This window comes from Proteus sp. LHD240705 (assembly GCF_047921555.1).
Lineage (GTDB): Bacteria > Pseudomonadota > Gammaproteobacteria > Enterobacterales > Enterobacteriaceae > Proteus.
Genome location: NZ_JBLRMI010000006.1, coordinates 115,344 through 173,014 on the forward strand (window position 1 = coordinate 115,344; position 57,671 = coordinate 173,014).

Annotated in this window: 52 protein-coding genes (2 of these 52 cut by a window edge); 27 read left to right on the top strand and 25 right to left on the bottom strand. The window is 40.3% G+C overall.

The annotated features are described in order from the left end of the window. On the bottom strand, positions 1–641 hold the 5' end (the start) of the coding sequence (locus tag ACNART_RS12630; RefSeq protein WP_198620093.1) for a glycosyltransferase family 39 protein. Its footprint begins 832 nt before the window's first position; 641 of the gene's 1,473 nt are visible here — the first part of the coding sequence; the start codon lies at positions 639–641; its stop codon lies beyond the left edge, outside the window. A 188-nt stretch (positions 642–829) separates the two neighbouring features. On the opposite strand from ACNART_RS12630, the gene yihI reads away from it, so the two are divergent. The 5 genes from yihI (at position 830) to ACNART_RS12655 (ending at position 6,266) form a co-directional block, all read left to right on the top strand. After that, positions 830–1,327: a Der GTPase-activating protein YihI gene (gene yihI, locus ACNART_RS12635; protein WP_196534093.1), complete on the top strand. Its 498-nt coding sequence runs from the start codon at positions 830–832 to the stop codon at positions 1,325–1,327. Positions 1,328–1,553: 226 nt separating this feature from the next. Then, positions 1,554–2,993, top strand: a complete 1,440-nt coding sequence (locus tag ACNART_RS12640; protein ID WP_198626292.1) for a DUF4026 domain-containing protein — start codon at positions 1,554–1,556, stop codon at positions 2,991–2,993. 410 nt (positions 2,994–3,403) lie between these two features. Beyond that, positions 3,404–3,640, top strand: a complete 237-nt coding sequence (gene feoA, locus ACNART_RS12645) for a ferrous iron transporter A (RefSeq protein ID WP_036914344.1) — start codon at positions 3,404–3,406, stop codon at positions 3,638–3,640. A gap of 48 nt (positions 3,641–3,688) precedes the next feature. Further along, positions 3,689–6,016 carry a Fe(2+) transporter permease subunit FeoB gene (gene feoB, locus ACNART_RS12650; protein WP_198620095.1) on the top strand — a complete coding sequence of 776 codons (2,328 nt, stop codon included), beginning with the start codon at positions 3,689–3,691 and terminating at the stop codon, positions 6,014–6,016. 19 nt (positions 6,017–6,035) lie between these two features. Further along, positions 6,036–6,266 (top strand): FeoC-like transcriptional regulator, encoded by a 231-nt coding sequence (locus tag ACNART_RS12655; protein ID WP_100159654.1) that lies wholly within the window; start codon positions 6,036–6,038, stop codon positions 6,264–6,266. A gap of 94 nt (positions 6,267–6,360) precedes the next feature. Here the strand turns inward: ACNART_RS12655 and bioH are convergent, their stop codons facing one another. Beyond that, positions 6,361–7,128: a pimeloyl-ACP methyl ester esterase BioH gene (gene bioH / locus ACNART_RS12660; RefSeq protein WP_198629975.1), complete on the bottom strand. Its 768-nt coding sequence runs from the start codon at positions 7,126–7,128 to the stop codon at positions 6,361–6,363. A 36-nt stretch (positions 7,129–7,164) separates the two neighbouring features. Here bioH and gntX point away from each other — a divergent pair, with 36 nt between their 5' ends. The 6 genes from gntX to glpD all read left to right on the top strand — a co-directional run bounded on the left by gntX (position 7,165) and on the right by glpD (position 12,442). Continuing rightward, a complete protein-coding gene (gene gntX / locus ACNART_RS12665; RefSeq protein WP_198626290.1) occupies positions 7,165–7,857 on the top strand; it encodes a DNA utilization protein GntX in 693 nt (230 codons plus the stop codon). A gap of 60 nt (positions 7,858–7,917) precedes the next feature. Beyond that, positions 7,918–8,496, top strand: a complete 579-nt coding sequence (gene nfuA / locus ACNART_RS12670) for a Fe-S biogenesis protein NfuA (RefSeq protein ID WP_109373704.1) — start codon at positions 7,918–7,920, stop codon at positions 8,494–8,496. Positions 8,497–8,677: 181 nt separating this feature from the next. Next, positions 8,678–9,004: a thiosulfate sulfurtransferase GlpE gene (gene glpE / locus ACNART_RS12675; protein ID WP_069369522.1), complete on the top strand. Its 327-nt coding sequence runs from the start codon at positions 8,678–8,680 to the stop codon at positions 9,002–9,004. A gap of 19 nt (positions 9,005–9,023) precedes the next feature. Beyond that, entirely contained in the window at positions 9,024–9,863 is an 840-nt protein-coding gene (gene glpG, locus ACNART_RS12680) for a rhomboid family intramembrane serine protease GlpG (protein WP_196533936.1), read from the top strand. Positions 9,864–9,901: 38 nt separating this feature from the next. Then, positions 9,902–10,660, top strand: coding sequence for a DeoR/GlpR family transcriptional regulator (locus ACNART_RS12685; RefSeq protein WP_006534541.1), 759 nt, complete (start codon positions 9,902–9,904; stop codon positions 10,658–10,660). Between the two features lie 288 nt (positions 10,661–10,948). Then, entirely contained in the window at positions 10,949–12,442 is a 1,494-nt protein-coding gene (gene glpD / locus ACNART_RS12690) for a glycerol-3-phosphate dehydrogenase (RefSeq protein ID WP_196533935.1), read from the top strand. A gap of 124 nt (positions 12,443–12,566) precedes the next feature. On the opposite strand, the gene ACNART_RS12695 is transcribed toward glpD, so the two are convergent. Then, entirely contained in the window at positions 12,567–12,920 is a 354-nt protein-coding gene (locus tag ACNART_RS12695; RefSeq protein WP_109373708.1) for a DUF488 domain-containing protein, read from the bottom strand. 278 nt (positions 12,921–13,198) lie between these two features. Here ACNART_RS12695 and metF point away from each other — a divergent pair, with 278 nt between their 5' ends. Beyond that, entirely contained in the window at positions 13,199–14,098 is a 900-nt protein-coding gene (gene metF, locus ACNART_RS12700; RefSeq protein WP_109373709.1) for a methylenetetrahydrofolate reductase, read from the top strand. 50 nt (positions 14,099–14,148) lie between these two features. Here the strand turns inward: metF and ACNART_RS12705 are convergent, their stop codons facing one another. The 10 genes from ACNART_RS12705 to ACNART_RS12750 form a co-directional block, all read right to left on the bottom strand. Next, positions 14,149–14,739: a DUF4291 domain-containing protein gene (locus ACNART_RS12705; protein WP_416303610.1), complete on the bottom strand. Its 591-nt coding sequence runs from the start codon at positions 14,737–14,739 to the stop codon at positions 14,149–14,151. Positions 14,740–14,935: 196 nt separating this feature from the next. Then, positions 14,936–16,033 (bottom strand): Fic family protein, encoded by a 1,098-nt coding sequence (locus tag ACNART_RS12710; RefSeq protein WP_160230792.1) that lies wholly within the window; start codon positions 16,031–16,033, stop codon positions 14,936–14,938. A 108-nt stretch (positions 16,034–16,141) separates the two neighbouring features. Beyond that, positions 16,142–17,143 carry a LacI family DNA-binding transcriptional regulator gene (locus tag ACNART_RS12715; RefSeq protein ID WP_109373712.1) on the bottom strand — a complete coding sequence of 334 codons (1,002 nt, stop codon included), beginning with the start codon at positions 17,141–17,143 and terminating at the stop codon, positions 16,142–16,144. A 54-nt stretch (positions 17,144–17,197) separates the two neighbouring features. Further along, positions 17,198–18,715, bottom strand: coding sequence for a tripartite tricarboxylate transporter permease (locus ACNART_RS12720; RefSeq protein ID WP_109373713.1), 1,518 nt, complete (start codon positions 18,713–18,715; stop codon positions 17,198–17,200). 19 nt (positions 18,716–18,734) lie between these two features. Continuing rightward, on the bottom strand, positions 18,735–19,196 hold the full coding sequence (locus ACNART_RS12725) for a tripartite tricarboxylate transporter TctB family protein (RefSeq protein WP_109373714.1): 462 nt from the start codon (positions 19,194–19,196) through the stop codon (positions 18,735–18,737). Positions 19,197–19,253: 57 nt separating this feature from the next. Then, positions 19,254–20,228 (bottom strand): tripartite tricarboxylate transporter substrate binding protein, encoded by a 975-nt coding sequence (locus ACNART_RS12730; RefSeq protein WP_232797607.1) that lies wholly within the window; start codon positions 20,226–20,228, stop codon positions 19,254–19,256. A 20-nt stretch (positions 20,229–20,248) separates the two neighbouring features. Next, a complete protein-coding gene (locus tag ACNART_RS12735; protein ID WP_088494293.1) occupies positions 20,249–21,301 on the bottom strand; it encodes a sialidase family protein in 1,053 nt (350 codons plus the stop codon). Positions 21,302–21,323: 22 nt separating this feature from the next. Further along, entirely contained in the window at positions 21,324–22,253 is a 930-nt protein-coding gene (locus ACNART_RS12740) for a dihydrodipicolinate synthase family protein (protein WP_416303611.1), read from the bottom strand. 10 nt (positions 22,254–22,263) lie between these two features. Beyond that, positions 22,264–23,910 carry a signal transduction protein gene (locus ACNART_RS12745; protein WP_416303612.1) on the bottom strand — a complete coding sequence of 549 codons (1,647 nt, stop codon included), beginning with the start codon at positions 23,908–23,910 and terminating at the stop codon, positions 22,264–22,266. A 50-nt stretch (positions 23,911–23,960) separates the two neighbouring features. Further along, complete coding sequence (locus ACNART_RS12750; protein WP_151436400.1) at positions 23,961–25,547, bottom strand: FGGY-family carbohydrate kinase; 1,587 nt, start codon at positions 25,545–25,547, stop codon at positions 23,961–23,963. A 428-nt stretch (positions 25,548–25,975) separates the two neighbouring features. Here ACNART_RS12750 and ACNART_RS12755 point away from each other — a divergent pair, with 428 nt between their 5' ends. Beyond that, positions 25,976–26,404 (top strand): hypothetical protein, encoded by a 429-nt coding sequence (locus ACNART_RS12755; protein WP_416303613.1) that lies wholly within the window; start codon positions 25,976–25,978, stop codon positions 26,402–26,404. 57 nt (positions 26,405–26,461) lie between these two features. On the opposite strand, the gene ACNART_RS12760 is transcribed toward ACNART_RS12755, so the two are convergent. The 6 genes from ACNART_RS12760 to ACNART_RS12785 all read right to left on the bottom strand — a co-directional run bounded on the left by ACNART_RS12760 (position 26,462) and on the right by ACNART_RS12785 (position 32,272). Then, positions 26,462–27,214, bottom strand: a complete 753-nt coding sequence (locus ACNART_RS12760) for an ABC transporter ATP-binding protein (protein WP_349443215.1) — start codon at positions 27,212–27,214, stop codon at positions 26,462–26,464. A gap of 29 nt (positions 27,215–27,243) precedes the next feature. Then, on the bottom strand, positions 27,244–28,053 hold the full coding sequence (locus tag ACNART_RS12765; protein WP_198620104.1) for an ABC transporter ATP-binding protein: 810 nt from the start codon (positions 28,051–28,053) through the stop codon (positions 27,244–27,246). Further along, positions 28,031–28,900 (bottom strand): nickel/cobalt ABC transporter permease, encoded by an 870-nt coding sequence (gene opp1C, locus ACNART_RS12770; RefSeq protein ID WP_198620105.1) that lies wholly within the window; start codon positions 28,898–28,900, stop codon positions 28,031–28,033. The genes ACNART_RS12765 and opp1C overlap by 23 nt, the downstream gene beginning before the upstream one ends. Before the next feature lie 2 nt (positions 28,901–28,902). Beyond that, positions 28,903–29,829, bottom strand: coding sequence for a nickel/cobalt ABC transporter permease (gene opp1B, locus ACNART_RS12775; protein ID WP_109373724.1), 927 nt, complete (start codon positions 29,827–29,829; stop codon positions 28,903–28,905). A 71-nt stretch (positions 29,830–29,900) separates the two neighbouring features. Next, positions 29,901–31,475 (bottom strand): nickel ABC transporter substrate-binding protein, encoded by a 1,575-nt coding sequence (gene nikA, locus ACNART_RS12780; protein ID WP_368927529.1) that lies wholly within the window; start codon positions 31,473–31,475, stop codon positions 29,901–29,903. A gap of 11 nt (positions 31,476–31,486) precedes the next feature. After that, positions 31,487–32,272, bottom strand: coding sequence for a class I SAM-dependent methyltransferase (locus ACNART_RS12785; protein WP_368927527.1), 786 nt, complete (start codon positions 32,270–32,272; stop codon positions 31,487–31,489). 411 nt (positions 32,273–32,683) lie between these two features. On the opposite strand from ACNART_RS12785, the gene ACNART_RS12790 reads away from it, so the two are divergent. The 12 genes from ACNART_RS12790 to ACNART_RS12845 all read left to right on the top strand — a co-directional run bounded on the left by ACNART_RS12790 (position 32,684) and on the right by ACNART_RS12845 (position 50,491). After that, positions 32,684–34,213 (top strand): VWA domain-containing protein, encoded by a 1,530-nt coding sequence (locus ACNART_RS12790; protein WP_416303614.1) that lies wholly within the window; start codon positions 32,684–32,686, stop codon positions 34,211–34,213. 581 nt (positions 34,214–34,794) lie between these two features. Beyond that, positions 34,795–36,270: an SrfA family protein gene (locus ACNART_RS12795; protein ID WP_198626281.1), complete on the top strand. Its 1,476-nt coding sequence runs from the start codon at positions 34,795–34,797 to the stop codon at positions 36,268–36,270. Positions 36,271–36,273: 3 nt separating this feature from the next. Then, a complete protein-coding gene (locus tag ACNART_RS12800; protein ID WP_198626280.1) occupies positions 36,274–39,258 on the top strand; it encodes a virulence factor SrfB in 2,985 nt (994 codons plus the stop codon). 2 nt (positions 39,259–39,260) lie between these two features. Continuing rightward, positions 39,261–41,969 carry a putative virulence factor gene (locus ACNART_RS12805; RefSeq protein WP_368927523.1) on the top strand — a complete coding sequence of 903 codons (2,709 nt, stop codon included), beginning with the start codon at positions 39,261–39,263 and terminating at the stop codon, positions 41,967–41,969. A gap of 3 nt (positions 41,970–41,972) precedes the next feature. Further along, positions 41,973–42,989 (top strand): hypothetical protein, encoded by a 1,017-nt coding sequence (locus ACNART_RS12810; RefSeq protein ID WP_416303615.1) that lies wholly within the window; start codon positions 41,973–41,975, stop codon positions 42,987–42,989. Between the two features lie 9 nt (positions 42,990–42,998). After that, the gene (locus ACNART_RS12815; protein ID WP_198632425.1) at positions 42,999–45,002 is read left to right on the top strand and encodes a vWA domain-containing protein; all 2,004 of its coding nucleotides are present in this window, start codon (positions 42,999–43,001) and stop codon (positions 45,000–45,002) included. Beyond that, positions 45,002–45,694: an ABC transporter ATP-binding protein gene (locus ACNART_RS12820; protein WP_232797605.1), complete on the top strand. Its 693-nt coding sequence runs from the start codon at positions 45,002–45,004 to the stop codon at positions 45,692–45,694. Before ACNART_RS12815 ends, ACNART_RS12820 begins: the two co-directional genes overlap by 1 nt. Next, complete coding sequence (locus tag ACNART_RS12825; protein ID WP_198626277.1) at positions 45,675–46,910, top strand: ABC transporter permease; 1,236 nt, start codon at positions 45,675–45,677, stop codon at positions 46,908–46,910. Before ACNART_RS12820 ends, ACNART_RS12825 begins: the two co-directional genes overlap by 20 nt. Continuing rightward, entirely contained in the window at positions 46,900–48,456 is a 1,557-nt protein-coding gene (locus ACNART_RS12830) for a formylglycine-generating enzyme family protein (protein WP_198620114.1), read from the top strand. Before ACNART_RS12825 ends, ACNART_RS12830 begins: the two co-directional genes overlap by 11 nt. Before the next feature lie 26 nt (positions 48,457–48,482). After that, positions 48,483–49,166, top strand: coding sequence for a hypothetical protein (locus ACNART_RS12835; protein ID WP_109373735.1), 684 nt, complete (start codon positions 48,483–48,485; stop codon positions 49,164–49,166). A gap of 17 nt (positions 49,167–49,183) precedes the next feature. Then, positions 49,184–49,672 (top strand): hypothetical protein, encoded by a 489-nt coding sequence (locus ACNART_RS12840; protein WP_232797604.1) that lies wholly within the window; start codon positions 49,184–49,186, stop codon positions 49,670–49,672. Between the two features lie 255 nt (positions 49,673–49,927). Continuing rightward, a complete protein-coding gene (locus ACNART_RS12845) occupies positions 49,928–50,491 on the top strand; it encodes an Ail/Lom family outer membrane beta-barrel protein (protein ID WP_198620115.1) in 564 nt (187 codons plus the stop codon). 134 nt (positions 50,492–50,625) lie between these two features. Here the strand turns inward: ACNART_RS12845 and chbG are convergent, their stop codons facing one another. The 6 genes from chbG to ACNART_RS12875 all read right to left on the bottom strand — a co-directional run bounded on the left by chbG (position 50,626) and on the right by ACNART_RS12875 (position 55,989). Next, positions 50,626–51,390, bottom strand: a complete 765-nt coding sequence (gene chbG / locus ACNART_RS12850) for a chitin disaccharide deacetylase (RefSeq protein WP_198620116.1) — start codon at positions 51,388–51,390, stop codon at positions 50,626–50,628. A gap of 36 nt (positions 51,391–51,426) precedes the next feature. After that, complete coding sequence (locus ACNART_RS12855) at positions 51,427–52,782, bottom strand: 6-phospho-beta-glucosidase (protein ID WP_368927517.1); 1,356 nt, start codon at positions 52,780–52,782, stop codon at positions 51,427–51,429. Positions 52,783–52,942: 160 nt separating this feature from the next. Beyond that, entirely contained in the window at positions 52,943–53,800 is an 858-nt protein-coding gene (gene chbR, locus ACNART_RS12860) for a transcriptional regulator ChbR (protein ID WP_198620118.1), read from the bottom strand. A gap of 1 nt (position 53,801) precedes the next feature. Then, positions 53,802–54,149 (bottom strand): PTS N,N'-diacetylchitobiose transporter subunit IIA, encoded by a 348-nt coding sequence (chbA, locus tag ACNART_RS12865; RefSeq protein WP_088494268.1) that lies wholly within the window; start codon positions 54,147–54,149, stop codon positions 53,802–53,804. Between the two features lie 60 nt (positions 54,150–54,209). After that, complete coding sequence (gene chbC / locus ACNART_RS12870) at positions 54,210–55,568, bottom strand: PTS N,N'-diacetylchitobiose transporter subunit IIC (RefSeq protein ID WP_023583173.1); 1,359 nt, start codon at positions 55,566–55,568, stop codon at positions 54,210–54,212. 94 nt (positions 55,569–55,662) lie between these two features. Next, a complete protein-coding gene (locus ACNART_RS12875) occupies positions 55,663–55,989 on the bottom strand; it encodes a PTS sugar transporter subunit IIB (protein ID WP_069369489.1) in 327 nt (108 codons plus the stop codon). A 453-nt stretch (positions 55,990–56,442) separates the two neighbouring features. On the opposite strand from ACNART_RS12875, the gene ACNART_RS12880 reads away from it, so the two are divergent. Together ACNART_RS12880 and ACNART_RS12885 are read left to right on the top strand one after the other, a co-directional pair. After that, positions 56,443–57,402, top strand: a complete 960-nt coding sequence (locus tag ACNART_RS12880; RefSeq protein ID WP_198620120.1) for a siderophore ABC transporter substrate-binding protein — start codon at positions 56,443–56,445, stop codon at positions 57,400–57,402. 9 nt (positions 57,403–57,411) lie between these two features. Next, positions 57,412–57,671 carry the 5' portion of an ABC transporter permease gene (locus ACNART_RS12885; protein WP_198632427.1) on the top strand. The gene runs 703 nt beyond the window's last position, so only the first 260 of its 963 coding nucleotides appear in the window; it begins with the start codon at positions 57,412–57,414; its stop codon lies off the right edge, out of view.

Below are 57,671 nucleotides of genomic sequence, written 5' to 3' on the forward strand. Positions count from 1 at the left end.
CAAATAAAATTGGGAATAACAAAAGCAAACCAAATAGCTAATGCTAAATAGAAATAAGGAGAACAATAGCTTGCTCGAACTTTAGGCACAAAAAGGCTTGATAAAAACACAGAACCGATAAAAGCTAATGATGAATACTTCCCCATTGTGGCAATGCCCATAGCGATAGCGAAGCCAATCCAATACTTTTGATTATCATTAATCGCACAAAGGAAAAAATAGAACGCCCATGCCCAACAACCAACTAGAATATAGTTATCGTTATAAGGGATAATATCAAAGTTGATAACACCAGATAAATTAAGCGCCAACATAGCAAACCAAGCTAAGTTCGTATTTTGTGTCAACTTGTAGGCTAAGTTCCAAACGCCTAGTAGCCCAACAGCAATGACAATAAAGTGGATAAAATACCAATAAAAGCTAAAATCGATACCGCCGTAAATAGCGGGTGTCATTATAAAACCCACAAACCAAGGATTTTTGGGGGAGCCCCACCCTCCGTTAGTGCCCCAATTGACAGCCTCAACGGCATCATAAGGCACGGTAGGGTCAAAGAGATAACTCACTAAGATCCAAAGAGTCGCATAACCAATAACCCACCAATATACTGGTTTACGTAATTGTGCAGATGATAATGTCATAATAAATAGAAATTTAAGTTAATTAATTTAATTTAGTCGTTAATTGACGTCACAACACAGTAAAGTATAGTGAAATGAACCGCACATTGTACGTGAGCAAAAATTAAATTGTCTTAAATTTGCGCTTTTATTGAAATTTTGTTTCTGATAGATTGCGCAACCAAGAAGATCACTATCGAGTTACCATTATGAATATGATTAAAAGAAAGCCCGCAGCTAAAGCACGTAAGAAATCGCGTGAAGAGCTGAACGCGGAAGGACGTGAACGTAAACGTCAAAAGAAACACCGTGGCAATCCTGCCGGTAACCGTCAGCAGGAAGCGGAAAATAAACAGCAAGCGAACAATACAGCGCCGAAAGATCCACGTATTGGTAGCAAAAAACCGATCCCTCTGATTGTGGGCGATGCACCAAAAGTTGCGAAGAAAAAACCTGCGCCAGTTAAAGCAGAGCCCGTTCGTTTAACGCCTGAGCAAGAGTTAGACCTATTAGAAAACGATGCACGCTTAGATGAATTACTGTCTCGTCTTGAAAACGGTGAAAAACTCAACGCAGAAGAGCAGGCTTATACTGAGAAAACCCTTGATCGCATTGATGAATTAATGGTTGAGCTAGGTATTGAGTTTGAAGATGATGACGATGAAGAAAAAACTGAAGACATCATGCAATTATTGAAAGGTAAATAATCAAAAGGCTAATCATTTGCCTTGATTAGCTTACATCTAACGGATATCAATAACTTATTGATATCCGTTATTTTTTTATAGCTCGCTCTCTCTTTTACTTTTCATTAATACTCATTATTAACAATAGATTAAATAACCCTCTCAAGCTCAGATAACTCCATCTATTCCTCTCTTGTTATCCCTGATATCCTATTTTTCTATCTTTAATATACGAGTGATAAAAAATATGGATAACAGACAGCAGTACTTAGATATCGCAGCTGGGCAAGGAGAAAAAGTGCCCTCTCGTATAGTGGCCTTCCCTGCACAGCCACTAAACTATGCGCTTATTGAACAACGCTTAGAAGAACAGACCGATTACACTGATGGTGAGATAAATTATCTAAGTGAAAATATTGACGATGGTTTTTTCTATCGCTGCCAACATGGTGATGACGAGTTACATTTTTTTGTCTGTCTTTACCCTCGTGATAAAGATTACGAAATACGTCCAATGTATTCGACTGATGAACTTACACCACAACTACTCGCGCATGCAAATTCGACAACTCAAGATTTATTATTAGAAACACTTTTTACTGAAACTTTGCATCCTTTAGCAAGCTATCGCCATCAACTGAATTTTCTTAATATCATCGCACCTGAAATGGTCTTAGCATTAGATGAATCAGCGGCAGGTAAGGCATTAACACCTGAGTGGATACGCTTCCAATTAGAAACGCCCGATCTCTATCCTGAAGTAGAAAGCTTATATGTTATTCATGCTGTCTATGACACAGAAAATGATCCACCAACGATGTTCTGGTTTCATACGCATGGATTAGCGCGCTGCGGTTTAACCGAAGTCGATTTAGTTATTCCAAGTATGCTTGAATCTTACTATGGTATTCCTGAGCTCTTCCGCTGCTTTGTTAACAACAGTATTAATCATCGTCAAATTGAATTTGGTGAACCAATGCTTTGTGGTCAAACATCATCAGGTTTGGAGTATCTTGTTGCATTACCTTTTGAAGAAGGTATTCGCCATATTAATCAATCAACACCTCTCGAAAATCTTAGACCTTTAGAAGAGATGCGTTATGACACAGAAGGCGCACCAAATGGTGTTTTCTTGGGTGATTTAGCCGATCGTGATGAATATCATCAACATCCTTCCTCTATGCTATTTAGAACCAATGAAGAAAATCCGGTTTTAGAAACCTTCTTTAAAGGTTATGAAGAGCAGCAAGCGATGATGCTACTGCGTAGCAATGAAGAAACCTATGAGATGTCTGAAAAAGCCAAGCGACGCTGGGAATACTTCGTTTCTATGTTTGATAACTACAATCAACCACCTGTTGAGAAAAAAAGTGGTTTTCTCTCCAAATTATTAGGAAAAGACAAACCCGAAGAGACTGAAAACCCGTGGCAGTTTATGATCAAATTCGGTATTCCTTATGGTGAAGAGGAAGAGCTAGAGCATATGTGGTTTGTGCCACAGTCTCGTGATGGAGACACCGTTTATGCAAAATTACTCAACGTGCCATTTTATGTTGAGGATATGCAAGAAGGTGAAATCTATCCTATCAACACCGCATTAATAACTGATTGGGTCGTTTCATACGAAGACAATAGTTATACCCCGAACAATATTTACCAACTTTTTAGCCACCAGCAAACTCACTAATTAGCGGGTATTCACAATAACAACGCGAGCTTTTCATTTAAAAAACGATGAAGAGCTCGCCATGCTAATCGCCTTAAAATCTGCTGTCATATTGTGACCCGTTAATATTATCAATTGATTGTTATATTGTTGCTACATTGACATTTCAAATCTTCACATTCTGTTTTTGTCTAGTAACAGATAAGGTAAACAGTCTATTTTCATCTCAATATCTTTTCTCTGGTTGATTTAAATCAAGTGCAGATATGCATAGACTAGGCTAAATTATACCCAATAAGGATAATTATAATTCTCATTAGCATTAAAAATATTTATTATAATTAACCTTAATATTATTATGTGAATTCTCATACACGTTAATAATTATCAGTATCATTATTCTTTGTATCAATATTCGTGGAAGGACAATCATGTCTCTGATCCCAAATCACAGTTATAAAATCTTGAGCTACTCACCTCAGATTAGCCCAGCATACAGACAGAAATTATTATCTTTAGGTATGTTACCTGGCGCTGTGTTTAACGTTATTCGTATCGCACCACTGGGTGATCCTATTCAAATAGAAACGCACCGAGTATCCCTAATTTTGAGAAAAAAAGATCTCGCACTCATTAATCTTAGCGAAGTGGTTCATAACGAAAAATAATCGTTATTTCTCATTCAACCAGGCAAGACAACTATTGGCATCACTATTATGACTCCTCTCACTATAGGCCTTATCGGTAATCCCAATGCTGGTAAAACAACACTCTTTAATCAGTTAACAGGCTCTCGCCAGCGTGTAGGTAACTGGGCGGGTGTAACGGTCGAACGCAAAGTTGGTCGTTTCACAACTGCAAATCATAAAATTGAGCTCGTCGATTTACCCGGAACTTACTCTTTAACGACAATCTCAGAACAGACATCGCTTGATGAGCAAATTGCCTGCCATTTCATTTTAAGTAATGAAGCAGACATGCTGATTAACGTGGTTGATGCATCAAATCTTGAGCGTAACCTCTATTTGACATTGCAACTACTTGAGCTTGGTATTCCGTGTATCGTGGCATTAAATATGCTCGACATTGCAGAACACCAAGATATGCAAATTGATATCAAGGCACTTTCAGAGCAACTGGGTTGCCCTGTTATTCCAATGGTTTCAACCAAAGCATCAGGTATTGATAAACTCAAAGAAGCCATTGATACCTTCCCTGCTGAAAAGAAAAAACCACAAGAATTACTGACGTCTTATCCGATATGGTTACTTAATGAAGTCGAGGCACTTGCTGAAAAAATTAATCACGATGAGTTTAATTTACAGCAACGTCGTTGGATGGCATTACAGTGTTTAGAGGGTGATATCTATACTCACCAACGTGCTCAAGTCACTAGTGAAGATATCAAAACCATTCGCCAACGAATTCAAGACGAACATAACAATGAACCCGAATTAGTCATTGCAGATGCCCGTTATCAAAATATTGAGCGTATCTGCCATACCGTGATTAATATGGAAGCCATTAAGCCGAATATTCTGACGCAAAATATCGATAAAGTGATATTAAACCGTTGGTTAGGTGTTCCTATCTTCCTGTTTGTTATGTACTTAATGTTTGTGCTCGCAATTAACATTGGTGGTGCTTTACAGCCTGCTTTTGAAGGTGGCTCTGAAGCTATCTTTATCCATGGTATTCAATGGATTGGTGCAACCTTTAACTTCCCTGAATGGCTAACGATTTTCCTTGCTCAAGGTGTCGGTGGTGGTATCAATACCGTTCTGCCATTAGTGCCACAAATCGGGATGATGTACCTGTTCTTATCTATTCTTGAAGATTCAGGTTATATGGCGCGAGCTGCCTTTGTGATGGATAGATTGATGCAGGCTCTGGGTTTACCAGGTAAATCATTTGTACCACTTATTGTCGGTTTTGGCTGTAACGTACCTTCCATTATGGGTGCGCGTACACTGGATGCACCAAGAGAACGTCTGATCACTGTATTAATGGCACCGTTTATGTCCTGTGGTGCTCGCTTAGCAATCTTTGCGGTTTTTGCCGCTGCATTCTTTGGCAAAAATGGCGCGAGTGTTGTTTTCTCGCTCTACCTTCTCGGTATTGTCGTCGCCATTCTCACTGGTTTACTGTTAAAACACACCATTATGCGTGGTGAAGCCTCACCTTTCGTAATGGAACTGCCGGTTTATCACGTTCCTCACCTAAAAACGTTACTGATGCAAACATGGCAACGTCTAAAAGGCTTCGTGGTACGTGCAGGTAAAGTCATTATTATCGCCAGTATGTTTATTGGTGCGTTAAACAGCTTTACCTTCTCAGGTAAACCTGCGGATAACATCAATGATTCTGCATTAGCGTCTGTCAGTAAAGTGATCACACCATTACTTCAACCTATTGGTGTTCACAGTGATAACTGGCAAGCAACGGTTGGTTTAGTCACTGGTGCAATGGCGAAAGAAGTGGTAGTAGGAACATTAAATACCCTCTATACCGCAGAAAGTATTGTTAATGAGCCTTTTGATCCTGAAGAATTCGACCTGTGGGGCGAAATTGGTGACGCCTTTGGTGAAACATGGGATAGCTTAAAAGAAACCTTCACGCTAGCTGCGCTTTCTAACCCAATTGAAGCCAGTAAAGGTGATGGCGAAATGGATACCGGTACAATGGGCACCATGGGCGCTAAATTTGGTTCAGGCATTGCGGCATACAGCTACTTAATCTTTGTTTTACTGTATGTACCTTGCGTTTCAGTCATGGGTGCTATTGCCCGTGAAACAAGCCGTGGATGGATGACTTTCTCTATTCTTTGGGGATTAAATATTGCTTACTCATTGGCAGCCCTGTTCTATCAAGTGGCAACCTTCAGTGAACATCCACAAAGCAGTGGCATAACGATTGCTGCTGTGGTTATCTTCAACTTAATTTTATTTATCTTGTTGCGTAATGCGCGTAGTCGCCTAACAATTAACTTAAGCAATAAGCCTTCATTGTCTAAACAATGTTGTTCAAAAGGTAGTTGTCACTAAGTGACAAAGGAAAAGTAAGATGGCAAGTCTGATAGAAGTACGTGATTGTATCGCCCTTAATGGTCGAGCCGATGCCCGTCTTATCAGCCATCAACTCAATATGCCTGAACCTTTGGTGCAAGCAATGTTAGAGCGGCTCACATTGATGGGTAAGCTTGAAGAGGTGGATGTAGAAGATTGTCTCACAGGCAGTTGTAAAAGTTGCCCTGAAGCCACCGCATGCCAAACAAAGCTTTATCAATTACGCTGATACGTTATAAAAAAACTAAACCCCTATTTATTGTAGGGGTTTAGTTTTTCTCCAAGAAAAACAATATTCGGGTTCTATCTTGACGGATCTGAAATCATTTTTTACATGCGTTAATAAGTACATCACTAAATTCATCAGGGTGCGAAATAAACGGAGCATGTGCAGCATTACGGAAAATAACAGAAGGCGATTGAGGATAAATAGCATCTAATAATCCAGCCACTTTTCGAGGCACTAACCCATCTAAATAACCATAGAAACGAATAAAAGGGCAACGCAAAGCTTTCAACTCTTCTCGTAAATCTTCAGTACGCAAAATTTCTAGCCCCCCATTAAGAACCTCAACAGAAGGCAGTGGTTGATCTAATACCACGGATTTTAACGCTTTCATATCCTCACGCGCACTCTGGGTGCCTAACGTTTGTAGCGCTAAAAAGCGCTCAACGGTGCGATGAAAATTCTCATTTAATTGCTGCTCAAAGCCTTTTAAAACCTCAGGTTTGATACCTGGCCAATCATCATGGGCGCCAAAGCAAGGCGAAGATGCCACCGTAACCAAGGCTTGCACATGATTGGGATTATCTAAAACCACACGGCTCGCCACTAATCCACCTAAAGACCAACCTAACCAAATTGCATTTTCAGGGGCGTTGGCAAAAACAATCTCTGCCATCTCTTTTAATGTAAGAGCAGGAAAACCTTGGCTACGACCATATCCAGGGAGATCAACGAGATGCAGTGTAAAATGCGAGCTTAATCGCGGTATTAATGATTGCCAAACCTGTGCATTCAATCCCCATCCGTGTAATAGCACAAGATGCGTTTTTCCTTCACCTATTGTCTGCCAATACAATTTATTCATTGTTATGCTCTCTTTTCTTTTACAAGGATGTTCATTATGTGGATAACAATAGCAGGATATTGTTGGTTATGTCGTCAACCCTTACATTATGATACTAAAGGTATTTGCTCGAGTTGTATTCGTTATTTACCTAAACAGCATAATCGTTGCCCATGCTGTTTATATCCCTCATCCCACTCTATGATGCTATGTGGACGCTGCTTACAATCGCCTCCACCATGGAAACAGATGTTGACAGTCACTGACTATCAACCGCCATTAAATAAATTATTACACCTTTATAAATACCAACCTCGCCCTCAAATAGCGTTATGTCTTGCACGACTTTTTCTATTGCGATGGCTTTCACATCGGCGAGAAAATTTGGTGCAGAAACCCGATAGAATTATTAGCGTTCCTTCACATCGTCATCGCCGTTGGTCTAGGGGCTTTGAGCAAGTAGAAGCTATCGCTAAGCCTTTGGCAAGGTGGCTAAATTGTGCTTATCAACCGGATACCCTGATAAGAACTCGTGCTACACTGGTGCAAACGCATCTTAATGCCAAGCAAAGGCAACAAAATTTAAAGAATGCATTTGTATTAAATAACACAGTGTCGGTATCAGGGAAAAATCTGGCACTAATTGATGATGTTATCACTACAGGTGCGACATTAAAGAGCATTATACCTTTGTTATTTCGTGCGGGAGCACGCTCTGTTGAGGTATGGGCGATTTGTCGAACCTTGTAGTTAACCGCCAATTGGGCGTATGATAACCAACCAGAACAGTCAACTATTGAGCAAGACGATATGATTATTATTACTGATGCCGCACAGGCGCATTTTGCCAAACTACTGGCTAACCAAGAACCCAACACCCAAATTCGTGTATTCGTTATCAATCCAGGCACACCTAATGCTGAATGTGGCGTTTCATATTGCCCACCTGATGCCGTAGAGCCAAACGACACTGAAATTAAATTCGAAAAACTTTCTGCGTATGTTGATAACATCAGCGCACCTTTCTTAGAAGATGCGGAAATTGACTTTGTCACTGACCAACTGGGCTCACAATTAACCCTAAAAGCACCTAACGCAAAAATGCGTAAAGTCGATGCTGATGCACCGTTAATTGAACGCGTAGAATACGTACTACAATCACAAATTAACCCGCAATTAGCGGGTCATGGTGGTCGTGTTAGTCTGATGGAAATCACTGAAGACGGTTATGCTATCTTACAATTCGGTGGTGGTTGTAACGGTTGTTCCATGATTGATGTCACCTTAAAAGATGGTATCGAAAAAGAACTGTTAAACCTGTTCCCAGAAGAGTTAAAAGGTGTGAAAGATTTAACTGAACACCAACGCGGTGAACACTCCTACTACTGATATCCCTCAGTATCACATCCCCTATGGTACTCACCTGCACTGATATCATGGGGGATTTGTTTATTAAAATAATCATTTACAAAGTGTAACGTCATCTTTACCGATTTGACGTTATGATAAATGTATCGTTCTCTCGCTCAGAACAAATAAATCAATTAACAATATAATAAATAAGACAATTATGGATAAGTTTCAATTTCTCAGCATTGAACAAGCCTATCAATTCTGGACATCTCAATCGGCGATATTAGTTGATGTAAGAGATCCCCAGAGTTATCGCATAGGTCATGCTACCGGCGCATTTCATCTCACTAATGATACGCTAAACCAATTTTTACAAGATGCTGATTTTGATGTGCCTGTTATGGTGATGTGTTATCACGGTCATAGCAGCCAAGGTGCAGCTCAATATCTGGTCAATATGGGCTTTGAAACCGTTTATAGTATTAATGGTGGTTTTGAAGCATGGCTAAGAGAGTTTCCACAAGCGATAACTTCTCTGCAATAACTACAGATGAGTTTTATTAATGATCCACATTATTACGCTTTCTAACCCTCAAGCGGCTGATTTATTTGTCAATTATATGGCAACGAAAGGTGTGCGAATTCACGCAAAAAATGAAAATCAGCAAATCTCACTTTGGTTAGAAGACCAACATCAGTTGGATATGGTTGAAAAAGAACTAAACACTTTTCTACGTGAGCCTTTTCACCCACGTTATCAAGCTGCAAGTTGGCAAACTGGTGATCCGCAAAAAACAGGCATAAAATATCGTCCTGCATTTTCGATAAAAAATATGGTGCAACGATCAGGCCCTTTAACGGTACTGGTGATTATTTTATGTATCCTCGTTTTTATCTGGCAACAAGTGGTGGGTGACTATAATGTTATGCTCCACCTCGCATGGCCTTATGAAGAGAGTCTAGACTTTGAAGTCTGGCGCTATATCACACCAGCTTTTGTTCATTTTTCATTGATGCATATCGCCTTTAATCTCGCCATGTGGTGGTATCTCGCCAGCCAAACAGAACAGCAACTCGGCACCAGTAAATTATTTGTGATTATGCTCGTTTCTGCGCTATTTAGTAATTGGGCACAATCACTGTTTACAGACTCCAACTTCGGTGGACTTTCTGGTGTTGTGTACGCATTAATCGGCTATGTAGGCTTAACGGGCATACGTAATCCAGAAAAAGGTATTGGTGCGCCAACAGGCTTAATCGTCTTTTCGATTTTGTGGATTGTAGCGGGTTATATGGGCGTTTTAGGTGACTCTATCGGAAATGCCGCACATTTTGCAGGCTTCCTTATCGGCTTATTGATGGCTTTGTGGGATAATCGACATCAATTATCTCGTGGATCATAATAAAATTAACATGATATTTTTAACATTAGGGGACACCTGTGAAGCAAACGCAACGACATGATGCCATCATTGAACTGGTACGCCTACAGGGCTATGTCAGCACTGAAGAATTGGTGGAGCATTTTGAAGTCAGCCCACAGACAATCCGACGTGATTTAAATGAATTAGCGGAAAAGAACAAAATCCAACGTCATCACGGTGGTGCAGCATTACCTTCAAGCTCCGTGAATACGGCTTATCATGATCGTAAAATTATGTGGTCTGATGAAAAATCACGTATCGCACAACGAGTAGCAAGCTTAATTCCAGATGGTGCAACACTGTTTATTGATATCGGCACAACACCTGAAGCTGTCGCACATGCATTAATTAACCACAAAAACCTACGTATCGTGACCAACAACCTCAATGTGGCAACGTTACTGATGGGCAAAGAAGACTTTCGCTTAATTCTTGCGGGTGGTGAAGTGCGTACACGAGATGGTGGTATTGTCGGTGAAGCTACGCTTGATTTTATCTCTCAATTCCGTCTTGATTACGGTATTTTGGGGATAAGCGGTATTGATATGGATGGTTCTCTACTTGAGTTTGATTACCATGAAGTTCGCACTAAACGCGCAATTATCGAAAACTCACGCTGTGTAATGTTGGTGACTGACCATTCTAAGTTTGGTCGTAATGCAATGGTTAATTTAGGTAATATGAATCTGATCGATTACTTATTTACCGATCAAGAACCACCAGCGGGGATCCAAAAAATTGTTGAGCAGCACAACGTTCAACTCGAATTATGTTAATTTAGCAATTCTCCTAAAAAGTACCTCTCGAGGTACTTTTTTTTCGTCTATTCTCAATAAAAACCTGATTAACTTATTCTATTTTCTCTCTTTTTTGTTAACACATTAACAATGTTGTTTATTTCTAATAAACACACAGTTTATGTGGATATGATAATAAATTGTTATCCATATCACGCGGTTATGTTTTTTATCAGTTATATAGTTGGCATTTTCATCAAACTTCATTACAATTATGAGCGAAAACGAACATTAAAGAATTGTTTCGCGCATTCGTAGGAGGATGTTATGAAAACTCAAGACTTGATTGTCATCGGCGGCGGAATAAACGGCGCTGGAATTGCGGCGGATGCAGCTGGCCGAGGCCTTTCAGTACTTATGCTGGAAGCTCAAGACTTAGCAAGTGCGACATCTTCCGCAAGCTCTAAACTTATTCATGGTGGTTTACGTTATCTCGAACACTACGAGTTTCGCTTAGTGAGCGAAGCACTGGCAGAGCGTGAAGTATTATTACGCTTAGCGCCACATATCGCATTTCCAATGCGCTTTCGTCTGCCACACCAACCCCATTTACGTCCAGCTTGGATGATCCGCATTGGTTTATTCCTTTATGATCATTTAGGAAAACGCGTGAGCTTACCAAGCAGTAAAGGCATTAAATTCGGCGCAAACTCTGTTTTAAAACCTGAATTAACACGCGGTTTTGAATATTCAGACTGTTGGGTTGATGATGCACGTTTAGTGGTACTCAACGCACAAGAAATCGTTCGTCGTGGCGGTGAAGTACGCACACGAACTAAAGTCACTCGTGCTTGGCGTGAAAATAATTTATGGATGGTAGAAGCACAGGATTTACGCACTGGTGAAACATCGCTCTATCAAGCAAAAGCACTTGTCAATGCCGCTGGCCCTTGGGTTAAAACACTGTTTGATGAAGGCTTAAAACTGAAATCACCTTATGGTATCCGTTTAATTAAAGGTAGCCATATTGTTATTCCTCGTGCACATAACGAACCACAAGCGTACATCTTACAAAATGAAGATAATCGTATTGTCTTCGTTATTCCTTGGATGGATGAGTTCTCCATCATCGGTACTACGGATGTTGAATATAAAGGCGATCCTAAAGACGTAGCGATTGATGACAATGAAGTTCAGTACTTACTGAAAGTCTACAATGATCACTTCAAGAAACAACTGACCAAAGAAGACGTTGTTTGGGATTACTCTGGTGTGCGTCCATTATGTGATGATGAATCTGATTCACCACAAGCGATCACGCGTGACTATACCTTAGATGTTCACGATGATAATGGCCAAACTCCTCTGCTATCGGTATTTGGCGGTAAATTAACCACTTATCGTAAATTGGGTGAACACGCCGTTGATAAACTCATTGCTTATTTCCCTAATATGGGTAAAGCATGGACTAAAAATGGTCAATTACCGGGCGGTAATTTAGAAGGCTGTGATCGTGATGGTTATTCACGTTTAATTCGCCAACGTCACCCTTGGTTACCAGAAGCACTGGCACTGCGTTTTGCACGTACTTATGGTAGCAATACCGAATTACTGCTCGAAGGCATTACTGATTTAGCGGGTATGGGCGAAAACTTCGGTCATAACCTGTATGAAGCAGAATTACGTTATTTAGTGAAACATGAGTGGGTTATCGAAGTTGATGATGCAATTTGGCGTCGTACTAAACTCGGCATGTGGCTAAATGACGAACAAAAACAACGTATTGCCCAATGGTTAGCAGCAAATACTCAAAATTCATAAGAGTAGTCATACTATTCTCTGACTCTGTTCGATGTTTTTATTAGCAATTTTTGTGGCGCCTAATACCGCGCCACTTTTTTTGCTTTTTTCATATCAAAATCATCGAAATACCCTAAATTAACCACTATTTAAGCTGTTTTTCTAGAAAGGCTTTTAACACGGTAGCATTGTTTTGTTGCTCATCTTTTCCTGAATAAAGTAATACCAAAGGCTTCTCTTTTGCTATCGCAACAAGCGATTGCCAATGTTCTGGTGCCGCCATTAATTCTTGGAGATAACGTTGTGTGAATTCAGCAAAATCACCGCCGCCTCCATGAAACCATTTTCGTAATTCGGTCGAAGGCGCAACGCCTTTATTCCACTCGTCATAATGAAAATCGGTCTTTTTCACACCTCTCGGCCACAGCCTATCGACTAATACGCGATAACCTTCATGCATTCCGTCTTTATCACCATAAACACGTTTACAAGTGATCATTTCGCCTCCCATCAATCAGTTAGTTCGTTTTATTGTAGAAGAAAAATCACCCAACTTATCAGGTGATACACTCACTTTTCTCACAAATACGTCTTACAACATGAATTTTTCTCTTATTGTGACTGAATTATCCTCATCAAAAATAGGGTGAATAGTTGTTGACTAAATAACCTAATTAAGAGAATCTACATCTAGACGTCTAAATGGTTAGATGGGCAAATAAGTAGTGATACTTAATAAAAATAACAACACAGTGACACGATTGATGAGGTACAGGTATGAGCTTTTATCACGCAAGCCAACATGAAGCGCTAAACCAAAATCTTGCTGAACTTGATGGCCAGATCCAAGTTTCCTTTGAATTTTTTCCACCTCAAACTGAGGAGATGGAAAACACCCTTTGGCAATCTCTTGCGCGCTTAAATACCTTAAAACCGAGCTTTGTCTCTGTCACTTATGGCGCAAATTCAGGTGAACGTGATAGAACACACTCCATTATTAAAGGCATTAAAGAACGTACAGGACTAGAAGCGGCTCCTCATTTGACCTGTATTGATGCCAGCCGTGAAGAGTTACAGCATATCGCACAAGATTATTGGCAAAGTGGTATTCGCCACATTGTGGCATTACGGGGCGATTTACCTGATAACACTCAAAAACCTGATATGTACGCCACCGATTTAGTGCATTTACTTAAAGGGGTGGGCGATTTTGATATTTCTGTGGCGGCTTATCCTGAAGTGCACCCTGAAGCCAAAAGTGCGCAAGCAGATTTAATCAATTTAAAAAGAAAAGTCGATGCCGGAGCCAACCGTGCGATCACCCAATTTTTCTTTGATGTCGAAAGCTATTTACGTTTTCGTGACCGCTGCGTTTCAACAGGTATTGATGTTGAAATTGTGCCAGGAATTTTACCTGTCACTAATTTTAAACAGCTAAAACGCTTTGCTGGTTTAACCAATGTAAAAATTCCGGGTTGGATGCATAAAATGTTTGATGGGTTAGATAACGATCCTGAAACCCGTAGTCTAGTAGGCGCTTCTATTGCCATTGATATGGTGAAGATTTTAAGCCGTGAAGGAGTCAAAGATTTTCACTTTTATACACTTAATCGTTCAGAATTAACGTATGCTATTTGCCATACGCTGGGTGTTCGCCCTGAACTTATCAAAGCATGATCCTATAACACAATTACCCCGCCAATTAAGCGGGGTGACATTTTGATGAATTATTCACCAAAGTGATAAGGCTTTTCTACGGGTAATAGGCTGTATGCGGTGTCTAAATCACCATTAGCAATACAAGTATCTATTTTACGTACCTTATCGGTAATATCTGTAATATTCACAATCCACTCTTTGCAATATTTTTCAACGGCTTGATTACGCAAGCCAATTTGAATGGTGCGATAGCTGAGTCGATTAAGATAAATATCACGTTCAGGATCCCACTGAATGCGGATATTACTGGTTTCTGATGCCTCTTTCCACGCGTCTGCACTGGCGTAACGGTCTGGATCAAAATGACTCACAACACCTTGTGTCAGCATCTCTTGAAAACCTTCATGCGTAATATCAACCGCAAGAATAGATGCCTGATTAGCATCTTTGCGTCCCCAGCCAGAACGGTACATCATCCAAAGAAAGGAAGGTTTTACCCACGTCATGCGGGTCATACTAAAAGGGGGCGAAACAAAAGTTCCGTTTGCGACTGCGCTCTGAGCAATAGTATTAGAATAGGCTTGGTAAACACGAACAAAATCATCCGTATAATATGCCCTTAATTCGCACTCAGGACATCGGTCAACATCATCGTTCATCTTTCTTTAATATCCTTTTATATTAATAAAATGGAACTATACGCTTAAATTATGAGCCTCTGATCACAGATAATCAAGAGCCCCTATTTTTGTTAAGACTCTATAAATAGAGTAACGCGCGTTCACAAAAATAAAAAAAAGAATAACAGTAAAACAAACAGACTCATGTCGCGATTGTGGTTTAATAATAACAAACCTAGTCTTGCAAAATATATCTCACACTCCGTCCACCAGCACCGCTATCCGCTAAAAAGCCGTGTTCAACCAGAAATGCTAAATGCCTTGTCGCACTGGCTCGGCTGACTTTTGCTACACTTTTATATTGGCTATTATTAATTCCATCAACAAAATCCCCACCAAGCATTCTATTAATCACTTTTGATTGCTCTGATGATAACAACGCTTGATCGTGAGTTTGCCAATATTTTGTTGCCCTTACTGTATTATCAATTTCATGGGTCGCATCCAAAATCGATAATTGAAGCATTTGTAAAAACCATTGAAGCCATAATGTAATATCGCCATCACCTTTTTGCATATTTTCGATGACGTCATAATATTCTTGGCGATGCTCATTAATCGTTTTTGACATTGCATATAGCCTTACTGTTTTATTCTCAGCTTGAGCCAATGCTAAATCCATAATTAATCTGCCTATCCGACCATTTCCATCTTCAAATGGATGAATAGTTAAAAACCAAAGATGTGCAATAGCCGCTCGAATAATTAAATCAGGTTCATAATGAGTTCTCGTTTCATTAAACCAGTCTAAAAATAAAGCCATTTCTGTTTCTATTGATTTTGGTGGTGGTGCTTCAAAATGAACAATGGGCTTATCAATTCTTTTACCCGAAACAACCTGCACAATACCTGTTCGATATTGCCCTGAAGTAATCGGATTTAAAATAGAGTGTCCCTGAGGAAATAAGAGGTTATGCCACTGAAATAACCGCTCATGCGTTAATGGCTCATCTAAATTATTAATCGCATCTAATGCCGCTTGAACAAAACCTTCTGATTTTTCATCAGTAGGATATGTTTTTTCCTCTACAATGCCTAATCGAGTTGCTAATGAAGAGCGAACAGAAAAAGCATTTAACTTTTCACCTTCAATATCACTCGAATAAATAATATTCGCCAAAATAGAATCTAATGCTGAAGTGCTATTTTCAGGCAACATTTGGCTTTGCCCATAAAGCATCCCTTGAATAAAACGGGTATCAATAAGCAAAGGTATGATTGTATTGCTTTTAAATCTGAAATGAGTCCAGTTTGAATGTTGCCAAATCCACATAAATCACCCCATGAGTCAAATACAAACTCTATTCTACTCACAAAGTGAGGCGAATAGAAAGCTTAATCTACTCACAAAGTGAGGCGAATAAGTTTGCTAATTGACTCATTAGGCTGGAATGAGACGTTCAATAAGCTGTGTTTTGATAAGTGCAGGCGCTTTCACAACAGTGCCTGAAATTTTTGCCGTCATGATTTCAAAGGCTTTTTCTACCAATAACGCTTCGTCCTGCTTCATGGACCACACATTATTCGGTAAAAAGCTGAGCATCACATGATCATCGAATGTACCAATATGAAGATGAGCAGGGATACTCCCTTCACGTTGACGGATAACACTCAATAAACCTTCAAGAATAGGCAACGATGAAGCAATAAAATGAGAAGGTATTTGCTGATGTTGTTCCAAATACTGTTTCATCATCCGCTCACCATCTTTGGTCGTATTATGTTCAGCATAAGAGACAGTGACGCGGTTATCATCACCATAATGCCCTTTTATGGCTTGCACATAACCGCGCAAACGAGCGGCAATAGTTGGTAATAATGCATCACCCGCAAAAAAGTGGATTGGCGCATCTTGCTTTATCATCGCTCTTGTCAGCTGAGCACCACTGTCACAGTTATCTGAAGCGACACAAATAGCTTCACTAACAGAGAAATCTCTATCTAAAAAAACCAATGGTTTTTGACGATGCTTAACATGATGTAGCTGATTTTTGCGGCTAGACGAAACAATAAAAATGCCATCAACATTGCGCTCGTCCATTGATTTAACGAGCTTATTTTCATTTTTGATATCACCATAAGTACAGCTAATCGTTAGCTGACAACCAATTTGGTGACAATGCATCTCTAATTTTTCGGCTAAAGCGGCAAAGAATGGGTTAGAAAGACGAGGAATAACCAATCCGTAGGTATCTGTTTTATTGAGCTTTAAGCTTCTAGCCGCATGATTGACGGTATAACCAAACACCTCAACATAGTCTGCTATCTTCTTTTGCGTTTTTGCACTGATCCGGTATTGATCACCTTTGCCATTTAATACCAATCTGACTGTGGTAATAGACAAATTCAGGTCATTTGCAATCTGTTCAACTGTTTTTGCCATTAATATTCCATCATTGATATAGCCCTCATCTTAATGATGAGGGCTGATTAACCTTTATTGAGCAGGCTTAGCTCGGTATTTCTTCCACATCGCTTTTAACGAAGGTCCAATAATGGGTAGGATCAACGTCAGTATCGCAATACCTAAGAATGTCGCTGTAATTGGGCGTGTATACAGGATAGATAAATCACCCTGAGACATCATTAAAGCACGGCGTAAGTTTGATTCTGCCATCGGCCCTAAGATAATCCCGATAACCACAGGAGACATGGAGAAATCAAGCTTAATCATAATGTAAGCGAGTAACCCTGCCCCCATCATCACAAACACATCGATGATGCTATGGTTCACAGAATAAGCACCTACACTACATAATACAAAGATAATTGGTACTAATACGCGACGCGGAACATCCATCACTCGAACGAAGAGTTTCATACATAAGAAACCTAAGATACCGAGGAAAATATTCGCCATCATCAAACCAATAAAGATACTGTTAACTTCAACTGGATTGTCAGTAAAGAGCTGAGGCCCTAATGCCAATCCTTGAACCATAAATGCACCCATGATAATAGCAGTTGCACCATCACCTGGAATACCTAAGGTCATTAAAGGCACCATGGTTCCGCCTGTCACTGAGTTTGCACCGGCTTCTGGTGCAGACACACCTTCTGGTGAACCATGACCAAACTCTTCAGGGTGTTTAGACCAACGTTTTGCTTCGTTATAAGAGATAAATGATGAGATATCTCCACCCGTACCCGGAATAGCTCCAATCGTTGTACCAATAGCAGAAGAGCGTAAATATGTTGGTAATACGCGTTTAAAATCTGCCCACGTTGGTAATACACGGTGAATACGTGCATTAATTTTTTCGTTTTTCTTCTGCTTACGCTCACGGTACTCTTCTTCGAAGCTAATAAGTCCTTGAGAGAAAGCAAACAGGCCAACCAGGATAGGAATAAATGAAACACCACCCATTAAATACACAGTATCAAAGGTAAAACGAGGTCCTGATGTCATCGGATCAAGTCCAATGGTTGCGATTGCTAAACCAATTGCCCCGCCCATTAATCCTTTCACAATCGATTGCGATGATACACTGGTAATAATACTTATGCCAAATACAGCGAGTGCAAAATACTCAGCAGCAGAGAAACCCGTCGCTACTTTTGCCAATTGAGGCGCAATAACAATCAGGGCAATCGTACTAAAGATCCCCCCAAACATAGAGCCCATCGTAGATAAACCCAGTGCTCTTCCTGCTTCACCTTTTTTCGCCATTGGATAACCATCCAATACCGTAGCAGCAGAAGCGGGTGTTCCTGGTGTACTTATTAGTATTGCGGTAATTGAGCCACCATATACGGCACCACAATACATCCCCAATAATAATAAGATCCCTGTCATTCCTTGGAAGGAGTAAGTTAATGGGAGAAGCAATGCAATCCCCATATTCACTGTTAGGCCTGGTAATGCGCCGATAATAATACCCGCGAATACCCCCAACAGGATCATCGTTATCGTTTCCAGACTGAAAACGACCATTAAAGCGTCTAGTATTTCCATCTCAAAGCTCCTTTACCGCTTACTCAAAAAAGACGGAGGTTGGCAGAGGTGAATTAAAGATAATGTCAAAGAAGACATAAACGGCGGCAACCATTACGACTGGAATAATAACCAGCGCAATAGGCTTTCTTTCATTCATCAACCACATAATGATTGGGATAAGAAGCAATGACGGAATAATAAAACCAAAAAAATACAAGCCAGTTGCATATAGCAGCATAAAAATGCCTAAGCCATAAGCACGCTTAACCGCAGTCGAACTTAAGTCAACAGATTGGTGAACGTGTTTTACTTTTTGCACAATCACACCTATCCATTGAAAAATCCCCAGTAAAACAAATAAGATGGCTAAACCATAAGGCCAGAAGCGCTCTCCTGGTACACCATATTCATCAAACATACTCATATCACGGGAGAGATAGATAATAAGTAGCCCAAAAGCTACTGAAATCGCACCGATGATTGTATTGATTTTAGTCATGTCGGGATCTCCCCGACCCTATCCAGCTTGCGGATAGGGTGGTTTATCATAGAAAGGTTATTTTTTCAGAGTTGCTGAAATTAACTCAGCATACATTTCGTGGTCTTCTTTCATCATTTGGTAAGCATCGTCACCTGTGATGTAAACAGGCATAATACCTTGTTTTTTCAGTGCTTCTTGATATTCAGGTTTTTGAACCACTTCAGAGAATGCACCGACTAACTCTTTCTTCACGTTATCAGGGACATTAGCTGTTGTTGCTAATACAGCCCAAGCACGCATTTTCACGTTAGTGTCTAATTTCAATGCTTCTTTGAAAGTAGGTACGGCTGGGAATAATGGGAAGCGACGCTCATCCATTACACCAAGAACACGTAGAATACCAGCATCAACTTGAGATTTAACTGCACCCGGCGTTGTTAATACGCCATCAAGGTGGTTACCCACTAAAGCAGCGATTGAAGGGCCTGTACCTTCGTTATAAGGGATATGGTTAAATTTAGCCCCCGTGGTACGTTCGATATTAACACCCGCTAAGTGATAAATAGCACCCATCCCTGAGTTACCCACTTTCAGTTTACCTGGGTTCGCTTTCGCGCCATCGATAAACTCTTGTAACGTGGTGTAAGGTGATTCTGCATTAACAACTAGCACCACTGGATCAGCGATAGTTGTTGCGATTGGGGTGAAGTCTTTATAAGTAACTGGTGATTTTCCTTGGTGTGGGAACATCGCAAGTTCAACGGTTGTCATTACTAATTTCGTGCCATCTGGACGCGCATTAGCAACTTCAATCAGACCCGTTAAACCATTACCCGCAGGCTTATTCACAGGAACGAAAATACGTCCAGCCGGCATCACATCTTTTGCAAATTCAATGATAGTACGTGCAGAAGTATCAGTACCACCGCCTGGATTTTTCGGGATGACAACATCAATATTTTTTGTAGGATACGTTAACTGTTGGGCAACTGCGTTCCCCATGCCCAGTGTCATCGTAATCGCCAACGCTGCGAGTAGACTCTTTTTCATAAAACCCTTTCTCCACATTTTTATTGAGTAGCCATTAACTGCTGATAAACAATGTTTTTTCGGTTCCAAGTAAAGGTCACGTGTAGGGTATTGTTTTCAGCAATAATAGCCGGATATGAAAATTCGCCTTCCCCATCGAGTAAATCGAATGGTTCAGACCAAGTACTGCCATTATCGGATGAAAGACTGACAGAGATGGGATAACGACGGCTCCAGTTGCCTGAATTCGGGTTATACACCAATGCCAGTTGACCATCTGCGAAGGAGACGACATCAATGCCGCTATTATTATTTGGTAATATTGTTGCATAAGCTGGGCACCAACTGCGCCCATAATCCGTTGAATCGCTACGATAAATTGTACCGCGCGTACTCCGCATCATGGCATGCACATGCCCAGGCCGGGATTCCCATAGTGTTGGCTGTATCACGCCATCCCATTGAAAAACGCGTTGTAGATCAGTCTCCCATAAGGCATCGTCCTTTAAACCCTGCCAGATTTCATGTTCCGCCTGTTCACCTTTATGGTGTTCAATTGGAATATCCACTCGCAACCAGTGTTGACCGTTGTCACTCGATATATCGACAAACGCATCCCAGAATTGGTCATCCTCAACCGATCCTGGTGCCAACCACTCGCCATTCGACATCACTAACACTTTATTTTTCACAGGACCTCTAGGTGCTACATCACCAGAAACCAATTCACTCGGTAAACTCCAGCTATTTCCGCCATCCTTCGAGATAACGTATTGGGTCGTCCAACTATGTACGTCGGGACCCGTTTTATAAAACAGCCAGATATTACCTGTTGATGGGTCAACATGTAAAACTGGATTCCAGTGCGCAACACCCGGATTTTTAACAACAGGTTGAGCGTGTTGCCAATGATCACCCTCTTTCATCACTAGCCAGATAGCGGTATTACCGCTACCTTCTTTATCACCAGCGAAAAAAGCGGTTAACAAACGCTCAGAATTAGGCACACGCACAATCGTTGAAGCATGGCAGTGATTAAAAAGTGAATGCGCATTATCAAGCACAAACTGAGTTTCCTTCATCACGAAAGGCATATTCCTACTCCTGTGTCCTAAATTAATCTAACGAAAGCCACTTTTTCATATTCTCACCCAATGCAGTCATGCTATTGACGGCAGAAGGGAAAAATGAGTTTTCAAACTGACTGCTGTTACGGGAACGGCAGACCAGTGTGCTGAAATTACCAATCAGGCGCTGATGATATTTAGCGCATGCTGGATAATCCAGTGTTTCGGTCATCGCTGCTGTTGATAAATAATCTGCTAACACCGCAGCCTGCTCTGGTTTATCTTTCCAATTCTCATAAAGCCAAACATAAAGCTCTGGATGGAAATTTGCCATAACACCGCTATATGCCTGACATCCTGCTTGGAATGACGCTAATAGCGTTTGGCTATTCGCATTAGCTAAGTGCAAACGAGTTCCTTTTGATAATGCCAAACGACGTTCTATCATCGGAAGAGAACAGCACGTATCTTTGATAAAGGTAAAGCGATTACTTTGTGCGCACCACTCTACAATCTCTTCAGATAACAAGCGTTTGTAAGGATAAGGGCATTCATAAATACCCAAATCAATCTCTTTTGGTACCACATTGGTTAAGACTTGCAGTGTTTCCAGCGCTTTATCATCCGGCTCCCCGACTAGAGCCAAGCGATTACTGATCATAATGACGCCATCGACGCCTGTACCCGACATTGCCTGCAATTGTTCTTGTTGCTGACTTAATGCGGTTGCAGTATGACCAGAAGCAACTACAGGTACTCTTCCATCTGCTTTTTCAACGATAAAACGGGTAAGTGCTTGCGTTTCTTCATCACTTAAATAAAACATTTCGCTTGATTGACAGGCGGCAAATAGCCCATGTACACCAGAATCGATATACCAATCTACAAGACGCTCTAATGACGCCCAATCAATCTCCCCTTTGGCATCAAAAGGGGTTAGCATAACAGGCCAAATACCGACGTATTTTTGCTGACTCATCATCAATTCCTTACAGTAAGTTAATGGCATCACCTGCCACTTTCACTTGGATACCTTGAGTCAATGCTTGGGCAACGAATGCTTTTAGCACAAACGCCAATTTATCTTCATCAACATAAGCCACAGTAATGTGGTTACTTTGATGTCCCGCCATAAGGTCATCACGAGTTACGCCATCTAACGTACAGTTTAATAATGGCCATTCGTAGTTAGTTGCTCTACGGCGACGTTCAAATTCTGCTTCAGGTAATTCTACCGCCACACCCGTACCGATATGCATAATCACATCAGTGCCTTCATAGTGTGCACGGCCCCATAACAAGCGCCCTGCCTTGCCTTGACCTGCGATAGTTGAACCTCCTTTAGGGAAGAACATCGGAGGCTGGCGATAACCTGTTGCACCTTTTAGCCCACCTTTGAGGTGTTCAAAAGGAACAGAGCCTGAAATTTCCATATCCCAGTAGAATGTTCCTTCATACTCACTACCCCAACGAATATCATGCAGTGTGGTTTCAGCAGGTAATCCTAATGATGTTAATAAACGCCATAACATCGTTTGAGGAATAGCCGTACCCATATCCACTTCGTTGATACAAGGAATTGGCGTGTTAGGGCAGATTATCTCGCCGTTTTCATCTGGCAGAGGGAAGCGCGCGGTTGAACCAATCGCCCCTTCAGCAAAATCAGACGCAGGGCAACAATCTTTTAAGCCCTGCTGATATTGCACACCCACCGCAGTTAAACCAAAACGTTTTACGAAACGCGCCATTGCAATCATCATGGCGCACTGCTCCATCACTTGTTCACGAGTGAGTTCAGTTTTGTCATCTTGACCAAACATAAACGTCATCCCGTTATCTTCGTACCACTGTAAACATGCCTCTCTTAATTCTGTTGGTACTTTCGCCATTTCGACCAGTAACGCAGATTGAGAAAGGGATTCAATTGGCATACCAATATTGATCATGGCCTGTTGTGGGAAGACCCCGTTAATCATTCCCATACAGAATGTATCGAACAAACCTATTATTTCTTTATTTTTAATTATGTATTCGCCGACTTTACGACCCACTTCGCCGGCTTCTGTCGCCATTACCCTGTGTGTTGGCGCAATATCTGTAAGATAGTTAAGCTTATGATTTACACAACCATATTTTAACCAAGTAGCTAAACCATCTACAAAGAATTCATCATCAAACGCTTCTGACCATAAACGTGAATAATTTTTACCTAAACTGGTCATCGTACCCGCTAAACACAACATGCCCACCAGACCCGGCCATGTACCATCAAAGTTAGCCAGCAGTAAAATAGGGCCACGATGGTGTGCTAAAGAAGAGGCAATATGGTGTGAATATTGCCATGCGGTTAATAACACAATCACTGGCGCATCAGGATCGATTGCGGCAAACATATCGCAACCTTCGCGCTGACTGCTGATAAAACCATGACCTCGAGCTTCATTAATCTCATGAGCGCGCTTCATTTTGTAACCTAGAGCTTCTAATGCTACAGCCAGTTTATCCTCAAATTTTTTCTGTACAGGCCAGCATGTTACGTTTGCAGGCTCTCGTAAGTCTGCGTTGGTAACCATCAGGATCTCTTTTTGACCTGCGGTGATGGTTGTCGGTAATTTTGGTAGATTTAAGTTCAACATAAGATATCCCTGGTAAGGTAAACTCGGTTCATAATCGGAAAAATTAGTAGTCAGCAATCTGACATCATTTCGTTATAACGTTGCTGATCTTGATACATCTGCAAATAAACTTGATATTTAGCCTGATGGAAGGCAAACGTGCTGCTATCTGGCGTGATAATGCCACCTTCTCGCACCATTGCGCTGGCAGCGCTAGAGAAATCATCAAAGGCTTTACATGCTACGGCACCTAATAATGCAGCCCCTAAATTCACCGCATCTTCTTCTTGCGCTAAATGGATTTCACGACCTGTCGCATTGGCGTATTCGCGTAGCCACAATGGATTTTTCGTTGCACCACCACACATCACAATACGATTGATTTGATGTCCCGCATCTTCAAGTGTGTCGATAATATGGCGTGTGCCATAAGCAATAGATTGCAGTGTCGCAAGGTAATAACGCGCTAAGGCAACACGGCCACTTTCCAGCGTTAATCCGCTTACCATGCCTTTGGCTGCGGGATTGGCGCGCGGAGAGCGATTACCATGGTGATCAGCTAACACATGAAACTGTGCGGTTGGATATTGTTCTGTTTCTTCCAATTCAGCGACAGCTTCATTTAATAAGGCGTAGTAATTCACCCCTTTTTCATTCGCTTCTTGTTCTAATTCAGCCCATGATTCATGACGACGAATAGACCACTCGACTAACGCACCCGCAGCACTTTGACCGCCTTCATTTAGCCATAATTCCGGTAACATCGCGCCAAAGTAAGGTCCCCAAACACCCGGCACCATAATGGGATATTGACTTACGATCATATGGCAGTTAGACGTACCACTGATAATTGCCAAACTGCCTTCAGGTTGTGATGCCGTTAATGCCAAGCCACCCGCATGTGCGTCAATAATGCCAGAAGCAACAATGACACCCGTGTGCAAGCCAAACGCGTTGGCAACCGACTCATCTAAGCAACCGGCTTGTTCACCTAACGCAAGGATGGTTTGTGGTACTTTTTCTAATAATTCATCCAAACCGACATCGGCTAACAAACTCTCACTAAATTGTCCCTGATGTGCTAAATAGTTCCATTTACAGGTTAATGTACAGGTACTTGCTACATCTCCTGATGTTGCTTTCCAAACTAAAAAATCAGCTAAATCAAAGAATCGCCATACGTTTTGATAACGCTCCGGATAATGATTTTTTAGCCATAGAATTTTTGGCAACTCCATTTCAATACTCACTTCACCACCGACATATCGCAGTGAAGGATCATTGGTCAGATTGATAGTGACTGTTTCTTGTACAGCACGGTGATCCATCCACATGATGATATCTTGCTCCGCTTTACCGCTTGGTGAAACAGAAAGCCCTTTACCGTCTTTACCCACTGCAACTAAAGAACAAGTGGCATCAAAACCAATAGATTTCACATGGATAGGATCAATAGCAGATAACGCCACCGACTCTTTTACAGTAGTGCAAACTTGCTGCCAAATATCGGTAGATGATTGCTCAACGAAATCCGTTTTTGGACGAAATTGAGCAATAGGGCGGACAGAAAAGCCCAAACGCTTTCCATTGCTATCAAATACCGCTGCACGGACACTGGCTGAGCCAACATCAACGCCAATAAAATATTGTTGTTCCATGCGAACCCTCATCATTTGCTAACGCTATGCTAATTTTTGCTACTTCGAGTTAGCAAGTTAATTCGAGCATGACGAAAAAACAATCACAATAAGATTGGTTTGTGATGCAGATCTATATAGATAACTTAATATTATGATTTTATTGATAATTTATTTATTTGGCTTTATGCGTTATTGAGACGATGTACTGAATCGATTATGTTCGTTATTAAACTAACGAACATTTAATTAATAAAATAAGTAAAAGCACTTATAAAAATAGGATTATTTCGACAATAAATACCCTTTGATAAAAAGATATCTCGCTAATAATGAAAAAAATAATTAAATAAAGAAAAACAATAATATTCCTATTGCTATAACGCTCTATTACTTTATTTTTAATAAGTTAATTTAAATTTATATATTCTTTTTTGGAGCATTTAATTATGTTGAAAAATATTACGGTTAGTCTTTCCCTACTTCTTATTTCCTCTTGTGCCTTTTCAGCAACATTAGCTGAAAAAGAATTACAACAAAAATTTGAAGATAATATTCAATCTCGTGTTGTCGATTTAAATAAAAGCTGTGATGCCAATATAAAAGTGGCTTTTGATTGGTCGGCATTTACTGCTGATGATTTAAAAACAACAGGTATTGATAGTTATTGTAGCGAAGGATTAAAAGGCGTAATTAATACTTGTGAGAGCTCAAAAATAGCACAAGAAACGGTAAAAGAAAAAATACAGAATATTACCTGCTCTAAAGCAACACCACGTAGTATTGATCTCAAAGAAGGCACGCTGAATTTTGGTATTGATTTCAATGCTGCAAACGATGCAAAAGCGGTTCAAGAACATTTAATGAATAATCTTTAATTTTTGCCAATAAAAGACAGCAGTATTTTACTGCTGTCTTTTATTACTATTTATTGATTAAATAACGGATTGAATTAATTTTTTTGAATAATCCTGCGTGACTTTACCTAGGTTATTTATCTCACACAATTCAATATTTTTACCTTGTAAAAAGAACATCACTTTATCGCAGAAATAAGCCACTGTTTGAATATCATGACTAATAAAAAGATAAGAGAGTGTAAATTCTTCTTTTAACTGTTTTAATAAATCTAATATTTGAACTTGAGTGGGAATATCTAAAGAGCTAAGCGCTTCATCTAATACAATAAGTTTTGGATAAGATGCTAATGCACGACATAAACATACCCGTTGAGCCTGCCCTCCAGAAAGTTCAAATATATAACGTGTATAGCAGCTTTTAGATAATTCTACTTTATCTAAAAAAGCAAAAATAAGTGTTTTCAGTGCTTGATTGCTAATACTTGGATTAATGATTTTAATCGGCTCAGCAATAATTTCGCCTACCGTTAATGTTGGATTAACAGACGTCATATAATCTTGAAAAACGATACTAATTATACCTTGGCGATGAAGTCGTTTTGTAACGGGCTTATTATTTAAAAAGATGGCACCACTATCAGGTAACTCTAATCCACAAATTAAACGCGCTAACGTACTTTTACCACTGCCACTTTCACCCACTAAACCAAAAGCTTCACTCGAATTAATATTAAAAGAGAGTGAGTCGATAACCTTCACTTTTTCACCAAATAGTGTGTTATTTTTTTGAGTATAGTACTTACTAATATTCTCAACGCTTAATAACATAAACCCTCTTTTATTTGGATAATATTAATCTATTTTTTATTAATCAATTGTTCGAAACGTAATGAAAGCTGTCGGCGTGCATTAATTAAATAACGCGTATATTCTTGTGTTGGATGCGATAAAACGGTTATTTTCTCACCACATTCAACCATTTTTCCTTTTTGCATCACTAATATATCGTCAGCAATTTCATTGACTATCCCTAAGTCATGAGAAATAAAAATCAGTGTTGAATGATAAGTTGTGACGACATGCTGGAGTAGTTTTAAAATATCTTGGCGAAGAGGTGCATCAAGCGCCGTTGTCGGTTCATCTGCAATTAATAACTTTGGTGATAAGGCAAGTGCAATCGCAATCATCACACGTTGTAATTGTCCACCACTTAATTGATGAGGAAATGCTTGCATAATAGATTGAAATTGATGAGGAAATACATGAGATAATGCCAACTCAGTTTCTTCTACGGCTTGCTTTTTAGAATAGGAAAAATGGTAGATTAAAGTTTGGCAAAATTGCTTTCCTATTCTCATTAGAGGATCAAAGGCACTCATGCCATTTTGCACAATCACACCTAAAGATGTCCCCAATAAAGCTCGACGTTGAGAAAGCGCCTCATGACTGATTTTCTTTCCATTCAAGAAAATCTCCCCTGACATGACTAATTGTTCAGGTAGTAATCCCATAATGGCTTTACTAATCAAACTCTTGCCACTACCACTTTCGCCTACAATCGCTAATGTACGCCCTTGCTTTATCGAGAAAGAGATATCATCAATCAGTTTTTTTCCGCTTTCTTGATGAGTAATAGAAACGTGCTCAAGCGTCAGTAAGTTGTTCATGCTGTTCTCCTACTGACTGACGATTATCCGGATCAAACACATCACGTAAGAAATCACCCCAAAAATTAAATGCAGTAACAACAAGGGTAATTGCAATGCCTGCGGGTAACATTTGCTCTGGGTGTAATACCATGACATTTTTTGCTTCACTCAACATATTTCCCCATTCTGGCGTTGGTGGTTGTACACCTAACCCTAAAAAGGAGAGCGCCGAGATCATTAAAACAACACTACCAATATCCGTTGATGCTAAGACAATAGTTTCAGCAAATGTTACTGGCAATAAATGACGTCGTAAAATATGACTAGAAGGTGCACCAATCACCTGTGCATATGCAATGTAATTACGATGGGAATATTGGCGAACAACCCCTCTGATCATTCTGGCATACCATGCCCATTTCACTAAAATAACGGCAATTAAGATATTACCAATACCCGGCCCCATTATTCCCACTAACGCTAAGATCATAATTTCTGCAGGGAATGACAAAACCACATCACATAATCGCATAATTAATGTGTCTGTCTTACCATGAAAAAATCCGGCTAACATTCCCATTAACCAACCAATCATTAATGTCACACTCATGGCTAATAAGGCATAAAATACCGTCGTTCTTACACCAAACAATAACCTTGAAAAGATACAGCGCCCTAAATTATCCGTACCCAGCGGGTAATCAAAGCTTATAGGCTTAAATTTCAAACGTATTGAGGTTAATGTGGGATCATGCGGAGCTAACCAAGGGGCGAATATTCCTGCAATAACCACAATCATAATCACCAATAAACACAGTTGCGCACTTTTATCTTTTCCGAGTCGTTGCCAAAAAATCCGCCACATCATTATCTCCTTAGCCGTGGATCTGCCATCATTTGAATGACGTCCATCAGAAAATTAAAAAAGAGAAATAACAGTGACATCAATAAAATATAAGCTTGTATCATCGGATAATCACGACCAAATATAGCGCTGATACATAGTCGCCCTATTCCCGGCCAAGCAAAAATATTCTCAATCACCACCGTACCAGCAATAAGCTTTGGAATACTCATCCCTAAAGCCGTTAAACTGGAATACAGCGAATTACGTAAAATATGGCGACGCAAAATAAGATTATCAGGTAATCCACGCGCTTTGGCATAAAAGACATAAGGCTGATGCCATTGATTTAACATCGCACCGCGTAATAACCGTAAATAAGTGCCGATATACCCTAAAGAGAGCGCCAGAGCAGGCAAAATAACAGACTGAGGCGATAGCATCCCGCTGACAGGCAACCAATCCAAATAAACAGCGACTCCCCAAATTAATAGCAATCCTAACCAATAATTAGGAATAGCCGTTAAAATAAACACAATGAAACGGATGCATTTATCCGTAAAACTTTGAGGTTTAGCCACACACCATAATGCTAAAGGGAGTGTCAGAATAATCGTAAAGAATAGCGCGGTTGAAGCTAGCCAAAGTGTTGGAGGTAACGCCCTTAACATCTCTTGAATAACAGGGGTTCTTGTAAGAAAAGAGGTACCAAAATCGAGTTGCAAACCCGCCATTAACCACAAAAAGTAACGCGTAAAAAAAGGCTTATCTAACCCTAATTCATGGCGCATGCCTTCAATGGCTTCGGGTGTGGGGACTATTTCATTGACGCGTAGCGCGACTTCCGCAGGATCAGACGGAGCTAATTCCAACAGAATAAAGGCAATAAATGAAATGATCAGTGCCAGTGGGAAGATAGCCAGCACTCTCCAGAATATATAACGTAGCATAAGATTTGATCAGTGAAGCACGTTGATATTACGTGCCTCACTTATTTTGGTTAATCTCATTGATGCATTAATTAAGGCTTAAAGCGCATCTTTTCAAACGGTATTTCATATTGAGATGGATTAAAGCCCACATTTTCTAATTCACTACGATGGATAGCCTTAGTACGTGAATAGGTTAACGGAATATAGATCGCTTGCTCGGCTAATGACGTAAACAAGTTTTTATAGAGTTCCTGACGGCGCGCTTCATTAGGTGTAATTAATAACTCGCCAATCATTGCATCCAATTGGACTTTATTTGCCAACCCTTTTTGCCCTTGATAATCTGCGTGAGCTGGTATTCTAAATGATGAAACAAAAGATGCGGGATCGTAAGGCGTTCCCCATGACAGTGAATATTGTAAATCAAAATCACCATTTTTTTGTCTATCTAAATAGGCTTGTTTCTCTTCACCTAAAATCGTTAAACCGACACCAATCTTTTTAAAATCATCTTGAATAAGTTCAGCTATCTCTTTCTCAACGGCATTATTCACATTATAAGAGAGCAACAGCTGTAATTTCTCACCTTGTTTCTCACGAATAGCTTTACCTTTTGGTAATACCCAGCCTTCGGCTTCTAATAGTTCAATCGCTTTTGTTGGTTGATAAGCATAAGTTGGAGAATCAAAATCACAGTAAGGCACACTGCGCGCCATTAAAGTATCAGCGATTTTTTCGCTACCCGCTAAAATACCTTGTGCAATCCCTTCTTTATCAACCGCATATTGTAATGCTTGGCGGACTTTTTGGCTGGATGTCATTGCACGACTACTATTGAGCACAATTGCGCGAGAAGCGATCGGTGCGCTCATTTCAGTTTTGAATTTATCTGACGCCATAAGAGCTTCAAATGAATCCATATCTAACATGTCGCCATCTGCACCAAAAATAAGCTGAATATCCCCTTTTTGTAGAGAAAGTAACATGGTTTGTCTATCGGGGATCACTCGCCACATCACGCCATTTAATACCGGCTTCTCTCCCCAATAATTTGGGTTAACTTTAAACTCAGCATATTGGTCTTTTTTATGCTCAGTTAATACCCAAGGCCCTGTACCAATATAGTTCGCAACACCCGTTTTTGTTTTGCCATTAATAAAAGAATTTGGCGAAATAAAGCGGAATGGGCGAGTTAAACCTAATTCGGTTAATGTTGGGTAGTAAGGGTTTTTTAGATTTAATTTAACCGTGAATTCATCAACAATTTCAACACTATCAATCTGACGAACTAACTCTAACCACGCATGTCGTTCATAGTTGTCTAGCACAGCTTCAATATTTAATTTTACTGCTTTAGCATTAAAAGGTTCACCATCGCTAAAAGTCACATCATGACGTAAAAAGAAGGTGTAGCTCTTTCCATCAGGAGAAATGTCCCAACGCTCCGCTAAATAAGGTGCAACACCTTTTTCGGTATTTAATACAAGGGATTCAAATACCATGTTTTGAGCCGCCATCTCACCAGAGTAGAGATGCGGGTTAATATCACGAATGTCTTTTGTGCTGGCATAATCCAACATATTATTACTTTTATCTGCTAACGCAGGAAAAGCACATGCAAGTGTTAATAATAGTGTTGGGAACACTGAAAATAAGGGCTTCACGTTGTTCTCCTTTAATTACCTATTCTTTGTTTTTGTGCGTGGATCATAAACATCGGTGTGGAGCCATAATTAATCTTTTCTTCTTCGTTCCACACAAAATCACCAATGCGAGTATCTATCATATATCGACTAAAACCGACTTCTAACAGGGTATTAATATCCCATTGAGGGCGTTTAATTTGACTTAACGGTAATTGGCGAGCAATTCGTTCCATCTCTTTGGTATCTGTATTGACGTAGTGATCTTCAACTTGCTTTTCAATTGAACGCTCTCTATCTGCCACAAAACCTTGCCAGTAATTTTCATCAAAAAGATGTAAATACCAATTAGCATCAAAATTAATCAAACTACCACCTGGTTTTAATACACGAAACCACTCTGAATACGCTTTTTGAGGCGCTTTTAAATTCCATGTCACGTTGCGACTCACCACTAAATCGAATTGTTCACTGGCAAAAGGCAGTTGGTGTACATCACCGCGAATAAATTGAATATTTGCCTGATGCGTTTGCGCATTTTGTTTGGCTTCCAGCAACATGCCCTCAGTTGCATCAATTGCCGTGACATCATGGCCTGATAACGCTAATAAAATGGCAAAAAAACCAGGCCCCGTACCAATATCAAGCACTTTTAAGGTTTCACCTTCTTTGATATGCCCCAATAACAGATGACGCCATTTCTGTTGTTTCTCGCTCAGCAATTCCTGTTGATTAGACTCACTATAACTTTCAGCTCTGATATTCCAGTAGCGAGTTACATCATTAAGTAATTGGTTATTATTTATTTTATTTGTCATCAGAAACCTGCTGTTATATCAACGTAAAAAGAGGAATGAATTCCCCTAAAAGCGAATGATTTGGCTATTTTTTAGTGTGGGTAACATACCTTGTAACGCCTTGATGCTCTATGTGCTATATCAATATTCACCAGTACTCAATAAGAGAGATCGGCCAATTTGCGATCTTTATCTTTAACATAAATGCGCATCCTAATGGGAGTGAAGATAAATAAGCAAATGAATTATTTCCCCTGTTAAAATAGAGAAATAAATTGAGCGGATTTAGAAATAAAATTTAATTTTGTCTTATATTAAAAAAGTGAACGCTTTAATTTCACCTTTTTTATAAAACCGTTATAGTCAATAATATTGCTATCTTAATTTGCTTTCTTTAACCGAATATAGCCGTCACATAAGGCTCTCTAAAATATGAATCGAATCTCACGATTAACGGCTGATATTACCCGCGCCGATTTTGCCTTAACGCACCAACAGCAATTACTTCAATTGCTAACTCAACACTTTCCGACTAAGTATCGTTCTCTATTTGCGACGCCAGAGAAAAAGTCGGATGACGTGATTGAGTGGTATTCTCCTGTTTCTGGTAATCCTATCGCCTTAACGTCGTTACAAGGACAAGAGCAGCAAGAAATAAGACGTATTTTAGATGAACGCCTTAACGATATTAAAACGCAAACGGCGCTATTAGCATCGCAAAATAGAATTACGGATGAAGAGCGCCATCTTTTAGATACAGCATCGACGCTACCTGATAGCGAAAGTGTCTATATTATTAATGGGCAACCCGTTATTACATGGTGGCCACGCACAACACCATTACCGCCACCTATTGCACAAGTCACCGCAGGCGCAAGTGCCGCAGCTGCGGGTGCCGCGCTTGCCGATGTACCCGCCAAAACACGTAATCGCTGGTTACGTTGGCTATTACTCTTCTTATTCTTGCTGTTTTTAATTTTATTGGCGTCTTGGTTAAAAGGCTGTTTTGATCCGAAAGCGGTTCCTCCTGTGGTTGAAGAGAAACCTGCCGTTGTCATACCGCCAAAACCAGAGCCTGTTCCTGAGCCAGAGCCAATCCCTGAACCCGTTCCAGAACCTGTACCGGAGCCTATTCCTGAGCCTGTACCAGAACCTGTACCAGAACCTGTACCAGAACCTGCACCAGTGCCCAAGCCTGTGCCAGTGAAAAAACTCACTCCATTAGAAGCTTGTGTACAAGATGAATTGAAAAAAGCGGGTGTGACAGAGAAAGCCGCAAATACAACCTGTGAAAATCGCTTAGCCAGTAAAATTAAACAAATGTGCCCCGCAGATCGCCCAGCGGAACTTGCACCTCAAGTGATCCTTATCTTTGATGCCTCTGGTTCTATGGCGCTGAGCATGAATTTAACGGAGAGTGATTTAGACTATATCGCTTCAACTGGACAACTTTTCCCAGGTTATGATGCCGAACCTCGACGGATCACAACCGCAAGAAACGCAGCAATAAAAATCATTAATAACATTCCGTCAGATATGAAAATTACCACCGTTGTGGCATCTGACTGTGGTGTTGTTAAATCAAGCCCTGCTTATGGTGGTAATGAGAGATCAAAATTACTCAGTTACATTAAACGTATTGAGCCCGATAGTGGCACACCATTAGCCGAGTCTATCAAGCGTGCAGGTAATTTAATTAAAGGCAATAATCGTGACACCATTATTGTATTGTTATCAGACGGTTTAGAGTCTTGCGATCAAGACCCTTGTGCCGCAGCCAGAACCTTAAAGCGCGCTCACCCTCGCGCCGTCATTAATGTGGTGGATATTTTAGGTACTGGTGCAGGTAACTGTGTGGCAAATGCCACTGGCGGTAAAGTCTTCACGGCGCGTAATGCGAATGAAGTCAGTTTAATGACTCGAAAAGCGATTGAAGATTATATTCCAAAGAACTGTAAATAATGATTGATTACTGTTTCTAATATTTAACTCACCCTCTTTGGTTTCACATTGAGGGTGAATTTTTTTCACGTATTACGTGTATTTTATTATTATATTGAAGTTCACAAGCTCTATATCTTATCTATTTAAGAGCATTCCTTAATTAGGTATTTTTTTCCTTTTTTATTTCCTCATTATTCAGAATAAACCTATTTTGTGATTATTATCACAACAGTTAGATGATCATTAATAGTTTATTCTTTTATATTTTGTCTTTTTTTTCTTCTATTTCATTATTTTTTAATGTAAAACTCAATATCTCGGTGATTTAATCCATATATTTAAGAAAATATAGCGCAACCTGTAACATCATTATTTAATTATCATAATCGTTACCTTAATATTCCCTCTTTCACTCAAGAAAAATAAAAAAACCTTTAATAATAATCAGTTAATCAACCCTAAATAATCCGCTAGATAGACACCCAATTTCTGATAATATAAAATGTATATCAATTTTATATCTTTATTTTTAGCCTTAAAGCCTATTTACGGATAAGCCAACTTACCCATAGATAATCTTGCCTAGCGGAATGATCGTCGTGAATAAAGCATTCTTACGAAGTGGTAAATTAGAAAATTACCTCCCTATGGGAGAAAATGGACAGGCTGTTTATATCTCGGCACTGCAACTACGTGAAACTCTACGTTTAAGAGGAAAGGCACATATTTCTCAATGCCTTGCTATTCCTCAGCCCAATGAAACAGGCGAGCGTATTGACTGGTATTCACCGATTGACGGCTCTGTTATTCCTTGGTCTGCGGCTTCAGAAGAAGAGCGCACTGCCGCTTATGCTCTACTGAAAAAGAATCAAGATGATTTAATCGCCTTTAGTGAACAAGAACAGCAAAGAGCTGGAAATAAAGAAAGCCAGCTTTTTGGCGCCCTGCTCAGTAAAACTATCCAATTTCCTGACGAAAACCATATTTTTATTGTTGATGGACAACCGATTATTACCTTTTGGGGGTTTGTCAGCGCCAATCAGCAACTTAGAGTTGATCCTGTTGCTTGCTTAAAGCCAGCGGTTGCGCCAATCGCACCAACATCACCAGCGGTTCCACCAGCCCAAGAAAATATCATCATTACTGACACTAAGCGTCCTTGGTGGCGTTTTTTATGGTGGCTGTTACCTTTATTATTACTTCTACTCGCTATTTTCTTCTTAAGAGGCTGTTTTTCAACGCCAGCGTTACCTACGGTCGATATTAAAACGCCAGATATTGAAGCGCCTAAATTGCCAGAACCTACGCTTGAAAAACCGAAAATCCCCACAGTGGTAACTAACGGTCACACCGTCGGTGTGCCAACAGGCACTGTTCACACTGGAACATTAGGCACTGTAGATACGAATGGAAATGTGATTAATGGCACTGACGGTAACGGTGCAGTGGTTGATCCTAATACGGGTTTACCTGTGGTTGATCCTCAAACAGACAATAACCAAGGTGCCTTACCTGAAGGAACATTGCCCGAAGATGCACAACAACCGAATGTACCACCCGTTGATCCTGCGGCACAAAATGAGCAACCGAAAACAGATAACAACCCAAATACAGGAAATGAGAGCAACACGCCTAACCCTCCTGTTGATCCCAATGCTCCACCCGATGTTACACCGCCTACGACAGTTGATAACACAACACCACTGACCATTCCTGCGAATGCATTAGCGAATGGCTCAACCCAATTCCTAAATGGCCAATGGAAAGCAGGGGCGGGGATCCAAGATCAAAAAACAGGTAAGCCACTGAGCCTAAATTACCAACTCGATAATGGCAAAGGACAAGTCGTAATGACTCGCAGTGATGGCGTGACCTGCAAAGCACCTGTCAACGCAGCCGTTAATCAAGGCGGATTAAATATTAATAACCAAGGTCAGGCTCTGTGTAGTGATGGCTCAAACTATTTGATGCCAAACATTATTTGCCAGCCAGGAAGCCAAAATATTGCTGATTGCCAAGGAAAATATGAGAACAGTCAGCCATTCCCATTATCAATGAAGCGGGAGAATAACTAATTCATGTTAGCGCCACTGACCGATTATAAAGATAAAATTACCCTTATCCGAGACAGTAATATTCAGTTTCTGGATTTCGGTTTTAAGCTACCACAGCGCAAAGAGTACGGTGAGTTTGTTAAAAAAGGCGAAAACGGCCCGTTAATGCGACTCATCTATAATGAACGAGATGATAACTATCTTTATCCTGCACCTAAAAATCAGCCTCAAACACCGAGAGAAGCTGAATTTAGTTTCTCCCTTGAAGAGTCATTAACACTATTAAATGACACATGGCTACCAGTGCCATTTTTCCGTTTTAATCCACCACGCGCATTCTCTCAAGGCCCTGATAACTGGGTAAGAATGATGTTCCATCAACTGCCAGAGCCCGATGAAGATGGACATACACACCGTGTTGTTGTGGCATTTGATACCCGTATTGAGCCTAATCGCGCCAATACTGCTTATCTTGCACCAAACGAAGAAGATGTTCGCTCTGGTGTTGCTTTTGCGCTGGCCTATTTAGGTTATGAAGTTGAGAACTTCCTTGAAACACCGTGGATTGATGGTTGGTTAAAGGAAGTCTTTAGCGAAAGAGCGCTGGCTGTCACCAAAATGTACCATGATGAACTTGAAGAGGCGCTCAAAGAGTTTCAACATCAAGCACATTACCTCAATTTACTCAATATATTAGGTGAGAAACTACACTTACCTGAAATCAAAATTAACGAAACTAAACCACAAGAGCCTGCGATTGAAGTTGATCTTATTCTTGATGTGGGTAACTCACGCACTTGTGGGATCTTAATTGAAGATCATATCAATGATAACAAAGGGTTAACGCAACTCTATGAAATGACACTGCGTGATCTAAGCCATCCTTATCAAATCTATAATGAGCCATTTGAAAGCCGTGTTGAATTTGCGCAAGCTGAATTTGGTAAACAAGATTTTTCAGTTAATAGCGGTCGCAACAATGCCTTTATGTGGCCCACCATTGGTCGCGTTGGCCCAGAAGCCAATCGCATGGCAGCGCAACGCTTAGGAACTGAAGGTTCAACAGGTATTTCAAGCCCTAAACGCTATTTATGGGACGACTCGCCTTATTCGCCGGGTTGGCGCTTTAGTCGTTCTTTTGGTCAAACAGACAGAGAGCCACTGGCGACTGCTGTGCCGATGACTTATCTTCTAAACGATCACGGTGAACCGTTATTCCGTTTAGAGCCTGATGATCGCATGCCAGTATTTACGCCAAACTATACTCGCAGTTCATTAATGACCATGATGTTAACCGAAGTGTTAGCGCAGGCATTAACACAAATGAACAGCCCAGCTCAACGCCTTAAAATGAGTCACGCAAGTGCGCCTCGTCAATTGCGCAATATCATTTTGACTATTCCACCTGCAATGCCAAAACCAGAGCGCGCTATTTTTGAGACGTGCATGGAAAACGCATTAGGGCTAATTTGGAAAGCCATGAATTGGGACCCGACTGACGAAAAATTGCGTTTTGACGGTAAAGATGAACAATGTCGTATACCGATGCCAAACATCCATGTGAAATGGGATGAAGCCACTTGTGGCCAGTTAGTTTATCTCTACAACGAAACTCAAATTAAATTTGGTGAGCGTACTGAAGCCTTTTTTGCCAGCCAAGTGCGTGAAGATAACCGCACATTAACGGGTGATAGTACATTAAAGATTGCCTCAATTGATATTGGCGGCGGAACAACCGATCTCGTTATCACACGCTATAAATTGGATACGGGTACAGGTAGCAACGTCAAAATTATTCCAACACAGTTATTCCGTGAAGGATTCAAAATTGCAGGTGATGATATTTTATTAGATATCATCCAAATTTGTGTGTTGCCTGCATTACGCACAGCATTAACGGATGCGGGTATTTCTGATGCTGATGCTCTGATGTCTTCTCTTTTTGGCAGTGAAGGTTTAGATGCAGGGCAACAAGTGTTGCGCCAACAGCTTACCCTACAAATCTTTAATCCGATTGGGTTAAAGATTTTAAGCCAATACGAAAACTACGATCCCTTAGTTCCTCATGAAGGCATTAACAGTACTTTTGGTGAATTACTTAACGTTCTACCGACAGAACATGTACGTCGTTATATTGATGACGCAACCAATAAAGAGCTTGGTGGTGGCGACAGTTTCTCCATTTTAAATGTGCCTGTACAAATTAACTTTGCGCAATTGCACGCTGAATTTATTTCAGGTGAACGTATTAATATCACACGTAGTTTAAAAGCACTGTGTGAAGTACTTTATTACTACTCCTGTGATGTTTTACTGCTGACAGGTCGCCCTTCTCGTTTACCGGGAATTCAAGCGCTATTAAAAGTATTACAGCCTGTACCGCCTTCTCGTATTCTGCCATTACACGGCTACAAAACAGGGGGTTGGTATCCATTCAACAAAAAAGGCCGTATTGACGATCCAAAATCAACAGCGGCAGTCGGTGCAATGTTGTGTTTAATGGCTGAAAATGCACGTTTACTCAACTTCTACTTCTCGACAGGTAACTTTAAAACTTACTCAACAGTACGTTATTTAGGGATGTTGGATAACAACAACACTATTTCCGATAATGACGTTTACTACCGTGATATTCAGGATAAATTTGAGCCTGATCCTGATACCTATTTTGAAGTCAGAGGCGGAATACGCTTAGGTTTCCGTCAATTGGATAATGCCCGTTGGCCTGCGTCTCCACTTTATACCTTACGCATTAAAAATCCGAAATTGGCACAGCAACTTAGCCAAGAAGACAGCGTATTGCATATCAAGTTGGGAGAAGAAAGAGGTGCCTCCGGCCATAATGATGACAATAAATCTGAAAAATTACGTATTGAAGAAATGGAGCTTATTAATGGCAAAGGTGGCGTTAATAAGAACGGTTTAAGCTTCAAACTCAATACGTTAGCAGATAGTGGTATTGGTGAAACATCCTATTGGCTGGATAGCGGGAGTGTATTAGGTAAATGAATATGATGGATGAAAAACAGTTAACAGCCAAATGGGATGCCATTTATCAAGGCGCAGGTAAAGCCATTGATTGGGTAACGGCCGTAAGAGGTAATGCACCTCGTTTAAATACCGAAGCCGATAGCCTTATCTATCGTCTGCGCCGTAGCCGTAATATGGCGAAAAATCTCAGTTTAGCGACACAACGACCAATGTCTGTGGGCTTTTTTGGTCTGTCTCAGGCAGGAAAATCGTACCTGATTTCAGCACTTGCCGCAGGACAAGAAGGCCGATTAAGAACGAGCATGTCAGGTAAAACCCTTGATTTTATCGACCACATCAACCCACCGGGTGGCGGTAAAGAAGCCACTGGCTTAGTGACTCGCTTTAGTCGCAATGCCACAAAAGGTACGCAAGAGTTTCCTGTCGAGCTACATCTTTTCAGCGAAATTGAGATTGTTAAAATTCTCGCCAATGCTTATCTGTATGACTTTAATCAGGAAAAAATTGAATTTGAATTAGATGATGAGAAAATTTCTCGTTTAATCAATTCATTAAGCACACAACGCAGTGCGACACCTGTTGCGGGTATTACTCATGATGATGTTGTTTCATTATGGGATTATCTGCAACGCCATGCGGAAAAAAGCCAGAAAAAACTGGCGACAACCTATTGGCCTAAAGCGATTGAATTAGCGCCTTATCTCAGCATTGCGCAACGCGCTAAACTCTTTTCTGTGTTATGGGGCGATATTGCAGAGCTGACATCCGCTTATCAACGTTTTAGCACCACACTGGCTTCTTTAGGTAATGCATCTCTTGTTTTGGCTCCGCTCTCTTCTTTAGTCAAAGAACAAGACGGCGTGTTAGTACAAGCAGACAGTATTATGAATGTGGATATGTTAGAGCGTCTCAATACTGCCAATGATAGCCAGATCAGCATTTGTCCTGTTCATGGCGATCGTATTGATGCCCCTATCACATTGTCATTAGCCGAATTAACTGCACTGACGGTTGAATTAGTCGTCCCATTATTAGATGCACCGAGTAAGGCTCTATTTGAACACGTTGAACTGCTTGATTTTCCGGGCTATCGCGGTCGTTTAGGCGTTGAAACCATGGCGGATGTACGTCGTCAGGTCAACGATGACAGCGCTAATCCTCTGGCACAGCTTATTCTTCGGGGTAAAGTTGCCTATCTGTTTGAACGTTATACTGATAACCAAGAGATGAATGTACTTGTAGTATGTACCGCATCAAACAAGCAATCAGACGTAAAAGAAGTCGGTGCAGTTCTCACAGAGTGGATCAATAACACGCAAGGTAAAGATGCATTAACACGCGCTAAACGCCCTTCTGGTTTAATTTGGGCAATGACCATGTTTGATATGCGTATTACCAACTCATTAACCCTGAATGAAGCGTTATTGCGTCAATCATGGGGTAAAGGTGGCATGATCAAAATGGCCATGTTAGAGCGCTTTGGTCAATATGAATGGATGTCATCAGATTGGATCAATGGTGAAGCCTTCAATAACACCTTCTTAGTGCGTAAACCAGGTGTACCTACCCCATTTATTCAAATCAGTAATGGCAAAGAGACTGTCTTAAACGAGGACAGTGTTTCACAATTACATCTGATGAAAAAAACCTTTGCTGAAGACGAAACTGTCCAACGCTATATTCGTGAGCCAGACCAAGCATGGGATGCTATGTTGTCGCTTAACGATGGCGGTATGCAACGCCTTGCCGACTACCTTGAAACCGTTGCGTTAAAATCACTGAAACTTGAACGTATTAGTGAGCAATTGCAAGAAATTCAACGTGATTTAATCGGTCATCATCTTGAAAAATGGTATCAATCAGGCGGTGAAGAAGAGCTACAAGTCAAACGCCGTAACGCAGCCACTATTTTACGCTTTATGCAAAGTCGCCCTTATTTGCAAGGTGCTTTACTGGATTACCTGTTGCCTTCTCGCAAATCACTCTACGATCTATATATGCAAGAAAAAGAGGTTATCGATACGCTTTCAGATAACAAAAAAGCAACTCAAGCGCCAGTTTCTGCCTTTGCAGCTATAGAGCAACCGACTTTTGATCTCTTTAGCGATGCCCCGATTTCTCTAGAGCCTGAAGAAGATGAAGCCCCTAAAGGTCACGGCAATGAGGTTACCTATCCTAAAAAAGTGATGGCATTATGGATAAATCATCTGCGTAGCCTGCCTGATAACAGTACCTTGTTAACCTATTTAGGCATTGACCAAGAAATTATGGTGCTGTTAGTTGATGAGCTTATCACGGCTATTAATCGCCTAGGTGTTGAACAACGCATGTTGAAAACCCTTGCAGGGACAGAAGCCATTGCCCGTCGTGATGACTTAGCCGAACAGCAGTCATCTCGTGTTTATAATGTGCTGGGTGATTTTATTACTTGGTTTAATTTCAAAGATAACGGTGTTGAGAAGCCAGATAGCAAAATCAATGTCGGTCATAAAATCTTTGAAAAACCCGATAACACTAGCGTGCAATGGGGTGAGGATGAGCGCTTAGTTCGCTTACCTACCAACCCTGTTAACTACACCCTTTTATTTGTAATTGATTGGCTTATCGCTTTATCAGCGATTATTACTGAGAATGCGGGGCATTCTGCGGGAAGAGAGATCAGTGCTGAACAAAACGCACTATTAGGCCAAATAATTCAAACCATGAAATCATCCGTCGTGGAGTCATAATTCGTGTTTAATCCAGAATTAAAACCCGTACAACCTGCTCGTCCTGGCTTTGCGGTATTAAGTATTCGTAATTGGGAAGGTGACGCTTCCCCTGTTTATTTAAGCATTCAGCGTAACCAAGATCGCTATTTCTTAAATGATAAAGGGGAATGGGTAGGCAATGCCTTTTTCCACCAGCTTTCACTTGAAGATGCTGATGACGGTTATCAAATCGTTCTTGATAAAACGTTGGTTGATCCCCTCGTTAGCAACTTACAAATGGCGTATCAATTTACGTTGAAAGACGATAATGAAACACAAGATATCGGGCGATTACGTATTCGTGATGGCGTATTAGCCTCACAAGCGCAAGGTCAAAGTGAAGCATTAAAATCAACGGCAACATTAGATAATCAGCCTGTTCCACCGGCTCCTATTGTTGAAGAAGCGCCACAGGAGCCAGAGCCAGAACCTATCAAAATTGGATCTGAAGAACCAGAGCCAATTATCCCTGAAATCAAAGTAGATGAACCGCCACAGCGCCCAATACCACCCACGCCGAAAAAATCAAAAATTGGCTTAATTTTAGCCATTATCTTGATTTTAATTTTAGCAGGTGTCTTAACATGGTTCTTCTTACTAAGAGGTAATCCTGCTGGCGAACCTGCGCCACAGCCGACACCAGAACCCACAACCCCAAGTGTGTGTAGTGTTGAAAATATGAAATCTGGTACTGCATTAGCCTTTGTACAAAGCTGCATACAGAGCCAACCAGATAGCAAAACTATCCTTGCAACGATTGAACAAGCAAAACAGAACAATCAATGTGATGTTGCTCAACGTTTATATGCTTATAAAGCACAATCAGGTGATGTTGATATCGCACTGAATTACGCTCGTGAATACGATCCAGAAACCGCATCAGCACAAGGTTGCTTTAGTGCAGACAAAGAAACAGCTATTTATTGGTACGAAGCGGTTCTAAATCATGACTCACAAAACAGTGACGCAAAAGCGCGTCTTGAAGCTTTGAAAAAATAGGAAAGTCGCATGAAAAAGGCGCATTGGCTTACTCTTATTCTCAGCGGTTTAATTCTAACAGCACCAACAAGTGCTGAAGAGAAAAAGCCGCTATTACAAGAGGGTAAAAAAACCCTCTATCAACGTGTATTAACTTATCCAGGTTGCCAAGTTGCTGACAAGATTGGCGCAACAGGAAAAGAGCAACCTGCATTTAGCCGTTTTTATGTTTATCAGCGTCAAAGACAAGGCGCCAATGAGTGGCTACAAGTTGGCCCTGATAGCTTAGGTCATATTAGCGGTTGGATGAATGCAAGTTGTACATCAGAGTGGAAAATGCAGTTAACTCTCGCATTTACTAACCCTGCGGGTCGTAACCCAATGCTGTTTTTCAAAGATAAGCAAACGGTTGAAAGCTTACTTGAAAGTCCAACCCCTGAAAAACAGTACAAGCCCTTTTTAGCAGATATCAAAAACCAAAAAGTGAATCCGGCTGTTTTAGCAAAAGAGCCTGATTATATGATTGATCAGAAAAGTAATTTCTATCTACTGCCTGTATTAGGCTCAGATGAAGTCTTTACTGATGCTGGCTATAAAGTGCGAGTGCTCAATGTGGCTTCTGTCTCTTCACAAACCAAAGACAGCAAAGACGCACAGAATGCGAATGCTACTGCAAACAGTGCAAAACCAACAACACCTAACAGCAAAGATGCTGACAATATGATGCAAGGTTTTTCTGCCGCAGTAGTGTTTGTTATCGACTCAACAATATCAATGGATCCTTACATTGATAGAACCAAAGAAGCGATTCAAAAGGTTTACGCACAAGTCGAAAAAGACAACATGTTGGATAAGGTCAAATTTGGTTTAGTGGCATTTCGCTCTAATATCAAAGCCGTTCCTGCATTGGAATACGACAGCAAAATGTTTGTTAATCCCAATGATGTCAAAGATGGCCCTGACTTCCTCAATAAAGTCAAAGAATTACGCCAAGCGAAAGTCTCAAGTAGCCGTTTTGATGAAGATGCTTATGCGGGTGTAATGCAAGCCCTTGATGATGTTGATTGGACACGCTTTGGTGCGCGTTACGTTATTTTAATCACCGATGCAGGCGCATTAACGGGAGATGATCCTCTTTCATCAACTAAGCTCGATGCTGAACAAATTCGCCAAGAAGCCGCTTATCGCGGTGTTGCACTTTATACACTGCATTTAAAAACACCATCAGGTGCAAAAAATCACGCTTCTGCACAAGCACAATATGAGGCGCTAACGCTCAATCCTTTCTTACACAAATCGCTTTACTACCCGATTAATTCAGGGGATATCAATAGCTTTGGTCGGATGGTCGATAGCCTAGCAACCGCTGTAACCACTCAAATTCAAACGGCTTATCGTGGTGAAGCGGCTGTGGGTAGCGCACTAAATGCTGATCCTGCTTATAGCAAAGACAAAGAAACAAACACCTTACTTAACGATGCGCACGATTTAGGGTATGCCATGCGTTTAGCCTATTTAGGTGAAAAACAAGGCACTAAAGCACCACCTGTGTTTAAAGCATGGATAAGCGACCGTGATTTATTGCAGCAAAATATCCCAACCACAGAAGTACAGGTCTTATTGACTAAAAGTGAGTTGAGTGATTTAAGCGATGTCATGAAAAAAATCGTTAATGCTGCTAATGAAGGTTTGATCTCTCCAGACAATATGTTTGCGGATTTGCGTTCGATTGCCGCCACAATGGGTAACGATCCAAACCAAATCAAACAAGGTTCAGCAACCAAATTAGGCGAAATGGGCTTACTCGGTGAATACGTCGAAAACCTCCCTTACTTAAGTGAGGTGCTTGGTTTAGATGAAGAAACGTGGAAAAGCTGGGATGGCCTTGAGCAAGAGAAATTTATCCGCCGACTCAATACGAAGTTGCAATATTATCAACGCTATAACGAAGATGTTGATCGTTGGATATCCCTTGCACCACAAAGCGATCCTCGCGATCACGTTTATCCTGTTCCACTGGAAAACCTGCCTTAATGATCCAGATTGAAGGCATGGCAATTACGCGTGGTGATGCGCAACACGGCTTTCGTGTTGCGCTTCCTTCATTGACCCTTGAGAAAGGGGAAATCGGCGCACTAACTGGCTTAAGCGGTTGCGGTAAAAGCACCTTATTGGAAATGTTCGGGCTGATTTTACGTCCCGATGAATTAACCCATTTTCAACTCGGTGATGATTTAATTATCACGCAAGCGGTGTTGAATAATGAACAAGCGCAACTCTCATCATTACGTGCTGAGAAATTGGGTTTTATGCTCCAAAGTGGCGGGTTACTTCCCTTTTTAACCGTCATGCAAAATATCCAATTACCTCGTAAAATGTTGGGATTAACACTGCACTCTTCTTGGCTTGATCACGCTATTGATCATCTGCAATTACGCCCCTTGCTTAATCGCCTTCCTCGCCAGCTCTCCATTGGTGAACGTCAACGCGCTGCGTTTATTCGCGCAATCGCCCATGAGCCAGCTTTATTACTTGCCGATGAGCCAACGGCCGCTCTCGATCCCCATAATGCACAAGCGCTATATGCATTGATTGTGGAGATGGTAAAACAACTCGATATCTCTGCGCTGGTTGTTAGTCACGATTGGTCTTTAGTCGAGCGTTTTGGCTTCAGCCACTATCACGCACAACTAGAAGGAGGCGGTAGTGTCTTTATCAAACAATAGCGCCAATCCTAATCGCCTTGGCTTACTCAGTTCACTCGCTTGGCGAGACTTAATTTATGATCGCAAAGTCGCTCTCTGTATTGTGTTCTCTTTAGTCTCAGTTATTGCACCACTGTTACTGCTATTTGGACTAAAAAACGGCATTGTGACGCAGCTTCACAACCAACTGCTAAATGATCCTCGTAACCTTGAAATACGTATGTTAGGCAATGGTAATTATCCACAAAGTTGGTTTAATGAGATTGCACACAAAGAAGAGGTTCGTTTTGTTATCCCATTAACTCGTAGCTTAAACACACAAGCCGATATTGTGATTGATGGGCAACATTTTATTGATAATGCGGAAATTATTCCGACAGCAGAAAACGATCCGTTATTAGAAGGTGTGGCTATTCCCAAAAATGCAGACACCTTAGTACTTTCGTCCAATGCCGCTCAAAAACTACAAGCAAATGTCGGCGATAGTGTGCGCTTATTTATCAGCCGTAAACTTAATGGCGTTAATGAGCGCGCCAAACGCACCTTTACTGTTGGCGCCATTATCAGCGATAGCAAATTTCCAAGAGCGGCCGCTTTTGTTTCTCTTGATGTTTTAGTGGCAATGGAAGATTACCGAGATGGTTATCAAACGCCGCTTTTTGGCATAACACAAGGCACTGAAGCGAAACCAAGAACTCAATTTGCTAAAGCTCGCCTTTATGCAAAAAATTTAGATGCCATTGCACCACTAGATGATTGGTTTAGACAACAACACATTGATGTGATGACACAAAAAAGCCAAATAGAGTCTGTAAAAGCCATCAGCTACGTTCTTAACGTTATTTTTTCCGTGATTGCTTGGGTATCACTATTAGGCTGTATTGCCTCATTAATTGGCGCCTTCCTTGCCAATATTGATCGCAAACGTAAAGACATGGCAGTACTACGCCTATTGGGTTTTCGTCAATTTGCAGTTTCTTTATATATTGTGTTGCAAGCGCTGTTATTAACGAGTGTTGCCTTTATTTTAGCCCTTGGGCTTTATGGTATCGGTAGCACCTTATTTACCACATTATTAGGCACACATTTACCTGAACAATCCTTTGTCTGTCAGTTAACATTCTGGGATTTATTGATTGCCATGTGCAGTGCCTTACTTGTGGCTTTAGTGGTGGCAAGTATTGGTGCATTACGTGCCGTTTCGATTGAACCTGCGGAGAGCTTACGTGAAATTTAATTTATCACTTCTAACTTTATCATTCGCGCTGTTATCTAGCAGTTTTACCGCATCTGCCAAATGGGATGATAAATTCGTTAACCCAAAAGCTTTGCCTGATGATGTGATCTTGCCTTTTCCTTGTGAAGGTTCAATGGTCTTTCGCCAAGTCACTATTCCATTAAGCCAACCACTACAAGACTACAGTGTGACATTAGGGCAAGAAGGCGATGAATGGGGTTATTTGGAACAATCACGAGCAGAACATATTGCGGGTAGCTTTCCATTAAAAGGTAAAGAGAAAGGCCGTTACTACCTTATGGCAAAATACCCCGTTACCGATCTGCAATATAACGCCATGCAGAGCGTGATTAACGGTAAAGAGTGCCCTGTTGCGTCAAATAAATTACGTTTACCAAAAGTGAATATCAGTTGGTATGAAGCAATGCAATTTGCAGACCAATATAACCAATGGTTAAGAAGCAAACATCCCGAAGCACTACCTGTTGAAGATGGCGCAAAAGGTTTTGCAAGATTGCCGACAGAAACGGAGTGGGAATTTGCGGCGCGTGGTGGCTTAAAAGTGTCTGCCTCAGAATTTCGTGATATGCGCTTCCCGATGCCAGAAGGCACCAAAAACTATATTTGGTCTGCGGGCAGTCAATCTGCGAATGGCTCTTTACAGTTAACCGGTTTGTTATCGCCTAATCCACTAGGCTTACATGACATGCTCGGTAATGTCGCTGAAATGATGTTTGAACCCTTTAGATTAAACAAACTCGACCGCTTACATGGGCAAGCTGGTGGCTTTATTGTGCGTGGTGGTAGTTATCTCACCCCAGAAAGCGATATGCGCAGTTCATGGCGTCAAGAAGAGCCTTATTACACCAATACCGGTGCAAATAAAAACAAATACACAGGCTTTCGTTTAGCGATTGTCGCGCCAGCATTGACATCGAGAGACAAAATCAAAGAGATCGAAAAAGAGTGGCAACAACTGGGCAATGAGAAGCCCGCTAACGATAAATCAAAAACCAATAGCGATAACTCGATTAATAGCCTAAATACACTCTCAACCCAGGTGCAAGATGAAGCACTGAAAAAGCAGTTAGCTGAATTGAAAAATACATTACGCGCAAATGCCCAACTGCGTGATGAGCAACGAGATCAAGCTATCCGCACATCACTGCAATTGGGTGCATTTTTATGTACCAAATTAAAAGATGATGGCGAGTTCTACGACAGATTAATTGCATTACATGAAAAAAATTGTCCTGCGGGCACAAAAGATGCCACTTGCGAACGACGCCAAGAGCAAGTTAACGAACATAAGAAAACCCTCGACTTTGTCGTGAGTTATTACGCAGACACATTAGTGGATATGGCAACAACTTATGATGCCTCTTTGGTGAAACCACAAATTGACGTTGTACGCCAATTGATGGAAGCCAGAGGAAAATCAAATTTAAATACGTACCTTTCAACGTATATGCAGGGACTCCAAGGATATTGGGCTAACGGTAAAGTTTCACGGAACGAATGGCTTGAAGCGTGCAAAAAACAATAACAGAGACTTGGGATAATAGGTGTGGTATGAACAAACAACTTATGGCAGTACTTGGCATTAGTGCTGTGCTTGCCCTATCAGGATGTCAAAGTAATAGCGGTACTGACCCTCGTTTGAAAAATAACAGTGATATGGAGTTTTTCAGCAAATCAGGCATTACGGCTTGTGCGGGTGGTGCAGCGATTGGTGCATTAGGCTGTTTAGTCTCAAACTCCAGCAATAAAGGCGCATGTATGCTTATTGCTGCAGTTGCGGGTTGTGGTGTCGGTATTGGTGCAAATGCCTATTTAGACAATAAACGCCAAAACTATGCGACAAAAGAAGAGATGCTCAATTCAATGATTGCTGATATTCGAAATGAAAATCAGCGTTTACAGAGTGCCTCTAACACAGCGAAAGCGGTTATTGCTGATGATAAAAAAGCCATTGCAAAAATTCAGCAAGAAATGAAACAACAACGTTTAAATAAAGAAGCTGCAGAGAAACAACTGAAAGGTATTGATGCCAATATTGCAGCACTGCGTTCTCGTTTAGCAGATATGAAAAAACGTGAAGGTGAGTGGCGAGATATTGCAGCGCAGAGTCGTCAAGATGGCTTAAAAACAGCGCAACTTGATAAACAAATCGATGGGATGAAGAAGCAAGTGACCTCTTTACAAGAAGAACTTGATAGTCTTTATACTCAACGGACAGCAATAAAGCTTAGTTAACGTTAAAAAGGATGATAATGAAATTTTTACCTCTTTCCCTTGTTGGCATGACCTTACTATTAAGCGGTTGTGTCACCAATCCCGCTGATTGTGATCCAACAACGGGTGATGTCAGTATAATTACTAAGTTTAACTGTAATTATTCAGGGACTTACGACAATCGTGTCGAGCAAAAAAAAGCTATTCTCGCTAATGAGAAAGCATTAAATACAGAGTTTAAAGCCGTTCTTGCTGCCATTGAGAAAGAAAAGCAACAAACCAATGCCTCTCTCAAAAGTCAGCAAGCTAGCCAACAAGCATTAAACCAATCAATGAATAATCTGTTAAATCAAATTCGCCAAAAAACGAAAGGGCAAAATGATATTCAAAAACAGATCAATGAAATTGACAAACAAATGAAAGCGGCACAAAACAATCCATCAAAATCAGTGATGGAAAAACAACTTGAATTAGAGAACTTACAAAATCAAGTCATTAACCTACAAAGTGATTTAGGTCTTAAATAAGCCTAAAAAGGCTCTCTATTATTATTTAGAGAGCCTTTTTATTTAATTCCATTCTTATTTTTTATTTATTTTCATAGTGATTTATATTATCAAAATATTATTTATATAATCTTAATAACAACTAATAGACCTCTTTAATAAAACAACCGCATTTAAGCTAACGTGTTATTTTTTATTCCATTTGAAATGGACTCATCATTATAATTCCATCGCTTAATAATACATTCTTATTATTTAAATTATGGGATATAACTAATGAAAACAAAATTACTATCAACTTTATTTATTACTGGTTTATTGGCTACATCTTCGGCTTATGCTCAAAATGAGATTAAATTAGATAAAACAACACTTTCAGCGGGTTACGCACAACTTAAAATGGAAGGACAAAACCCTATGCATGGTGGTTCTCTCTCTTTACGCCAAGAGCTGAATCAGCAGGTTGGTATTTTAGCCACCGCAACTTATGCACAAAATGAATATGACTTAGATAAGCCAGTTAAAAAAGTACTGCGTGATATTAATGCCCGCTATTATTCTGTTATGGCTGGCCCTACATTACGTTTAAATGATTTTTTCAGTGTCTATGGTGTTGCAGGTATTAGCCAAATACAATTTAAGAATATCGCTGATAAAGATATCGCACAAAACAAAATCAAGAAGAATGCCTTTAGTTGGGGTGCGGGTATCATTATTAATCCTACTGAAATGCTATCTATGTCTGTGGGTTATGAGAATAGCCGCTATAAAATGAATGAATTAAGCAGTAACCGTTTAGTCATGGATGGTTTTATTGCCAATATTGGTTATCGCTTTTAATTAAATTATTATGACTTAATAAAAACACTTAAAAACAAAAAGCCTCTGCTTTATAAAAACAGAGGCAAATTAACGCAAAAAAGACCCACACTAGGGAATAACACAGACACCGATTGTCTAAACAACTTTCTAAATCATTTTATTAAATCTTGATAAGTGCCTAGCTGATAACCTCGTTCCTCAATCGCTTGTTTTAACGTGATATCTGTTAATACTTCAAGCTCCGTTAAGCGCTGAAAGCAATAACCACTTGCACGTAACGAATTATCAATAAAAGCAGGATGTGTCATCACTTCAAGAGAGTGCTCACGACGTGCTTTTGATTCATCAAGCACCTTTAAAAATAAAGCCTGTGTGATTTCATCACCATAAAACTGGCTATCGAAACCCTCACTACTGATCACACCTTGAGTATCAATGCCCTCTTTTTGCGCTAAAGGTCTATCAACGCGCATTGGTAACGATTTTTCTTTGGCAAATTCCGCCACAATAGGAAAAATTTGCTTGAACATATGCACATGATGATGGCTATCAATATGGTCTGGTTCACAACCAAAGATCTCAATAAAACGCTGATATTGAGCGCTAAGCTCAACACGTATTTCATCAAGTGGCAAATTGCCCTCTTCTGCCATTTGCCAGACCCATTTCCCTAGCACACCTTCACGCGTTAAAGAAGATAAAGGAGACAGCGGTTTACCCATCGTCAACGTAAAATGAAGCCCAACACCTAATCCAGGCAACTCATGACGCAATTGTGCTGCATGTTTAATTCCTTCAGCATTGACAAGTGCCGTTGTTGAGCTAACCACGCCATGACGAAAACACTCTGCAATACCGTAGTTTTGACCTTTACTTAGCCCGAAATCATCCGCATTCACAATTAATAAACCAGCCATTCTGTCTCCTTATTACTTATTTTTATCTACTGACAATTAATGAGAGGCTTTTTCTAACTCAGCAATTGCTTTGGCAAAATTAGGTAGATGTGCTTTATGTGCTAATAACATTTCACGCGTAAGTACTTCTGCATCTTTATCTGAAAGTACTAACGGTGTTAAGTTCATCGCTAATAAAGCATCATTTAATTCGCCACTAATAGCCGCTTTGCTGGCCGCGATTTCAAAGGCTTTGATGGTATGAATTAATCCCATCACTTTTTCATCAAAATGTGTTAAACGAGGATGAGGTTTAGCGCCATCACGCCCTAAAATAGCAGTCACTTCAATTGACCAATCTGCTGGAATATTATCGATATGACCATGATGTGGAATATTCACATAATGCTCAGCTTGTTTATCATTATAAATAGCATTAATCACTTCACAGGCTGCATCAGAATAATAAGCACCACCACGTAATTCCAACTCTTTCGGTTTGATATTTAAATCAGGATCTTTATACAATTCAAACAATTGTTTTTCGACTTTTTGTACTACTTTAGCGCGAGCACCGCCTTTATAGTATTCACCCATTTCAATAGCTAACATCTCTTTTTGCTTGAAGTAATACAGCAAATAAGAGCACGGCAGCATATTAAGAGAGCGGATCAAGCCTTCACTAAATGGTAGATCAAAAATATTTTTCACAGAGCCCGCGGTTAATGTTCCTGAAGCCACGCCATCTAATAATTCAGGGAAGCGAGACTGACCATTTACAATAACGTCTTTAATAAACACCATATGATTTAAGCCAAATAAATCAATGGAGAGTTCATCTTTATTCGTCAGGTTAAGAACATCTGTAATAAACATCTTCATACCGATTGGAATATTACAAACCCCAATAAACTTCTTAAAATTGGTATGGCGATAAACGGCTTCTGTCACCATGCCAGCTGGATTCGTAAAGTTGATGATCCACGCATTAGGGCAAATCTCTTCAACATCCTTAATAATATCGAAAATAACAGGGATAGTGCGTAAACCTTTAAATAGCCCACCAGCACCATTGGTTTCTTGCCCTAAATAACCATGACTTAAAGGAATTGATTCATCAAGCTCTCTTGCTTTCAATTGACCAACACGCAATTGTGTTGTGACAAAATCAGCGTCTTTTAATGCTTCACGGCGATTAAGTGTTTTATAAATGGTTAAAGGAATATCCGCCTTTTTTACCATGCGTTGGCAAAGCTCAAAAATAATATCAAGCTTCTCTTGCCCTTCTTCAACATCCACTAACCATAATTCAGTGATGGGTAGTTCATGATAACGCTTAATAAAACCTTCTAGTAATTCAGGCGTATAACTGCTTCCACCACCAATGGTAACTACTTTTAATTTATGACTCATAAAATACTCCCATACAGCGTAATAGTGCTGTTATTTGTGTATTAATGGCGAAATTAAGGCGTAAAGAGCCATGAAGAAAATAAGCTTATTTTCTTCTTTCTCTCTATTTTCGATAAAATTAATCTTTATTGTTGATTAATTTCTTACGCTTAATAATGAATTAGTTTGTTTCTTTAATACTGTATAAATTTTTTCGATAACTATTTGGAGTCAGCGAAGTTATTTTCTTAAATGTCTTAATAAATAAACTTGGGCTGCTGTAACCTGCATCAAAAGCAATATCTGTTATCGAATAGTTTGTAATTTCCAATTGTTTTTTCGCAAAATTAATTCGAATATCATGAATAATTTGCATGGGTGTTTTATCGTAATAACGCCGAGTTGCTCGGGTTAAATATTCTTGTGATTTCCCTGATAACATCACCATATTCGCCAATGCATTTTCACCAAATTTTTGTTTGTCATGCATCTCGCTTACCGTGTCTTTCAGCCATAAGGGAATATCGTCTTGTGTTCTATTTTCTCGATGGTGTCGTAATCTATTCACCACATTAAAGGTGATAATTTCAATAAACTCATTAAATTCGGTATGGCGGAAATTCAGTGATCCAACAACCGATTCAATATAGGAAAGAAACTCATTTTTTAATTCATAAACTTGTGAGGCAACAAAATAAGAAGGCAGTAATGAGAGATAATGTTTATCAAAAAAGGCTTTGCTAATACCCACATTGAGAATACGAGTTGCACCAAATTCATAAAAACTTTGATGATGAGAACCAATGGGAATAAAAACAAAATCACCACGTTCGAGTAAAATCTTTTTACCATTTATCTCTTGATAATAGCGCCCTGTTAATACAATGGTGAATTCATAATAGTCATGCTGATGCAATCCACTAACACTTTCTGTTTTATTATAAATAAAGACATGAAAGTTTTTGCCATTAAATAGCTGATCTTCATAGACCATGCGTATTTCGCTTTGCGCTCTCAATGACTCCACCACTGTATTCATCTTATTTTATCTTCTCATGTAACTCGATTAATTCTGTCACCAACTCTCTGGCTAACATTGATGTCATTAAATGATCTTGCGCGTGAACTAATACCAAACTGACTTTCGTTTTTCCTACACCTTGGTCATCACCAATTAAACGAGTCTGTATTTTATGTGCTTCATTTAATGCTTCGCGAGATTGTTCCATTAATTTTCTCGCGCCATCAAAATCACCTTCTTTGGCTTTTTTTAACGCGCCATAAGCCACACTACGAGCTTGGCCTGAGTTAATGATAAGCCCCATAATGATCTCTTCAAATTCATCATCGGTTGCACTGCTATCAACAGCATTTTCAATATCTAACATCATATTTCCTCTTTGACACTGCAAGTGCAGAGAAGCCTCTGCACTTGTGTTTTCTATCACTTAAAATTTCAACGCATTGGCAATATCTTCTTCACTTTCTTCTTTTTCAATTTCAGTTTGCGCTTTATTTGAAATAATCACGAAAGGCAGATAAATCAGTGTGGCAACACCCAAGTTAAACAGTGCTAATAACAGTGCCGCAATACTACCGTTGGTATTAAAGAAAGCACCTAGTCCGGTTGGCATTGTCCACGGCGCAATATTTGTCACTGGTGGGATTATCCCTAAGTAATAAGCCGTCACCGTAATCGCAGCAAGAATAGGCTGAATAAGAATAAATGGAATAAACATCACTGGGTTCATAATCACAGGCAGACCAAAAATAATCGGTTCGTTAATTTGGAATAAACCTGCTGGTAATGCCAGTTTTGCCACTTGGCGATGATCGGCACGACGAGATGCGATAAAGATAGCCAGAATAAGTCCCAGTGTTGCCCCTGTACCGCCTAAGAAGATAAAGGAGTCTAACATTGGTTTTGCCCAGAGGTGGAACGTCTTACCCGCTGCCAGTGCCGCTTCCACTGAACCGTATTCGGTGTAAATTGACACGTTCTCTAACGCCCAAGGCGTCATAATGCCACTATCAAGTGCAGCAAGAGCGAGTGATCCATGAATACCAAAGAACCACAGTAGAGAAGTGAAGATAACATAAGCCCAACCAACCACAGATCCCATTGATGCTAATGGTGTTGAGATAGAATCTAAAATAATTTGATGGAAGTTCGTTTCATACGTTGCTAATCCCCACGAAACAATCCCCATGACTGATAAAATAATAAAGCCTGGAATTAATGCAGAGAATGAACGTGAAACAGATGCGGGTACGCTATCTGGTAAACGGATTACCCAGTTACGACGCACAATAAAGGTAAACATTTCAGCCACAACAAGACCAATAATGATACCTGAAATGATATTTGCCCCGCCTAACCAATTAGCGCCGACTGCATAAGCACCACCTGCGTTATAAGGTGTTACTGTCATAAAGGCTGCAATGGAAAGTAAACCTGCTGCAATCGGGTCAACTTTACGCTCTTCTGCTAATGCCATTCCGATAAAGAACGGTGCCATCAACGACATTATACCCAATGTACCATTATAGACATTTCCCCCGATGGCTTTAAAACCATTGAGCGTTTCTATTGTTGATGCATCAAGGCGGATACCTAAAGAATAAAAGAAGGAGCCATCACCAAAACTAAGAAAAACGTTATTGATAAGTACAAACATTGCCCCTGCAAGGGTTAATGGCATTAAACGAATAAAGCCATTTTTAATCGCATTAACGTGAGGTTGCTTTCCAATTTTAACCGCAAAAGGAAGGAGTACCTTTTCAAGTGAACCAATAAACTTACTCATAGAAAAATACCCTTAAAATGCCGCTAATTGCTCGGCTTGCTGAAAAATTCGCTCTTTGACTGGAATAGAAATAATAAAAAAATAAAAAATAGAATTAATTTGTTGTTGCAGATGCTTTTTTAATAGAGGCGACAGCGGCTTTTAACACACCTAAGCCATCTACTTTTCCGTATAACAAAGAATCGATCACTTCGACCGGTTTATTAGGGAGTAATTTTTGGATATCAGGCAACATCCAGCTAATTTGTGGACCCAGTAAAATCAGATCCGCATCCTGTCCTTTTTGTGCTGCTAAGGTTTCAGGAAATGCTTCAATGACCACAGGCACCTCATATTTTTCTGCTTGTGCTCGCATTTTGGTCACGAGAAGAGATGTTGACATGCCAGCAGAACAAAATAAGTAAATATATTTCTTTTGCATAAAACCCTCTTGAGTTGGCAACGATTTACCCTAGAGATAACAAGGCTTTCTCTTGTGCATTCATTACTGTGTCAGTACAGAAACCGAAGTAAGATTAAAATAAGGATTGTTTCTGCTTGAATGAAGTATACGCAATGATACTGGTTAACGATATTTCTTATAGGTTCAGAATTGTCTCTCCTTGACCTACTCTTTTGACACTCTTCACAAATTGAGCAAATAATCTTAAGAGTTCTTTCACGTCACGAAATTTGTCTTTCTGATTAACACTTATGACTACTCGCAAAATTTCGCCATTTTAGTCAAGTTAATTCTTTATTATTATGAGAATGTGAATTAGTATCATTACTCTTTATATTTTTGATGGTATTATCGTCTTCTTTGTGGATCGATATTTAGGCCACTGCTGTAAAGATCCGTGTTATTTCGTGTTGCAACAATATGGGAAAGAGAATGTTTAAAAAGTCATTAAGCCCACTGTTCTTACTGCTTTCTTCACTTGTTATCGCAGGTTGTGATAACGCTCAAGACACATCAACAACACAATCAGCAGAGAAACAAACTCTCACGATTGAACATTTCCAAGGGACAACTGAAATCCCTGCACACCCACAAAAAGTGGTTGTGATGAATATGGAAACCCTCGATATTATTGATGCATTAGGTGTTTCTATTGTTGGTCTTCCACAAACGAATGTTCATTTACCAAAATTCTTAGAGAAGTACACCAATCCGAACGATTACATCAATGAAGGTGCCTTATTTGAGCCAAACTATGAAAAGCTCAGCACAACAGCGCCTGATTTAATTTTAAGTGGTAGCCGTGCGCGTGATGCTTATCCTAAATTAAGTGAAATTGCACCTGCGATTTCAATGGATATCGATCCTAAGCGTTTCATTGAAAGCCTTGCTGAACGCACAACCACATTAGGTCAAATTTTTGGTAAAGAAGAGCAAGCTAAAAAATTATTGGCTGATTTCAATAGCAAAATTGCTACCGTAAAATCAAAAACCCCAGATGCGGGTAAAGCAATGGTGGTTTTAGTCAGTGGCGGTAAAATTTCAGCTTATGGGCCAGGCTCTCGCTTTGGCTTTATCTATGATGTATTAGGTTTTGAACCCGCTTATGTTTTTGATAGCCCAGGTTCACACGGCAACATCGTTAACTCTGAATTACTGTTAAAACTTAACCCAGATTGGCTGTTTGTCATTGACCGTGATGCAGCAATTGGTCGTGAAGATTCACAACCTGCTCAACAAGTTCTCGATAACGCACTGGTAAGAAAAGTAAACGCTTGGAACAAAGACCAAGTTATCTATCTTGATTCAAGCTCTATTTACATTTCAGGCGGGATCCAAACTTACTCTCGCTTAATGGATACCATTAATCAGGCGTTGGATCAGAAAAAATAAAATAATCGAATGAAAACGTTCCATTTATCATTGGGGATAGGGATTGTTGCTATCCTCTCAATGATCAGTCTATTTGTCGGCGCAGGAGATATTACTCCTGCTTCGCTTTTTTCTGATCCCGATATGCGCGATATCTTCTTTATCAGCCGTGTGCCAAGAACCCTATCATTATTACTCGCTGGTGGTGCCATTAGTGTTGCAGGTTTAATCATGCAACTACTCACTCAAAACCGCTTCGTTGAACCTTCTCTTGCAGGAACAACACAATC

Bases quoted from the DNA above. Each gene is read 5' to 3' on its own strand.
- yihI (WP_196534093.1), top strand. From the start codon at position 830: ATGAATATGATTAAAAGAAAGCCCGCAGCTAAAGCACGTAAGAAATCG.
- ACNART_RS12640 (WP_198626292.1), top strand. From the start codon at position 1,554: ATGGATAACAGACAGCAGTACTTAGATATCGCAGCTGGGCAAGGAGAA.
- feoA (WP_036914344.1), top strand. From the start codon at position 3,404: ATGTCTCTGATCCCAAATCACAGTTATAAAATCTTGAGCTACTCACCT.
- feoB (WP_198620095.1), top strand. From the start codon at position 3,689: ATGACTCCTCTCACTATAGGCCTTATCGGTAATCCCAATGCTGGTAAA.
- ACNART_RS12655 (WP_100159654.1), top strand. From the start codon at position 6,036: ATGGCAAGTCTGATAGAAGTACGTGATTGTATCGCCCTTAATGGTCGA.
- bioH (WP_198629975.1), bottom strand. From the start codon at position 7,128: ATGAATAAATTGTATTGGCAGACAATAGGTGAAGGAAAAACGCATCTT.
- gntX (WP_198626290.1), top strand. From the start codon at position 7,165: ATGTGGATAACAATAGCAGGATATTGTTGGTTATGTCGTCAACCCTTA.
- nfuA (WP_109373704.1), top strand. From the start codon at position 7,918: ATGATTATTATTACTGATGCCGCACAGGCGCATTTTGCCAAACTACTG.
- glpE (WP_069369522.1), top strand. From the start codon at position 8,678: ATGGATAAGTTTCAATTTCTCAGCATTGAACAAGCCTATCAATTCTGG.
- glpG (WP_196533936.1), top strand. From the start codon at position 9,024: ATGATCCACATTATTACGCTTTCTAACCCTCAAGCGGCTGATTTATTT.
- glpD (WP_196533935.1), top strand. From the start codon at position 10,949: ATGAAAACTCAAGACTTGATTGTCATCGGCGGCGGAATAAACGGCGCT.
- ACNART_RS12695 (WP_109373708.1), bottom strand. From the start codon at position 12,920: ATGATCACTTGTAAACGTGTTTATGGTGATAAAGACGGAATGCATGAA.
- metF (WP_109373709.1), top strand. From the start codon at position 13,199: ATGAGCTTTTATCACGCAAGCCAACATGAAGCGCTAAACCAAAATCTT.
- ACNART_RS12705 (WP_416303610.1), bottom strand. From the start codon at position 14,739: ATGAACGATGATGTTGACCGATGTCCTGAGTGCGAATTAAGGGCATAT.
- ACNART_RS12710 (WP_160230792.1), bottom strand. From the start codon at position 16,033: ATGTGGATTTGGCAACATTCAAACTGGACTCATTTCAGATTTAAAAGC.
- ACNART_RS12715 (WP_109373712.1), bottom strand. From the start codon at position 17,143: ATGGCAAAAACAGTTGAACAGATTGCAAATGACCTGAATTTGTCTATT.
- ACNART_RS12720 (WP_109373713.1), bottom strand. From the start codon at position 18,715: ATGGAAATACTAGACGCTTTAATGGTCGTTTTCAGTCTGGAAACGATA.
- ACNART_RS12725 (WP_109373714.1), bottom strand. From the start codon at position 19,196: ATGACTAAAATCAATACAATCATCGGTGCGATTTCAGTAGCTTTTGGG.
- ACNART_RS12730 (WP_232797607.1), bottom strand. From the start codon at position 20,228: ATGAAAAAGAGTCTACTCGCAGCGTTGGCGATTACGATGACACTGGGC.
- ACNART_RS12735 (WP_088494293.1), bottom strand. From the start codon at position 21,301: ATGCCTTTCGTGATGAAGGAAACTCAGTTTGTGCTTGATAATGCGCAT.
- ACNART_RS12740 (WP_416303611.1), bottom strand. From the start codon at position 22,253: ATGAGTCAGCAAAAATACGTCGGTATTTGGCCTGTTATGCTAACCCCT.
- ACNART_RS12745 (WP_416303612.1), bottom strand. From the start codon at position 23,910: ATGTTGAACTTAAATCTACCAAAATTACCGACAACCATCACCGCAGGT.
- ACNART_RS12750 (WP_151436400.1), bottom strand. From the start codon at position 25,547: ATGGAACAACAATATTTTATTGGCGTTGATGTTGGCTCAGCCAGTGTC.
- ACNART_RS12755 (WP_416303613.1), top strand. From the start codon at position 25,976: ATGTTGAAAAATATTACGGTTAGTCTTTCCCTACTTCTTATTTCCTCT.
- ACNART_RS12760 (WP_349443215.1), bottom strand. From the start codon at position 27,214: ATGTTATTAAGCGTTGAGAATATTAGTAAGTACTATACTCAAAAAAAT.
- ACNART_RS12765 (WP_198620104.1), bottom strand. From the start codon at position 28,053: ATGAACAACTTACTGACGCTTGAGCACGTTTCTATTACTCATCAAGAA.
- opp1C (WP_198620105.1), bottom strand. From the start codon at position 28,900: ATGTGGCGGATTTTTTGGCAACGACTCGGAAAAGATAAAAGTGCGCAA.
- opp1B (WP_109373724.1), bottom strand. From the start codon at position 29,829: ATGCTACGTTATATATTCTGGAGAGTGCTGGCTATCTTCCCACTGGCA.
- ACNART_RS12785 (WP_368927527.1), bottom strand. From the start codon at position 32,272: ATGACAAATAAAATAAATAATAACCAATTACTTAATGATGTAACTCGC.
- ACNART_RS12790 (WP_416303614.1), top strand. From the start codon at position 32,684: ATGAATCGAATCTCACGATTAACGGCTGATATTACCCGCGCCGATTTT.
- ACNART_RS12800 (WP_198626280.1), top strand. From the start codon at position 36,274: ATGTTAGCGCCACTGACCGATTATAAAGATAAAATTACCCTTATCCGA.
- ACNART_RS12805 (WP_368927523.1), top strand. From the start codon at position 39,261: ATGATGGATGAAAAACAGTTAACAGCCAAATGGGATGCCATTTATCAA.
- ACNART_RS12815 (WP_198632425.1), top strand. From the start codon at position 42,999: ATGAAAAAGGCGCATTGGCTTACTCTTATTCTCAGCGGTTTAATTCTA.
- ACNART_RS12820 (WP_232797605.1), top strand. From the start codon at position 45,002: ATGATCCAGATTGAAGGCATGGCAATTACGCGTGGTGATGCGCAACAC.
- ACNART_RS12835 (WP_109373735.1), top strand. From the start codon at position 48,483: ATGAACAAACAACTTATGGCAGTACTTGGCATTAGTGCTGTGCTTGCC.
- ACNART_RS12840 (WP_232797604.1), top strand. From the start codon at position 49,184: ATGAAATTTTTACCTCTTTCCCTTGTTGGCATGACCTTACTATTAAGC.
- ACNART_RS12845 (WP_198620115.1), top strand. From the start codon at position 49,928: ATGAAAACAAAATTACTATCAACTTTATTTATTACTGGTTTATTGGCT.
- chbG (WP_198620116.1), bottom strand. From the start codon at position 51,390: ATGGCTGGTTTATTAATTGTGAATGCGGATGATTTCGGGCTAAGTAAA.
- ACNART_RS12855 (WP_368927517.1), bottom strand. From the start codon at position 52,782: ATGAGTCATAAATTAAAAGTAGTTACCATTGGTGGTGGAAGCAGTTAT.
- chbR (WP_198620118.1), bottom strand. From the start codon at position 53,800: ATGAATACAGTGGTGGAGTCATTGAGAGCGCAAAGCGAAATACGCATG.
- chbA (WP_088494268.1), bottom strand. From the start codon at position 54,149: ATGTTAGATATTGAAAATGCTGTTGATAGCAGTGCAACCGATGATGAA.
- chbC (WP_023583173.1), bottom strand. From the start codon at position 55,568: ATGAGTAAGTTTATTGGTTCACTTGAAAAGGTACTCCTTCCTTTTGCG.
- ACNART_RS12875 (WP_069369489.1), bottom strand. From the start codon at position 55,989: ATGCAAAAGAAATATATTTACTTATTTTGTTCTGCTGGCATGTCAACA.
- ACNART_RS12880 (WP_198620120.1), top strand. From the start codon at position 56,443: ATGTTTAAAAAGTCATTAAGCCCACTGTTCTTACTGCTTTCTTCACTT.